Annotated in this window: 57 protein-coding genes and 1 tRNA gene; 9 read left to right on the forward strand and 49 right to left on the reverse strand. The window is 38.4% G+C overall.

Going from position 1 to position 42,225, the window contains the following annotated elements; all coding sequences use genetic code 11:
* Window positions 1-141: 141 nt before the first annotated feature.
* The 31 genes from RDN22_RS03845 to RDN22_RS03995 all read right to left on the reverse strand — a co-directional run bounded on the left by RDN22_RS03845 (window position 142) and on the right by RDN22_RS03995 (window position 26,269).
* On the reverse strand, window positions 142-414 hold the full coding sequence (locus tag RDN22_RS03845; protein WP_308556087.1) for a Txe/YoeB family addiction module toxin: 273 nt from the start codon (window positions 412-414) through the stop codon (window positions 142-144).
* Entirely contained in the window at window positions 414-677 is a 264-nt protein-coding gene (locus RDN22_RS03850) for a type II toxin-antitoxin system RelB/DinJ family antitoxin (RefSeq protein WP_308556089.1), read from the reverse strand. The genes RDN22_RS03845 and RDN22_RS03850 overlap by 1 nt, the downstream gene beginning before the upstream one ends.
* A gap of 202 nt (window positions 678-879) precedes the next feature.
* The gene (locus tag RDN22_RS03855) at window positions 880-1,230 is read right to left on the reverse strand and encodes a type II toxin-antitoxin system PemK/MazF family toxin (RefSeq protein WP_308556091.1); all 351 of its coding nucleotides are present in this window, start codon (window positions 1,228-1,230) and stop codon (window positions 880-882) included.
* Window positions 1,231-1,290: 60 nt separating this feature from the next.
* Window positions 1,291-1,545: an AbrB/MazE/SpoVT family DNA-binding domain-containing protein gene (locus RDN22_RS03860; RefSeq protein ID WP_308556093.1), complete on the reverse strand. Its 255-nt coding sequence runs from the start codon at window positions 1,543-1,545 to the stop codon at window positions 1,291-1,293.
* A gap of 232 nt (window positions 1,546-1,777) precedes the next feature.
* Window positions 1,778-2,848, reverse strand: coding sequence for a GH25 family lysozyme (locus tag RDN22_RS03865; protein WP_308556095.1), 1,071 nt, complete (start codon window positions 2,846-2,848; stop codon window positions 1,778-1,780).
* A 2-nt stretch (window positions 2,849-2,850) separates the two neighbouring features.
* Window positions 2,851-3,267, reverse strand: a complete 417-nt coding sequence (locus RDN22_RS03870) for a phage holin, LLH family (protein WP_308556097.1) — start codon at window positions 3,265-3,267, stop codon at window positions 2,851-2,853.
* The gene (locus RDN22_RS03875) at window positions 3,251-3,670 is read right to left on the reverse strand and encodes a phage holin family protein (RefSeq protein WP_308556099.1); all 420 of its coding nucleotides are present in this window, start codon (window positions 3,668-3,670) and stop codon (window positions 3,251-3,253) included. Before RDN22_RS03875 ends, RDN22_RS03870 begins: the two co-directional genes overlap by 17 nt.
* Window positions 3,671-3,753: 83 nt before the next feature.
* Window positions 3,754-4,122, reverse strand: coding sequence for a hypothetical protein (locus RDN22_RS03880; RefSeq protein ID WP_308556101.1), 369 nt, complete (start codon window positions 4,120-4,122; stop codon window positions 3,754-3,756).
* A gap of 10 nt (window positions 4,123-4,132) precedes the next feature.
* Window positions 4,133-5,305 (reverse strand): BppU family phage baseplate upper protein, encoded by a 1,173-nt coding sequence (locus RDN22_RS03885; RefSeq protein ID WP_308556103.1) that lies wholly within the window; start codon window positions 5,303-5,305, stop codon window positions 4,133-4,135.
* An 11-nt stretch (window positions 5,306-5,316) separates the two neighbouring features.
* Window positions 5,317-5,715, reverse strand: a complete 399-nt coding sequence (locus tag RDN22_RS03890; RefSeq protein ID WP_308556105.1) for a hypothetical protein — start codon at window positions 5,713-5,715, stop codon at window positions 5,317-5,319.
* A gap of 38 nt (window positions 5,716-5,753) precedes the next feature.
* Complete coding sequence (locus tag RDN22_RS03895; protein ID WP_308556106.1) at window positions 5,754-6,317, reverse strand: pyocin knob domain-containing protein; 564 nt, start codon at window positions 6,315-6,317, stop codon at window positions 5,754-5,756.
* Between the two features lie 11 nt (window positions 6,318-6,328).
* The gene (locus RDN22_RS03900) at window positions 6,329-7,198 is read right to left on the reverse strand and encodes a hypothetical protein (protein WP_308556108.1); all 870 of its coding nucleotides are present in this window, start codon (window positions 7,196-7,198) and stop codon (window positions 6,329-6,331) included.
* Complete coding sequence (locus RDN22_RS03905) at window positions 7,198-7,911, reverse strand: hypothetical protein (protein ID WP_308556110.1); 714 nt, start codon at window positions 7,909-7,911, stop codon at window positions 7,198-7,200. Before RDN22_RS03905 ends, RDN22_RS03900 begins: the two co-directional genes overlap by 1 nt.
* Window positions 7,908-10,148, reverse strand: a complete 2,241-nt coding sequence (locus RDN22_RS03910) for a phage tail protein (RefSeq protein WP_308556112.1) — start codon at window positions 10,146-10,148, stop codon at window positions 7,908-7,910. Before RDN22_RS03910 ends, RDN22_RS03905 begins: the two co-directional genes overlap by 4 nt.
* Window positions 10,149-10,195: 47 nt before the next feature.
* Window positions 10,196-11,038 (reverse strand): phage tail domain-containing protein, encoded by an 843-nt coding sequence (locus RDN22_RS03915; protein WP_308556113.1) that lies wholly within the window; start codon window positions 11,036-11,038, stop codon window positions 10,196-10,198.
* Window positions 11,039-11,041: 3 nt separating this feature from the next.
* Window positions 11,042-15,523, reverse strand: coding sequence for a phage tail tape measure protein (locus RDN22_RS03920; protein ID WP_308556114.1), 4,482 nt, complete (start codon window positions 15,521-15,523; stop codon window positions 11,042-11,044).
* 197 nt (window positions 15,524-15,720) lie between these two features.
* The gene (gene gpG, locus RDN22_RS03925; RefSeq protein ID WP_308556116.1) at window positions 15,721-16,071 is read right to left on the reverse strand and encodes a phage tail assembly chaperone G; all 351 of its coding nucleotides are present in this window, start codon (window positions 16,069-16,071) and stop codon (window positions 15,721-15,723) included.
* A 52-nt stretch (window positions 16,072-16,123) separates the two neighbouring features.
* Window positions 16,124-16,753, reverse strand: coding sequence for a major tail protein (locus RDN22_RS03930; protein ID WP_374043088.1), 630 nt, complete (start codon window positions 16,751-16,753; stop codon window positions 16,124-16,126).
* 2 nt (window positions 16,754-16,755) lie between these two features.
* Window positions 16,756-17,175 carry a hypothetical protein gene (locus RDN22_RS03935; protein WP_308556118.1) on the reverse strand — a complete coding sequence of 140 codons (420 nt, stop codon included), beginning with the start codon at window positions 17,173-17,175 and terminating at the stop codon, window positions 16,756-16,758.
* Window positions 17,172-17,543 carry an HK97-gp10 family putative phage morphogenesis protein gene (locus RDN22_RS03940; RefSeq protein ID WP_308556120.1) on the reverse strand — a complete coding sequence of 124 codons (372 nt, stop codon included), beginning with the start codon at window positions 17,541-17,543 and terminating at the stop codon, window positions 17,172-17,174. Before RDN22_RS03940 ends, RDN22_RS03935 begins: the two co-directional genes overlap by 4 nt.
* Window positions 17,527-17,880: a phage head closure protein gene (locus tag RDN22_RS03945; protein WP_308556122.1), complete on the reverse strand. Its 354-nt coding sequence runs from the start codon at window positions 17,878-17,880 to the stop codon at window positions 17,527-17,529. The genes RDN22_RS03940 and RDN22_RS03945 overlap by 17 nt, the downstream gene beginning before the upstream one ends.
* Window positions 17,858-18,196, reverse strand: a complete 339-nt coding sequence (locus RDN22_RS03950; RefSeq protein WP_308556124.1) for a head-tail connector protein — start codon at window positions 18,194-18,196, stop codon at window positions 17,858-17,860. Before RDN22_RS03950 ends, RDN22_RS03945 begins: the two co-directional genes overlap by 23 nt.
* Window positions 18,197-18,198: 2 nt before the next feature.
* Entirely contained in the window at window positions 18,199-18,369 is a 171-nt protein-coding gene (locus RDN22_RS03955; protein ID WP_308556126.1) for a HeH/LEM domain-containing protein, read from the reverse strand.
* Window positions 18,347-19,495 (reverse strand): phage major capsid protein, encoded by a 1,149-nt coding sequence (locus tag RDN22_RS03960; RefSeq protein WP_308556128.1) that lies wholly within the window; start codon window positions 19,493-19,495, stop codon window positions 18,347-18,349. Before RDN22_RS03960 ends, RDN22_RS03955 begins: the two co-directional genes overlap by 23 nt.
* Window positions 19,496-20,149 carry an HK97 family phage prohead protease gene (locus RDN22_RS03965; protein WP_308556130.1) on the reverse strand — a complete coding sequence of 218 codons (654 nt, stop codon included), beginning with the start codon at window positions 20,147-20,149 and terminating at the stop codon, window positions 19,496-19,498.
* Window positions 20,088-21,344, reverse strand: coding sequence for a phage portal protein (locus RDN22_RS03970; RefSeq protein WP_308556132.1), 1,257 nt, complete (start codon window positions 21,342-21,344; stop codon window positions 20,088-20,090). Before RDN22_RS03970 ends, RDN22_RS03965 begins: the two co-directional genes overlap by 62 nt.
* 170 nt (window positions 21,345-21,514) lie before the next feature.
* Complete coding sequence (locus RDN22_RS03975; protein ID WP_308556134.1) at window positions 21,515-23,224, reverse strand: terminase TerL endonuclease subunit; 1,710 nt, start codon at window positions 23,222-23,224, stop codon at window positions 21,515-21,517.
* Window positions 23,221-23,676 carry a phage terminase small subunit P27 family gene (locus RDN22_RS03980; protein WP_308556136.1) on the reverse strand — a complete coding sequence of 152 codons (456 nt, stop codon included), beginning with the start codon at window positions 23,674-23,676 and terminating at the stop codon, window positions 23,221-23,223. Before RDN22_RS03980 ends, RDN22_RS03975 begins: the two co-directional genes overlap by 4 nt.
* 185 nt (window positions 23,677-23,861) lie before the next feature.
* Window positions 23,862-24,647 (reverse strand): HNH endonuclease, encoded by a 786-nt coding sequence (locus tag RDN22_RS03985; protein ID WP_308556138.1) that lies wholly within the window; start codon window positions 24,645-24,647, stop codon window positions 23,862-23,864.
* 565 nt (window positions 24,648-25,212) lie between these two features.
* Window positions 25,213-25,286 (reverse strand) — tRNA-Lys (locus RDN22_RS03990).
* A gap of 536 nt (window positions 25,287-25,822) precedes the next feature.
* The gene (locus RDN22_RS03995; RefSeq protein WP_308556139.1) at window positions 25,823-26,269 is read right to left on the reverse strand and encodes a hypothetical protein; all 447 of its coding nucleotides are present in this window, start codon (window positions 26,267-26,269) and stop codon (window positions 25,823-25,825) included.
* 143 nt (window positions 26,270-26,412) lie between these two features.
* On the opposite strand from RDN22_RS03995, the gene RDN22_RS04000 reads away from it, so the two are divergent.
* Complete coding sequence (locus tag RDN22_RS04000; protein WP_308556141.1) at window positions 26,413-26,688, forward strand: type II toxin-antitoxin system RelB/DinJ family antitoxin; 276 nt, start codon at window positions 26,413-26,415, stop codon at window positions 26,686-26,688.
* Window positions 26,681-27,016, forward strand: a complete 336-nt coding sequence (locus tag RDN22_RS04005; RefSeq protein WP_308556143.1) for a type II toxin-antitoxin system PemK/MazF family toxin — start codon at window positions 26,681-26,683, stop codon at window positions 27,014-27,016. Before RDN22_RS04000 ends, RDN22_RS04005 begins: the two co-directional genes overlap by 8 nt.
* A gap of 46 nt (window positions 27,017-27,062) precedes the next feature.
* Here RDN22_RS04005 and RDN22_RS04010 read toward each other — a convergent pair whose 3' ends face one another.
* The 4 genes from RDN22_RS04010 to RDN22_RS04025 all read right to left on the reverse strand — a co-directional run bounded on the left by RDN22_RS04010 (window position 27,063) and on the right by RDN22_RS04025 (window position 28,790).
* Window positions 27,063-27,251, reverse strand: coding sequence for a hypothetical protein (locus tag RDN22_RS04010; protein WP_308556144.1), 189 nt, complete (start codon window positions 27,249-27,251; stop codon window positions 27,063-27,065).
* Window positions 27,252-27,592: 341 nt separating this feature from the next.
* The gene (locus tag RDN22_RS04015; RefSeq protein ID WP_308556146.1) at window positions 27,593-28,048 is read right to left on the reverse strand and encodes a hypothetical protein; all 456 of its coding nucleotides are present in this window, start codon (window positions 28,046-28,048) and stop codon (window positions 27,593-27,595) included.
* Between the two features lie 13 nt (window positions 28,049-28,061).
* A complete protein-coding gene (locus tag RDN22_RS04020) occupies window positions 28,062-28,445 on the reverse strand; it encodes a hypothetical protein (protein WP_308556148.1) in 384 nt (127 codons plus the stop codon).
* A gap of 144 nt (window positions 28,446-28,589) precedes the next feature.
* Entirely contained in the window at window positions 28,590-28,790 is a 201-nt protein-coding gene (locus RDN22_RS04025; RefSeq protein WP_308556150.1) for a helix-turn-helix transcriptional regulator, read from the reverse strand.
* 117 nt (window positions 28,791-28,907) lie between these two features.
* Here RDN22_RS04025 and RDN22_RS04030 point away from each other — a divergent pair, with 117 nt between their 5' ends.
* Window positions 28,908-29,204 (forward strand): hypothetical protein, encoded by a 297-nt coding sequence (locus tag RDN22_RS04030; protein WP_308556152.1) that lies wholly within the window; start codon window positions 28,908-28,910, stop codon window positions 29,202-29,204.
* A 123-nt stretch (window positions 29,205-29,327) separates the two neighbouring features.
* On the opposite strand, the gene RDN22_RS04035 is transcribed toward RDN22_RS04030, so the two are convergent.
* From RDN22_RS04035 to RDN22_RS04095, 13 genes are all read right to left on the reverse strand, one after another.
* Complete coding sequence (locus tag RDN22_RS04035; protein ID WP_308556155.1) at window positions 29,328-29,624, reverse strand: NUMOD4 domain-containing protein; 297 nt, start codon at window positions 29,622-29,624, stop codon at window positions 29,328-29,330.
* A complete protein-coding gene (locus RDN22_RS04040) occupies window positions 29,621-29,980 on the reverse strand; it encodes a VRR-NUC domain-containing protein (protein ID WP_308556157.1) in 360 nt (119 codons plus the stop codon). The genes RDN22_RS04035 and RDN22_RS04040 overlap by 4 nt, the downstream gene beginning before the upstream one ends.
* A 572-nt stretch (window positions 29,981-30,552) precedes the next feature.
* The gene (locus RDN22_RS04045; RefSeq protein WP_308556159.1) at window positions 30,553-31,794 is read right to left on the reverse strand and encodes a VapE domain-containing protein; all 1,242 of its coding nucleotides are present in this window, start codon (window positions 31,792-31,794) and stop codon (window positions 30,553-30,555) included.
* Window positions 31,784-32,575 carry a bifunctional DNA primase/polymerase gene (locus RDN22_RS04050; protein WP_308556161.1) on the reverse strand — a complete coding sequence of 264 codons (792 nt, stop codon included), beginning with the start codon at window positions 32,573-32,575 and terminating at the stop codon, window positions 31,784-31,786. The genes RDN22_RS04045 and RDN22_RS04050 overlap by 11 nt, the downstream gene beginning before the upstream one ends.
* Before the next feature lie 70 nt (window positions 32,576-32,645).
* Complete coding sequence (locus tag RDN22_RS04055; protein WP_308556162.1) at window positions 32,646-33,161, reverse strand: DUF669 domain-containing protein; 516 nt, start codon at window positions 33,159-33,161, stop codon at window positions 32,646-32,648.
* Between the two features lie 6 nt (window positions 33,162-33,167).
* Window positions 33,168-33,932, reverse strand: a complete 765-nt coding sequence (locus RDN22_RS04060; protein ID WP_308556164.1) for an AAA family ATPase — start codon at window positions 33,930-33,932, stop codon at window positions 33,168-33,170.
* Between the two features lie 9 nt (window positions 33,933-33,941).
* Window positions 33,942-35,201 (reverse strand): DEAD/DEAH box helicase, encoded by a 1,260-nt coding sequence (locus tag RDN22_RS04065; protein ID WP_308556166.1) that lies wholly within the window; start codon window positions 35,199-35,201, stop codon window positions 33,942-33,944.
* 118 nt (window positions 35,202-35,319) lie between these two features.
* On the reverse strand, window positions 35,320-35,853 hold the full coding sequence (locus RDN22_RS04070) for an NUMOD4 domain-containing protein (protein WP_308556168.1): 534 nt from the start codon (window positions 35,851-35,853) through the stop codon (window positions 35,320-35,322).
* Window positions 35,850-36,056: a hypothetical protein gene (locus RDN22_RS04075; protein WP_308556170.1), complete on the reverse strand. Its 207-nt coding sequence runs from the start codon at window positions 36,054-36,056 to the stop codon at window positions 35,850-35,852. The genes RDN22_RS04070 and RDN22_RS04075 overlap by 4 nt, the downstream gene beginning before the upstream one ends.
* An 11-nt stretch (window positions 36,057-36,067) precedes the next feature.
* Entirely contained in the window at window positions 36,068-36,559 is a 492-nt protein-coding gene (locus RDN22_RS04080; RefSeq protein WP_308556172.1) for a siphovirus Gp157 family protein, read from the reverse strand.
* A gap of 163 nt (window positions 36,560-36,722) precedes the next feature.
* Window positions 36,723-36,944, reverse strand: a complete 222-nt coding sequence (locus RDN22_RS04085; RefSeq protein ID WP_308556174.1) for a hypothetical protein — start codon at window positions 36,942-36,944, stop codon at window positions 36,723-36,725.
* A 26-nt stretch (window positions 36,945-36,970) separates the two neighbouring features.
* Window positions 36,971-37,174 carry a hypothetical protein gene (locus RDN22_RS04090; protein WP_308556176.1) on the reverse strand — a complete coding sequence of 68 codons (204 nt, stop codon included), beginning with the start codon at window positions 37,172-37,174 and terminating at the stop codon, window positions 36,971-36,973.
* 13 nt (window positions 37,175-37,187) lie between these two features.
* Window positions 37,188-37,517 carry a hypothetical protein gene (locus RDN22_RS04095; RefSeq protein WP_308556178.1) on the reverse strand — a complete coding sequence of 110 codons (330 nt, stop codon included), beginning with the start codon at window positions 37,515-37,517 and terminating at the stop codon, window positions 37,188-37,190.
* Between the two features lie 60 nt (window positions 37,518-37,577).
* On the opposite strand from RDN22_RS04095, the gene RDN22_RS04100 reads away from it, so the two are divergent.
* Window positions 37,578-37,799 (forward strand): hypothetical protein, encoded by a 222-nt coding sequence (locus tag RDN22_RS04100; protein WP_308556180.1) that lies wholly within the window; start codon window positions 37,578-37,580, stop codon window positions 37,797-37,799.
* Window positions 37,800-37,961: 162 nt separating this feature from the next.
* On the opposite strand, the gene RDN22_RS04105 is transcribed toward RDN22_RS04100, so the two are convergent.
* On the reverse strand, window positions 37,962-38,186 hold the full coding sequence (locus RDN22_RS04105) for a DUF739 family protein (protein WP_308556182.1): 225 nt from the start codon (window positions 38,184-38,186) through the stop codon (window positions 37,962-37,964).
* Window positions 38,187-38,353: 167 nt separating this feature from the next.
* On the opposite strand from RDN22_RS04105, the gene RDN22_RS04110 reads away from it, so the two are divergent.
* The 5 genes from RDN22_RS04110 (at window position 38,354) to RDN22_RS04130 (ending at window position 42,064) form a co-directional block, all read left to right on the forward strand.
* The gene (locus RDN22_RS04110; RefSeq protein WP_308556184.1) at window positions 38,354-39,124 is read left to right on the forward strand and encodes a S24 family peptidase; all 771 of its coding nucleotides are present in this window, start codon (window positions 38,354-38,356) and stop codon (window positions 39,122-39,124) included.
* A 19-nt stretch (window positions 39,125-39,143) separates the two neighbouring features.
* Window positions 39,144-39,788, forward strand: a complete 645-nt coding sequence (locus RDN22_RS04115; RefSeq protein ID WP_308556186.1) for a hypothetical protein — start codon at window positions 39,144-39,146, stop codon at window positions 39,786-39,788.
* Window positions 39,789-39,830: 42 nt separating this feature from the next.
* On the forward strand, window positions 39,831-40,271 hold the full coding sequence (locus tag RDN22_RS04120) for an Abi-alpha family protein (RefSeq protein ID WP_308556188.1): 441 nt from the start codon (window positions 39,831-39,833) through the stop codon (window positions 40,269-40,271).
* A gap of 73 nt (window positions 40,272-40,344) precedes the next feature.
* The gene (locus RDN22_RS04125; protein WP_308556190.1) at window positions 40,345-40,686 is read left to right on the forward strand and encodes a hypothetical protein; all 342 of its coding nucleotides are present in this window, start codon (window positions 40,345-40,347) and stop codon (window positions 40,684-40,686) included.
* A gap of 283 nt (window positions 40,687-40,969) precedes the next feature.
* A complete protein-coding gene (locus RDN22_RS04130; protein WP_308556192.1) occupies window positions 40,970-42,064 on the forward strand; it encodes a tyrosine-type recombinase/integrase in 1,095 nt (364 codons plus the stop codon).
* Window positions 42,065-42,225 lie beyond the last annotated feature (161 nt).

The following is a 42,225-nucleotide window of genomic DNA, read 5'->3' on the forward strand; positions in this document are numbered from 1 at the left end:
TGCCCCAAACAGGCAGTAAATAGTTCTTATATAGGCTGATATATCAACATTTATAAAATATATAGGACCCAAATGGGACCCATTTAGAATAGTTAATAATTTTATTGACTTAAAATCCCGACATCCGATTAAGATGCCGGGCTATTTTGTTCTTTTATAATGGGTCTTACATTGAATAATAGTAAAGCTATTTTTAGCTTCCGGAGCATACACTAATCGATCAACATCATTAATTCTCCTTGACCATAATCCTGTTAAGTTCCCCTTTAATGGTTCTGGCTTCCCTAGTCCTTCAAACAAACCATCTCTTCGAATAGACTTAATGGGCTTATTGATCCTTTTGAGAGTCTTTTTATCTTCTTTCTGCCAAGCAACATATTCATCCCAAGCATCATCTTCCCACTTAACTGGCATTATTTATCCTCCAAAAGGTCATGCTCAGATATTTGCTTACCCTTTTTATATTCTTTGAAACGCTTTTCTAATACTTCCATGTTGTCTTTACTATAAAAAGGACTTGCTTTAATTTCAAATGGAATTTTCTTTTCGTTAACCAGTGCCTTAGTAGCTAAGGTAATCCAAACAGAAAAATTCAGTCCCATGTCATTAAGTAGTTCTTCAGCTTCATTTTTTAATGACGGATCCATACGAGCCGTTACTTTTGTTTCATTTGCCATTATGTAACCCTCCTTGTATTACATTGTGATTACATTGTACATCTTTGTGCCGAAACAATCAATTAATAACGCAAAAAATCCCTAGTATCTCTTATGATAAACAGCCGTTCGCTTTACGACACTAAAAAAAGACGATATACTTTAACTGTCAAGTCTAGTATATCGTCTATACCATCAGCTATCTCTGATGGATTTTTTCGTTTTAAATGGCAAGAATATTCTTGATGTTTTGGAAAACCTCATAAGGAATGTTATCAGTGTGATCAACAATCTTGTAAGTGCGATTTTCTAAATCAAGGCTTGTCATTTGTTCAACCAGTAGTGTTCCTTTTGTCTTGGTGCCTGTTGTTACACTATCCCAGTTAATCGCAGTAGGAAAATTCTTTTTCTCACTCGTAAATGGGATAACCCATGTAAACGGGGTAACTACACTTAAAAAAGGATCGCTAACCACTAACCAAGGACGATAGCCCTTTTGCTCATGATTATGTTCTGGCTTAGGCGCATTATCCAACATAATAATGTCACCTTGTTTTAGTTCTGATGACGCCATTACATCACCTCCATAATTTATTTAGCGTGTTACAAACGTCTTTCAACTCGCACACTAATTTTAAATTAATTCATGACCAACCGGATCGCCTTTATCAACAATTTCAAATGGGTACGGCTGACTTGAGTCATATCCATCAAACATTTGCTCTAACTTGCTTTTTTCTTTTTTAGGTCTAATAATAATCGAATCGTTGCTTACAGTTACTGCAACTTCATCATCTTTAGGGGTAATTCCAGCCTTTTCTAGTAATTCTTTAGGAAGACGAATGGCATTCGAATTGCCCCATTTTCTTAATTTAAGTGCTTGTTCCATCACTGCTTCCTCCTTCGATTGCCTATACGTATACTCACAATTATTAGTATATACTCGTTTACACTTAATATCAACGTGTATATACACAAAAAATCCCTAGTGGTAGTTGCATGGTCTGCAATGATCACTAGGGAGTAATTAATGCTATTCAAATTTTCCATATGCTTCATTCGTGTAAGCATTCCGTACCGCTACATAGCCATACTGACCCGTATCTGTGTAATTTGCTATTCTATTCCTTCCTTACTTTCAAAATTTCGTCTCTGACCGTAGCTTGAATATAATACTTTAATTCATTTTCAATTGCTTCACGATCAGCTGCTGAAAGCCTAGTTTCGGTATCGGTTGGTTTAGCCGGTTGATTATCTACTGATTGATTTTCAGTCGTGACTAAGGCACCATCATCTCCGAAATTATACTGTGATCCCTCAATTTCTTGTTTTCCAGTTAGCATCCAGGCATTATCAGGATCGAAATAGTATTCCTTGCCATTAATTTTTTGCCAACCAGTCAGTGCTGCACCAAACGAACCATCATGATTAGTGTTGAAATAATACCAATGGTCATTAATCTTTTGCCAGTTAGTTAAGACATTACCAGAAGTATCTAGGTAGTACCATTTATTATCAACTTTTCGCCAAGCACTCTTAACTGGCAACCCATTTTCGTAGTATTGCCAAGTATCACCGTTATCTTGCCAACCATTGTTACTGCCACTTGGGTTTGCAATCTTTTGCCATGTTTCTTTGGTCAAGTAGAAGATGCTTCGGTCCATATCTCCACCGGTAAATTGCCATCCAGTTAGAGCACTGAACACGCCAGAACTAACACTCATATTTGGCAAAGTCCAACTATTCCAAGTCATTGATGCATACTTAGCTACCCAGACACCGCAGTATTGAGCACAGTTGGCAACCTGCCACAATGCTGATTCCTGTACATAAATTAAGGGCCATACTCCAGTAAGTCGATGTACTTCAGTTACGAAGCGCAAAGACCAGTTAGTATCGCTCCAAGAACTATTTTGATATGATTCCCAGTCAAGGATAAGAATTCCTTGACCAATATAGTTCTTGATGTTGTTAATGAAGTATTGTGCTTCGGCTTCCGGATTGCCACCGCCAGCATAGTGATATAACCCGCGCAATTTACCCAGTTGGCCGGCCAAATCCCATTGATGATTACATCGTGGATTTACGTAACTCGTTCCTTGAGTAGCTTTTACAATCACCCCATCGGCATGGCTATCTCGAATAATACTGTCTGAACTACCAGAATAAACATCTACTGTATACAATGCCATTGCTAGTTAGCCTCCTTCATTAAATCATTAGCGCGGTTGGGTGCGGTTTGAATGGCAACCTTAACTGGATCTTCAACAGTTAAACCAGTCAGATCAGATTTTTCATAAGCTGCTTGCACCGCTGACTCAATTGCTTTGACATCAACATTTTTAAAGCCTTGCTTATTCAAAGCATCTTGAACAATCGTTGTTGCTTGATTGAACTTAGCATCGCCTGTCATCTGTGCATTAACTAGTGAACTAACCGCAGTGTCAGCCACCTGCTCAATAAATGACCAAAGTTCCTTTGATTGTGCTGTTTTAGCGTGTAGTGCCCGTGCATGAATCAAATTTTTAGCATACGTCAACGCATAAAAAATAGCGGTTGAGACAACTGCTGTGATTACGTATTCCGGAATTACATTAATGATCGTGTTCATCCTTATTATTTCCTTTCTTATAATCATCACTTAACTTGTAAATATAAGGCTTAACCCAGCTAGGCAATGGTAATCCCATTTGCCCCCAGTTTTCCACAATAGATACTGCATAATATAATATGTAAAAGCTTATAAAAGTATCACCTGCTTTACTCATACCGTTAGCATCCAACATTGGATAGAGTGTCAGAATCACCAAGGTTAAAACCCCATGCTTGATTAATCCGGTAACTCCTTTAGTTGAGGTTGTCCGTTTTGTAACTAGACTCTTTGCAAACCCAGTAACAATATCAATGATGACCGCCCAAACAAACAACCAAATCAAAGGATTATCTTCCATACTCTGAAAATGCAAAAAATACATCTGATGATACGGAATTGATAATGCTGTTAACAACTGCAATGGCTACCTTCCCCCTTTTAGATGCAAATATAAATAACAGCCGCCCTTTCGTATTGTGTATTTCTTTGGCGACTATGTATTAGTTAATAATCCATTTTTGTTGATGTTACTTCAAACCAAGGTTCCCAATTGCTACCCGCATATATTCGGTATAATAATTTTCCACCAGCTCCAATTAATAATTGACTCTTTGTTTGATTACCATCACCCAGCTGGATGATCCAACCCCATTCAAGAGCCCCTCGAAAACTTTTTGGCCACGATGTTTCGTTGGCAGGAATTGGACCATTTCGCCAAAATCCGAAATTGTAAAAGCCTGAAGAAAGATGATCCAAATTTGGATTTTGAATTCCAACAAAATGACTTCCGTTGATAAAATTACTTAATTTGGCAAAATTTCCATTAATCTTGCCAGCCCATTGCCGGTTCTTATTAATTTGTTCTAAATTCATTCTGTACCTCCTAGTGTTGTACGATTACGCTTCCGCCACCGCCGATGTTTCCACCATACTTATCGGCATCAGTTGATGGGTTAGTATTAGCTCCATTCTGTGGATTTCCTGATTGCCCATCTGTTTGTGTCCCTGAACCAGAAGCAGCCGCATTTTGAGATGATGTGGTTGCTGTTGCTCCGCCAGGCCGAACGGTAATGACCGTTCCTTGGCCACCACCGCTAACATTTCCACCATATTTGTCGGCATCGGTTGTAGTAGCTGATCCATCATCTGGATTGATCGGATAGAGATCGGCATCACTACCAAATTGCGTAGTCATGTACCAACGTGCCCATGTGCCGTTGTTCTTAACACGAATGAATTCGTTACCGTCACTATCAACAAACATTTGCACAATCGGACTAGAACCGAAGGTTTTAAGCACGCCACCGGCGTTCTTGGACTCACTTGGTGCTCCAGGAACGTTAGCCGGAATAAGGTAAACTTTAGGTTCAGTAGCACTGTCAAGACTACCAGACCATTCAATTCCAGAATCAACTCCTGAAACGTAGTTATGCATTTCTTCAATAGTTGGAACTGCATTTTGCCGAATGAGTTGCGTATAAGTGTCAAGCTCAGTCTTCAGTGCTGTCGTAGCGTCCGAGATTTGGTCAAATCGGTTGGTAATGTTACCAATCTCTTTCATCTTTTGGTCAGCGTACGACTGAAGTTGAGCTACCGCTCGATCCATGTCAGTTTCAAATGGTTTAGCATTAATTCCCATTTCCACTAAATTAGGTAAAACGTTCAGCTGGATCCCAACAGTCGAAATCTTCTGTCCCTTACCATCATCAATGTAGAAGTACGTCCCCTCTGGATTCCATTGTCCTTCTACTTGGAACATACCTGCTGGCCAATAAAAATTTACTTTCCCCACTTGTTCGTTAGCACCCGGCAGGTCATAGGCAGCCCAACCAACGCCGGCAAATCGTTTACCATTTGGAGCAATTCCTTCAAAGCCGACATTATAGTTAGTTAGATCTTGAGGTAAGCCATGATGCCTAAATTGTAGGTTAACCGTTGCTAAACTGTCAGCTACTCGTCCTTGAAAGCGTGGTGTTAAGTTAACATAGGTTGTTGTGTCATTGTCATCGGTACCTTTATCAAGGTCCAAGACAACGTATTTATTATTTGCAGCCAATTGCTTTCCTCCTAGTTAAGATAAATTTTGACGTAACTTAAAAGCCGGTCTAACAATGCGTTAGCCGACTTAAAATTGCTATTTAGTTGTTCATAGTATAGTGGGTCAAGTACTAACCGCTCTGGCAACCAAAGAACTAAGTAGTCAGTGTCTTGATCTGTAATTTCATCTATTAATTCATGGGCATTATACACATCAACTAGTAGATTCAAATTTGATTGTAACTGCCTTGTCAGTTTAATCGTCCAAAGGTAAACCGAACGGTTTAACTTATTTCCCGGGTTATCTAATACTGGTATTTTCAGATTAAACTGTTCGTCAACATCCATAAAAGTATTACTAACAGCGTTCACTAAAAAGGCTATTTTATCGTAAACTTGCTGCGTGTAATTCGTGTACGTTGAGATCAATTCACTATTTGTTGGAATGTCCTGATACGCTGTCCAAATCATGAGTGCTCACCAGCGTATACCGTATGCCATTTAGTCCAAGTTCCTGCTGAGTATCCTCTGGTGTAGACAGCACCAGTCTGCATATCAATAATTTGTTGTGTTGCATAGACACCGTTTAGCCAGCCAATCACCTGTAAGGAAAACAAATGTGTTTCAATACCGACAGCCGGTTTAGACCAAGGACCGTTCTTTGGAAGAATATTTGGCCCAACATAAAAATTATTTTCCGTGTAACTATTCAAATCATCATTGGCCGTAATTTCCTGAGTAGTAGTCATGGAACCTGGAATTCCTTTTAGTGAGACTTGTGGCACGTTATCAATATAAAGCATACTATTTCGGACTTCCACCTTCGGTGAATGACCATCCTTACCATTCTGACCGGATGGGCCCGGTTCACCTTTTTCGACCATTGCCCAATATTGGGTATCGGTTGGAGCAATTTTTCGATTAGACCGTACCACAACAAAAGTTTTTCCACCAAAATTAACTACATTTAAGACTTCATAGTCTTCATTAGGGTTATAATTACCCTTTAATTCAATGCTCGTTGACATCATTTCACCTCTTTCTATCCACCAATTGCAGTTCCACCACTAATAATTCCACCATCATCGTTTTTTAGCAAAGTCCAATCTTGCCAACTAATTGGATGGGCATCATTAGAGCCTGTAGTTTGACTACCATCTGACCGAAAACCGTAACGATAAAAAATGTGTGGCTTTTTGTTATAAGTCACACATTTAGAAATTTGAAAGCACGCTGTGGAATTACAGTACGTTGTGACGAATACCATCATCAGATCTGGCAAAGTTTCTCCACCGGTAAGTGACATCCATTTCCCAGTTAGTGATGGAATCCCCGTCGTATCTTTCAAAGATGAAAGTATGGTAACCGCGTCTTCATGCACCCCGTAAGTAAATTTTACTTGATCAAAGTTCTTATATGAATTGCTTTCATCAATCGCTAATACACCGGAATTACCACTACTACCGCTTGCGGCACTGGCAGCTGATAAAGCATCAGTTGCTTTTTTCATCGCCGCTGACGCTGCGTTTTGGGCCTGATTAGCAGTCTCAGCCAACGCCGCAATAGCCCTACTGTTACTAGCTACTCCAGCTTGAGCAGCTCGTGCAGCTGACATGGCATTGCCATCACTAGCAGGTGCAACACTCTGTACTTTAGTATCAACATAATTTTCAAGTTGACCCTTCAAATTATTAATAGTGGCTGAATCAATGGTTCCGTTTTGGCCATCTTTCCCAGCCTTAGCTAACAATTTCCAATGGCTGGTATCAGTTGGCACAATGTTTTGCGCATCTACAATACAAACATACGATGATCCGTTATATGTGACTTCATCTAAGTAAACATACGACTTATTAGCATCATAATCTCCAGTAAAATTCATTAAAACTCGGCCTAGATTTTCTGTTGCCATTAGGCACCTCCTACCGTCATTACTAAGTTACCGTTGTCTAAGCTAAAGTGACAGCTCTGTGCTACCTTAACCGCTACGGCATCAGCAATGGAACCATTTGATTGGTCGTCAACTTTTACAATTAGATTGCCAGTTAATGAATCAATTTGCACTCTCAGGTGCTGTTTAATTAATTCAGCAATTGCTTGGGTGGACAAACTAGCATCACCGCTAGTTGATGATGTCCCGTCTCTACCGTGTAGTGATTGTAACCATTCGGTCTGTGAACCAGTAAAGCCATTATCTACTGCAATTTCATAAGCTGATTTACCATCATGCCCAGCGGGTCCCGGTGTTAAAGAGATGTTCCGTAAGTCCTGTTTAGTAGCTAAATCAGGCTTATTCGTAACCTGCGTCCAGTCTAATGAAGTAACAGTTCCAGACGAACTAAACTGGCTTAAGCGACTATTTAATTCTGTTTCAGTAACCAATTCTGGCTTATTTAGAATGTTAGCCCATTCAATACTAGAAATTGTAGGACTAGTTTGTGAAAGATATGGCCGTAATAGCGGTGCAAGTTTAATTGCATCATCTTCAGTATATATTCTGCCCCACAAATTAAGTAGTAACTTATAAGTTATACCATTGTCACGCGAATATCCCATCCCCCAAGTTTGAGTCGTGGGGTCAAAAACTTTTTCCCAAAATAAATCTGTATATGTGCTATCGCTCATGAGTTGTCCTCTCCCTTGTTATAGGCAACATCATGCTGCTTCTTTATTTGTGTTTCATCAAAAGTCATATGTTTATCGTTATCATTATTGATTATTTGAGTAATGGACTGCGATTGCTTATCTAGACTACTTGCCATTCCTCGTAATCTAGTCGTTTGTTGTTCTAATGAACTCTTTATCTGACTGACACGCTGCGCCTGATAATCCAAAATAGTTTGTTTAGTCTTGTTAAGAGTTATTTGTGTATTTTGATTTCCTGATTTTGGGTAGTAATCATAGCCAACCGTTCTCCAGGAACCAGCATATTTTTTAACTCTTGCTTGAACTCTTACTATTTCACCAGGTTGTGGTAAAAAAGTATTTCCTTTTAATTCAACTTCTACAGTTAAATCAGGATTGGGATTTAGTTTAGTTAATCCTACTTTTCGCATTGATTCTGCATCGTGAAAGCGTTCATCAACAAAATCAGGTCCTGGTTGAACCCCCCATTCTTTAATGGATTGCTCATCTTCAAGAATAAATGGTTCAAAATAATATATCTCTTCAGTCGTAGAACCACTACTACCACTTGAACCTTCAGCAGCAATACCAGATTTAATAGTTTGCTGTGGATCAATCCATGTCCCGTCATTGCTAAAGGCATGATTAAAAGCTTCAGGGAAACTGTGTCTAGTAATACCAATGTGTAAATGATCAGTATCCCTGTGACCAATAACTTGACCAGTAGTTACCGTGTCTCCGACATTGACAATAATATTACTAGCACTACTAAAAGCTTCCTGATATTCAACGTTCAATCCAGAATCATCAGTGATAACTACATACCATTTAATTTCATTACCACGCCATTCTTTTTTGGTAACTTTGCCACCGTGAATAGCATGTACATCTGTACCCGGATGATCAACTGAGCCAAAATCAAGGCCGTCATGAAAGCCATTTGGACGAAATTCACCACCTGGTTGTACACCAAATAATTGACCGCCAGAAAACTTACCTTCACCAACGGACGGGAATGGCCATCCCCAACTTCCACCGCCAGAATTAGTATGTCCACCCCAAGCTTTTATTTGGTTCACACAACCAGCTAATGGCCGACCATATCTCCCAGGATTCTCATTAGCCAATTCCATTACAGCTGCTGCCGTGCCTTGTAAGTAAAGACGACCAATTGTCCCCTTACCGAAATCCTTATTCCATTGAGCCGTTAACTGTGGACTTGCATATGCTCCGTAACCTGTAGCAGGAGTAAAACTGTCACTATTAGCGAACTCCTTAATCCAGTTGCATACACGTGTTGCATCAGCATAAGGGTCGGTCAAGTGGTCTCCATAGTGATTTAGCCAACTAAATGAAGTTGGATTTCCTTCTTGCAAATCATATGCAAAGAACCATTCTGGACTTACTCCAGCGTTTTTTACTGTATCGTAAAGACGGTTAACATCAACACCCCAGGCACGAACTCGAACATCCTTAGACGCAAAATCGTTAATCATCTGTTGTTTGTTAACACCAAAGTCAGCATTAATTGTAGATTTTGCAAATCCTTCCACACTATCAACATTCCCTCCAGTTCCACTACTGGTTGAAATATTAATAGTGTGTTTACCACCTACACATCGAATTTGATTAATAATCGTTCGACTATCACGAGTAGTTTTTAACGAAGATAAGTCATGTGGAAAATCAAGAACTCGACCATTATCTTTAGCAAATTGTAATTCATCATAGACAATGATTTTTTTGTTATCTGGATAAATAACAATATTAGGCCATAGTTCAACAATTTTACTCAGCATATCCTTACCGCTACCACTTAAGTTTTCAATTTGTTTTTTCTCAAAATTACCATGAATTTCATAAGAGAAACCTAATTTATTGTTATCAATCCACTTTTTAAGGACATCTTCAACTGAATAGCTTGGGTATTCTGGTTCTTGACCATCTTTTTGCGAGCTTTGACTTTGCTCATTTAAATCGCTTCGAACATATAATCGGTTAATTTCGTTATAAATATGCCATGCCAGTATTTCTTTAGTACCTCGGTCAATATTTTCAACACAATTTTTTACTACGTATTCCTGACCATCAAGAAAAATATGAGTTTCATTATCAAGCTCATCGTACAATTCAGAGCCCAGATCAATAGCAGTGAAGTTAATTTGGTACGTAGAATTATTTTCCCATTGAATATGGAATGTCGGCCACAAAATGATCTTATTTATTGGCTCTTTCACATCCTCTTTATGAGGCGTCATTAATACTAAACCGATAAAATCATCCCCTAACCTAAATACATATATGGAAAGCTAAACGTGATATCTAAATCGCTTGCACCCGAAACTTCAATGTTATTAATTCCTGGTTTCAAAGTCAGATAACCGTAGTCCGTATTGGTGCTATCCAATTCATCATTTTTATAGGTATTAATACCGTTGAGAATCAGAGTATCTCTACTTCCAAGATTTTTGTTATAAGTCCATGAAGTATTAGTAGTTTTGTTTTTAACGGTAAATTTACCACCATTGTGCTTCATAGTTATCTTCAAATCATGATTTTGTGTTTCAGGATCTACTGTGATATCTCCAGCATTATATACACTGAAAGATGTTTGACCTGTAAAATGATATTGTAATTTTTTTACGGGTAAATTCATGTTCAAAGATAAGAATTCTTTTTCAGTCATTTTATCCGTGTGCAGTCGACTAAACCTTAATCCTGATGGATTATCAAAGGGTATTTCAATAACACAATAATTTGGATCTTCTGGTGGCACGTCAATATTAAATGCTCCAGAACGACAATAACGCACAATATCAGGCTCAACTCCAGTACGCAGTCTAAAGATTCCTTTTTGGGCAAAAACACGATAAATTTCATGCTTAGCTAGTTTATAATCTCGTCGATCTATCCACTGTAACAAGAATCGTGCGGTGACTGTTGTTTGACCATATCGGGAATAGTTCCAGATGTTACCGTCTTGTATCGTATCATCGCGATAGTTATGTAAAAGATTTGGTGCTTCTGATAACCCCAAGAAAGTAAAATGACTAGTAATTTCATTACTAGCCGCCTCATCTTCATCATCAATTTTAATGTATAAAATATTAGCTGCGATTATCAACACCTCCTACAGTCTTTGCTCATTAAGGTATATCTGGTCTCGGCCCATAACCGTATACATTTGGTCTTTATCAAATGCACTAGCTTTAATTGCTGACAATTGAGCAGCACTTAAGCCAAGCATTGTGCCCATTCGATCCACAACTTCCCCCATCTTAACGATCAATTGAGTCATTTGGCTATTATCATCATTACGGTTGCTGTAATTATTAGTTACAACTTTCTGGCTAGTAATACTTGGCTTCATGGAATTCAAAACTGATACAGCATCTGACGTTCCATTCGCATATTGTGGTAAATGTGGGAACAATTTAAGTGTGTCACTAGCTTTAAGAACCTTTGTACCACGTGGAGCATTCATAATTACGTTCCGTCCAAAAGGAATAAAAGGCTGCTGACTAGGAAACTGGACTGCTTCACGAAAGACTGGACCAGGCTGGTCATTGACAATCATCGGTCCACCGATGTGGTAGTTAGTCCCACTTGCGTGATGTTTTCTTGTGATTGTCTCATAGATAGTCTTAACTGTGTGAACTATTGGATCTGTATTATTCCATTCTTTGATTTTATTTATTGCTCCTTGAAGCACCGCACTAGCATGATCATTAGCTTTAGCTATTTTATGCTCTACACCCGTGCCGTTCCACTTAGAAACAGAACCGGTTGCTGAACCAAAAGGACCAGAAGCAGAATCAAAACCATTGGCAGATTTAGAGCCAGCTCCAGTGCCATTCCAACTGAATACACTGCCAGTCGCATTTTTGAATGGACCAGATGCATTATCGAACGCAATAGCATTCTTTGGTTGACCAGGATTAGCCTTTTGCCATTCTTGAATAGCTCTGTTAGCAGCATCAATATTTCCGCTAGCATGATCTTGAGCAACAATTCGTTTTGCAACGCTTGCTGGCATACCACGCCACAATCCGTACTTAGTAATTAAATTTCCAAGCTCTGGACCACCTTTTGCATTAACAATAGCTTGCTGTTGCTTAGGTGTTAACTGATTCCAGCGTCCCATTTGGTTTAAGGCCTGCATAACGTCAGCAGTACCCTTGGTATAAACAAGTGCCTGCTGCTGTTTAAATGTTAAGCTATTCCAGAGTCCAGCTTGGTTAATTGCATCAACTAGCTGTTTTGTCCCCTTAGTATTAACAATCGCTTCTTGTTGCTTAAGAGTTAAGCTATTCCACTTGTCGGTTTTACTTAAAGCGCTAATTAAAGGCCCGGTGGTTTTATCCTTTAAAACGGCTTCTTGCTCTTTCATGGTCAAACTATTCCAAGCCCCTGCTTTAACTAGCGCGTCGGCTAAATCACGACCACCTTTGGACTTAATAATAGCTTCCTGTTCTTTCATAGAAAGTTTGTTCCATTCACCAGATTTTTCTAGCGCTTTTAAAACATTTTGAGTAGCTTCGTCCTTAATATAAAGCTTCTTCTCTTTCCATGACATCTTATTCCATTTGCCATTCTCAATTAAGGCGGCGGCTACCATCTTACCTGCATTAGTAGATAGTTTACCTTGTTTTGCTAGAAGCTTAATTTGATTCCACTTTTTAGAAGAATTAACCGCCTTGTTAACTTCTTCCTGAGCATTAGTACGAACCTTACCAGTTTTTGGGTCGAACACAAGGTTATTCCACATTTTAGCTGCGGATTTAGTTTTTCCATGTAATCCTTCAACAGAAACAGCAAGGCTCTTAACATTGCTTTCAGCATTTTTACTTTCTTTACTAATTTGCTTCATTCCGGCTGAATAACTCAAACCAGCCGCTTGCATATCACGTTTAATTCGATCAGTGTTCTCACCGTTAGCCTTAGCCAAGCGAATATATTCAGCAGAAGCTTTATCAACATAATTATGCAATGTACGATTATTAGCTCTCATACCTGCAGCATATTCATTTTGATTAATGGTTCCGGCCTTTAGTTGCCGTTTTAAACTATTAGCCTGCTTATTATATTCGTTTTGAACATCTTCAGTTTCCTCACGAATACTCCTCAAACGAGTTGAACGTTCTCGACGTGTCATATTAGCAACATCATTATTTAAAACTGCCATAGCCTTCTTGCGTTGACTACTAGTAAGACTCCACATTTTCAACTCATCGTTAAGGATTTGTTGCTGATTATTACGAAGCATCACCCGTTGAGTCTGACTAAGGCTGGCAATATTACCATTTGAAGTTTGCAAAATAGTATTCGCTCGAACCCTTGCTTTATCTGCATCGTCTAGCAGATTATTCATGATTCTTTTTTCATGCTCAGCTTCTTTATCGACAGCCGCCGCAACAGCTGGTGACATATTGCTTTCAGCTTTCTTGACGTTTTCGAGATGCTGTCGAGCATCGTTTTCCATTTGACTAAATTCTTTATCAAAAGAGTCAGACATACTCTTAGTAGAAGTTTTAGCAGCGACATCCATTTGAGTAAGAGCTGATTGAATTCCGTCCGATGTTCCTTTGAATTTAGTTAGGGCATGGTCAGCCGCTGCACCAACATCAGAACCCCATTTACTAGTGCGTGCAGAAGAAGCCGCAGCTTGTTTGCCCCACAGTTCCCAAACGGCCGTTCCAGCAACAATGGCAGCAGTAGCAACGCCAACACCAACTGCAAAAGTGCTCATCGAAAGGCCAGCTACAGATGCTACTTTACCTGTATCAGAGATAGCAGTTTTAGCTGTATTATAGTCAGCACTTGCGCTAGAAACTACTTTACTGGTATCAGAAACCGATTTGCCGAAGTTAGACGTTTCATAAGCTGTTTTAGAAAAGGCAGATTTTAAAACGGCAACTCCAGATGCTCCCGCACGGTATGCTAAAGTAGCACGATTTAATCCACCAACAACTTTTCCAAATCCTAGCGCAGTTTTACCAACGCCACTGGTTAATTTTCCAAGTAATAATAAAACGGGACCAGCTCCGGCAGTAAATGCAACGAAGGAAGTAATTGCCTTTTTAACAGAATCAGGTAATTTACCAAACCCTTGAGCCAATTTAGAAACATCCTGAATTAAGGGAATGATACTTGGCAAAATATTTTTTGCCATATCCATTCCGGCATTAGTTAATGATTCTCGCGCAATAGCAATTTGAGACTTTGCAGAAGTCAAGTTTTTTCGTGATAAATCACCGATATAATCATTTTTAGCTGATTTTTCGACTTCTTTGTTTAACTCATGTAAACGGTTAGCATTTACCGTTAAAATAGCACCAGCCTGTTGACCAGTAGTGCCAAACAAAGCATGGAAGATATCATTCTTCTTGCTACCTGATAAGCCCTTCATATGCTTGTTCAATGTCTCAAAAATTGCTGACATCGACTTCAATTTACCGCTCTTGGTTAAGAAATCTTTAGTCGTCAAATTAATGCTTTGAAGTGCCTTTTTGCCGTTAGCAGTAGGTGTGATTAATGATTGGATTACTTTCCGTAATCCAGTACCTGCCTTATCAGCCTCAAGACCATTATTTGATAAAATACCCATTGCAGATGCTGTTTCAGACAAACTGAATCCGGCTTGGTGAGCAGTTGCACCAACGTATGACATCCCAACACCTAAAGATTGAAAATCGGTTGATGTTGCATCAGCAGCATATGCCAGTTCATTTAATGTCTTTGTTGAACGTCGTTGCATTAAGGCAGCATTCTTTAGTGGCTTACCAGTCTTTGTCGTTGACAGGCCAAACGATTCCATAGTTTGAGCAGCTACCTTAATCACGTCGTTAAAGTCATCTCCAGTTGCTACTGAAGCTTTTAACTCATTCCGCATAACACCAATAGCAGCTTTTGAAGTATAACCACGTTTAACTAAATCTTGGTAACCATTAGCGATTTTAATTTGACTAACACCATACTCATCAGAATATTTACGAGCGTCTTTCAGCATTTGATTGTAGGAATGTTGAGTCTGAGTAGCTGTTTCTCCAGATGTCCGAATAACGTTTTTGGTTCGGTTCATCGCATCTTGAAAATCGACTAACTGCTTTGCTGAATAAGCTAGTCCTGCCGCTATTGGTGCAGTTAAATAGGTTGACATTCCTCGACCAGCATCTTGTATCTTAGAGCCAACCGTTGATGCTACGTTACCAAAGTGTGATGCTCGTGCAGACAATTGACCCCATCTACTAGATTGAGCAGCAATTTCTCGACTGAGGCTTTGCATTCTTCTTTGAAGTGCTTCAACCTGTGCAGAAGTTCGGTTATATTGATTAGCGGCATTAGCACGGGCACGTTCGCTCTTGGTGGTATCATCCATAATCTTTTTGGAATTTTCCATTTGAGCATTATAGTTCATCATTTGACGGGTCATTGTCGAATAAACCTGTCGCATATTATTAATGCCATTAGCACTACCTTTTAACGCCGCTTCTTGGGCTCGTAAAGCACTTGCAGTCGATTTAATTTGTGCTTTTAAAACATTATTTGATGCCTTAAACGGATTAATATCTAAACTAACTGTTGCAGCTAAATGTCCTAATGATTGTGCCATGTTTTACCTCCTTTCTGCTTAGAATAAGAATGGGAATGCTTTGTCAATAGTCGTTGTCTTTTCTTCTAGAACATAATTCATTAATTTCAAGTCACTTAAAGTAAGCTTACTGATTTCATTCCACTTATATCCTGACTCCAACTGGCCTTTAATAAAGTCTGACAGTTGATTGATAGCATCGTCTACCAACTCAGCTGTTATTTTTTTGGGTCTTTACCGTTATCCTTATCTTCTTCGTCAGAAATTGACATTCCTAACGTTTGGGCTACTGCTTCTTCAATAGTATTTAAACCATCAATTGAAGTAACGCCTGCCAAAACGTCCTTTTTAGTAAGACCATTGCCCCAAAATCGAGCGGCAAATTCAGCCAACAATTCAATACGACGTTTGTTTTGAGTATCGCTCGGGAAAGTTTTAGAATCACTATACATTTCAACTTCCTGCCGTTGAACTTTTAATGCATCCATTAAGTTTTCAAGCATCGGAGCTTCAGTTCGTGTATAAGTAGTATCTTTATTCTTTACTTTGACTTTTAATTCTAATGGCATATGTTAGTCCTCCTAGCGTTTCACGTCTCTCGTCTCTGTTAAGTAAGTTATATTATTGGTGATTTACAACATGATCTGAAGTGCTATGTTCAGAATTGGCTGGTGTTGTTACAGCTGCAGTGTCACCAAAGACCTGTTTATGAAAATCTTCGAAAGAAAAGCCTTCAACATCTTCACGACCAATAAGCATAATCGTACCAGTATCAGCGTCACCACGCGGAACAAAATTACCTTCAATTTCATCTGCTTCTGGATCAGGTGCACCATCTTGAGTTTTAGATGAAATACCAGGTAAAGCAAACATTCCTTTAAGTAGCCCAACCCATACATGTTTCCCATTAGAAAGCTTAGTACGGAACATGGTTGCTACGTAATTAGGCGTGAAGTTCTTGGTGTATTTTTCAATACCGTTTGAAATATCAACACCGTACAAGTCATGCTTCATTTGAGAATCAACATCATATAAATTAAGTGTTTCTTTAGCAGCATTGATCCCACCAGAAAGAACAAGATATGGGCCATCGTCAGCAGCTAAAGTCTTTAACTCGTTAGTTAATTCAACTTTAACTTGGCTCAAACCGTTAATCTTTCGTGTCTCGGTAATCTTATCATTAGCATCGAGTACCCCATATTCAAAATTAGAGGCACCGAACTTAGCTAATTTGGCATTTGAAGCTGTCATATCTATTTTTCATTCCTTTCTCTAAACCCTTCAAAGTTAGCAGTTACCATTAAGCAACCGTCTAAATCTGGATCATGATACCGATCTTTGTAGTATCTTTCATATCCATTTTCGTGAAGAGTTTCATAAATTAAATCTTGTAGCTTTTCTAAACTAATCAATTTGTCTTCAGGTAGCCAAAAATCCACTTGAACTCTTGGATACTCAAAAAGGCGAGCATCATCACCATAAATTGCATTATCACCAGTTATTGATGTAACACGAATCCAAGGTGCCGAGCTTGCCTTAATAAAACTGTCGTCAGGAGTATCTGTAAAAATAGGTTCATAATCCAATCGATCTTCTCTGAGATCAGCCATTAATTGGGTTAATTCCTTGTTCCCAGATAAAATATTAGCTACCTCAATTTCAGGTAACATCATAATCTTAAATCCTCAATAAATTTCTGCAGTACTTTTTGTTTAGAGCTTTCTTGTGCACGTTCCACAAAATGTTGTGGACGTTGCTTAGATGTTCCAGAGTTCGGGAAGTGAGCAATCCATCCTTTTTCTTTATCATAACCAACAGGCACTTCATAATCTCCACTACTGGTACGAAGGCCACCCTTTTTAGTATGCTCTTTTAATGGTGTCATGCCAGAATGGTCATTTTTACCAATTGGCGTTACGCCCTTTAACTCTTCTTCAAAAACACTGGCTCCATCTCTGGTTGCTTTCCGTGCTTTTTTATCAACCGTTTTATCTAATTTCTCCAGATTACGAATCAACTCCATTTCACCTGTGACTGGCATTCGGCTTCACCTCTTGGGTTGAAATTTTAGTTAAATCACGCGTTTTGTAGTCTGGATCAATGCCAGTAATCTCATACCTTTTACCACGCCATTCAATTAACCAATTAGATTGAATTTCTTTACGAGTTTTAAAGGCAATCAAGAAAGTAGGTGTCTCTTTACGAAAACCTACTTCAGACCCATTTTGAACAAACTCACGAACAGTTAATTTAGGAACTTCGGCCCAAACAGTAAATTCTTCTTGAGGTTTATTATGAACCTGCTGATGGGTAATTGGGTCAATACCAGATGTGACTGAATAAAAAGTTATTCGTTCAGTCATATTCTTGGTTTTCATCACCAATCACCTCACTTCTTAATTGATTAATAATACCATTAATACCCGATGCAAGTTCAGGTCGGTAACTGTCCGCAGTAATACCGCGCTCATAGTAATCTTCCTTTACCTGCTTCATTACAGCAATCTTGAATCGTGGGTCACTAGCGAATTGCGTAACTGGTTCATTGACATCAATTGCCTTAGCTATAAGTCTTGCGGCTGAATTTGCCATTATGATTAATAGCTCATCATCAAAGTCTTGGTCTACCTTGCAATAGTTTTTGAGATTATCCAAGAACTGCTCATCGCTTGCAAATTGCAATTGTTCAGTCATTACTAATCACCTACTAGCCTTAACAAATCACTCTTCAAAGCATTTGATGGATAACTAATTCCATGTGAATCTAAATAACTCTTGATTTCTTCAACTGTATTAGCATCTGTCGGCTTTGTTACAGCTATACTCGCTCTTGCAGTGGTACCGTTATTGGTTACTCGCTGTTGCACTATGTGTTACAAAGTAACCTGCATTTTTATCAGCTGCTTTTACATCAAAACGAACAACAGCTTGAAGGTATTGACCATAAATATTGTCATCAACCCAACGAACTTGAATATCCTTCCGGTTAGCAAAAAGGACACCGCGCGCAAGATCACCAATAAAGGCATGAGCTTCGCCTGCTGAACCAAACAATTCATCTTCAACAACCGTTACTGGCACACCAAGCAACATCCGAGGTGAACCATCGGTAATTGCTTCATGAAGAAGATATTGACCGTTCTTGTCTTTCAGAGTATCAAGGTATTGGTAAAATGATTGACTTGCGATAATTACCTTGTTGTAAGCAGGATCTAAATCAACGTTCAAAATATGCTTAATGTCATCAACTGATCCACCCGCTACCGCCTTAGCAGTAAATGACTTTAGAACATTAGCAATTGCATAATTGGTCGTATTGACCTTTTGTTCTTGTGCATTATTTGCAACTAAAGAAGTCAAATCAATTGCAGAATCATCAATAGATTCTTGTGACAAAGGAATGGCGCCACGATAAGTAGATACCTTCCAGTCAACTTCTTCGAATTCTGGCTTAGCAAGGTTCGGATTCTTAGCCAATTCTTCCACAGTGTTCATCCGTGCGGTAGCTCGTTTCAATACTGGGTACTTACCAGAAGCGGTAGTTGCTGCGAATTGTGTAACCAACTTAGCTAAGTCCGTTACTGACTTTACTTCATTTTCTGGATTGTAAAGAATTGATTCAGGAATGGTTGGTGCTACATCTGGAGAGGTAATTCCAGCAGTTACATCACGTGTTTCTCGGTGCAAGTACGCATTAAAAGCCCGCTTTTCTTCATCTTCTGTTTCAGAGCCACGCTTATTGCCTTCATGGTCACCACCAGGTGCAGGAGTGCCTTTTTCAGCAGCACGGTACAGCTTAATATCATCTTCCAGGGTTCGTACTTCATCTTCTGCCTTGTCGATGTCTGATCGAAGGGCCTTAGCCTTAGCTAAATCTTCCTCGGTTGCGTCCTCATTAGACAAGAGGTCACGCATTTCTTGAGTTTTTTCGTTAATAACAGCGCGCTTGCCGTCCTTCTTGGCAAGCAATTCGTTCAACTTTTCCTTAAACATTTAATTTCCTCCTTCGAGAGAATCCAATAATTCTTTTCGTTCAAAATCATGTAACATCTTTTTACGTTGTTGTTGAACAGCCTCTTTATTTTGGCTTTCCTTTTGCCGTTTAACCAGATCTATTGACCGCTGACCAACAGTGGCTTCAGTGTCTGGATAAGCTGGAGTAGTAACAACAGAAACGTCATAAAGATGGTCAATTTTACAAATTGTTCGTTCATAATCTACACCATCACGCTCTGAATCAACCCATTCTTGAGCATCATCGTCAGCCGGAACGGTGAAAGCAAAACTGCACTGGTTAATTACACCGGCTTTAATATTGGTAATTAAATCACGTGCAAAACTCGTATCAGTTGGCTTGACGCTAAACTTAAGGCCAACCTTATCAGGAACCAAAGTCAAATTAACTCCTGACCGTCCTAAAACTTGGTTTTGATCATGATTAATAGTCGCCACTACATTAGACATATCAGTATTATCTAATGCACCAGGTGCAATATGCTCAATAAAACGAACAAAGCCACCCAATATTTCGGATGGTTTGTCGTATTTCAGTGCATAACCTTCAATAATCGGTTCAGCATTATCATCAGTTGTCCTCATCTGAATCGGTACTGTCACTTGGCGACTTTCCAAATCGCTTGTCGTCATGGTTCTCACCTCCCTTCACTGGTTTTTGGTATTCTTCCTTCTTGTCAAGAAAGACAGTATTAAGCGTTGATTGAAAACGATCCAAATCAGTATCATCAGATTTAATTAATCCAGCTAATACCCGACCTTCATTAGGAGTAATTACGTTATTAGTGACACCTTTTTGCACATTGTCCATACTCATTCCCGTTTCCTTACGAGTGTCAAACTCAACATGGCAGTTGTGCCGTTGCCGGTCAGACAGCATCGTCATTTCAATGTTGCTGGCAATTGGTTTGAAGTAATAAGGGAGGTCCGAACGAATAAAATCCTCATTCAGCTGTTTGATGGACTGATTAGGGCTATTTACCGCTAATTTGTAAGCGGGAATATGAAGCGCTTTGGCAATCTGTGAAGTTGAGTAATTATTACTATTAATTAATTGCAATACGTTGGTATCAACTTCAATTGGCGAATAATCAAACGTATCATCAGTAACTACAGGGCTCCCAGCGTTACCGTTTTGCTGAGCAAATTCAAAATCTTCACGAATCTTCCGACGCCCTTCTCGTGATAATTTACCTTTTGCTTTTAATAATCCGCCTTTAAATCCCGATCGAAAGAAACGACGCAAGGTCTTAATTCCATCATCTTGTAATCCAATCTCGTCTCCTAAAGACAGTAACGGAGAGCGACCGTGTATACCATCATAAGTAAAGAACATAAAGTGAATAACATCCTCAGCCGGGACAACAATCGTTTGGTTCCTATCTCCATCATTAAGCTGAGTAAACTCATACTTAATATTATTTACATCACTGTCGTCAACATACGTTTGCGAGGTGGGACAGTACCTTAACTCCAATGGTGCTTTTGTGGTCGGGTCACGAATAATTCTAGTAAATCCATCACCGGTCAAAATAGCATTTACTGTCATGATAAATCGCCAATGATAAGCAGATAACATGTCATTAGGATGCTTATTCAAAAGATAATCAACTGATTTTATGTTCTTAACCTCGTTCTTATTATCATCAAGAACAACAATTGGGAAACGAGCTACATTGCTAGCAACGTGAGAAATAGCAGTTAAAACATCAGAGTTCTTCAAGGCACCAATGCCAACGTATGAGCCAAGATTGCTGTAACCAGGAATAATCCCCTGGTCAATATAATCCTGCGCCCAATCTCGTTTTTCGGTTGTATGAAAAAGCATTTAATTTCACCCCCTTTCCCCTGATAAGAAAGCGAGGGCAAATAATTCAAATGACACGATCAATAATCCAATTTTTACGGAAAATAAAAAGCCTGTAACTGCTAAACAGATACAAGCTAATAGGAATAGAATTACTGGTTCATTTAATTTCCAAAACTTCATGTAATCACCTAAAATCCAAAGTCATCATTAAAAATATCATCATCAGTTAGATAATCATCAATATTTTCACGGAAACAAATTGCATAGGCATCAAGTAATGCATCAGCAGCATCAATCTTGTTAGAATACTTATTTTTATCGATTCGTACCCCGTTGTTATCCGATTTCAATATAGCGTTAACGATTGCTCCTGTTAAAATATCATTTTCTGGGTGTCGCACTCGCTTATCAAGGACATCGTCCCTGAATTGTTTAGTGGGCATGGACAGTGTTAATGTGCCTTGCCGAACTGAAATCTGTTGCCATTCAGGATGACCCTTTTCAATTTGAGTAAGTAGCGTCCCATACTGAGCCGGGTCATAGCAGATTGCCTGTACATCAAGGGCATGTTCTTCCACAAAATCGTTCAGCCATTGATAAACTCTATCAACATCAATTACACCACTTTCAAGTTTGGTGATCTCACATTGGCCTTTGTCCTGAAGTTCAATATAATCTAACCGGTCAGCTTTAATCTTGGCTTGTAAACCATATTTGGTACCAACAAACGCATAAGAATCAGCATACCAATAACCATCCTGTGGAATTAACCAACTGATCGCATATAAGTCGGATGATTTACCAACATCAACTCCAAACCACACCCGTTGACCATCAATGTTAATAGGATCAATTTGTGTGGCCTCCCATGTATCAATATCCATATAACTATCCTCTCCAGCTTGACGCCACATATTATAGTTCTTTACCAAGACTGAATTACGAGTACCTTTTTCCTTAGCTTCTTTCCAGCGTTTTTTTAAATAGCCGAAAACCTGATCATGTAATTCTGGAACGCTCAAAATTGGATTAGACTTAATCCACATTGACTCATCATCAACTTCAGCCACATTATCTTGCTCAGCAATATAAGCAAAATATGTGTCATCAGTAATTTCACCATCAAGAATTTTAGATGCATATGGATATTCTTTTGTGTGCATTGGAACGTTCAGGTCGAACCCGGCGGTTGAAATAATCATAATCAGAGAGTTATCAAGTAAGGCTTGACCCGATTCAAGCAACTCCATCATCTCATCAGTTCGACTAGCGGCATACTCATCTAAAATTCCAACATGTGGTTCAAAACCATCAACTGTCCCCGTTTCTTTAGACAAAGAACGTACATATGAATAGTCGTCAAGATTACTAATCAGATCACGCGTAACTTTTGTTCCGCGCTTAGTATCTCCGTCACGTGACCGTAAAGCATTTAATCGCTTCTTAATCATATTAAAAACAATATTAGCTTGTTTCTTATCATTAGCAGTACAGAAAATTTGGCGAGAAAATTCTGGCGAGTTACCCATTAGGAATTCATAAAGAGCAATTCCCGAGATCAGAATAGATTTACCATTTTTACGAGCCATAGATAACATTCCTTTGCGGAATCTTCGTTTGCTATGGTCCTCTTTATGCCACCAACCATACATATTAGCAATAATAAATCGCTGAAAATCAGCTAATGGATAAGAACGCATTGTTTTAGGATCTGGAAGAATCTCCATAAATTTAATAACACGATTTGCTCTGTCGTTATCATAAAAATAAGGAAAATCATCGTTTTCGGCATTTTTCAGGTCATTTAAGTACCTTTTAGCTGCTAAAATCACCTTTTTACCAGCAATTACGTCACCATTAATAACTTTTTCAGCATAATCTTTAGCGTAATTAATCATGAAATACCATACTTCTCACGTAATGACTTATGTTCCTCGTTATTATCTGTCTTAGGCATATTCATTTGTAGACGCGAATTGACTGTTAAGCCGAGGTCTGAAGCTAATCCCTTGATACGCTGAGTAGCCTTATCAATAATTGATAGCTTGCTATCATATTCATCTGGATTAACCGTTTGCTTTATCTCTTCATCTGCTCGCTTATAGATGCTATACCAAGTACAATACATTTCTAATTCGGCACGATCCAAATTTCGTAGAGGCAGTTTCCCAAGTGAGTCAATAATTCTTCGGTACTCTGTCTTTGCTACCTTATCCAAATGGGCTGGTGGTGTTTTCTGTAACTCGGGTAAACCATCCGCAGCTAAGAACTCTGCTTTATATTTTGCTTCCTGTTCAACGACCCGTAGATGGCCCGTTGACTGTGATAATAATTTTTGCTTTCTTGCCAAAATTGCCACCTCCGTGCTATGATGAAATTGCTCATAAATCTTACAGCACCAAGCTTTCACAAGTTTGGCGCTATTTTTGTATACCCACCAAAATCCAAAAAATTGTTGGAATTTATTGTGCAAAAAAGTCGATGCGCGTTCTTCGGTTTCAAAAAATCTAACCCCCGTTAAAATCAGAGGGGGGCTTATCTATTTTTGACCACCCGGTACCCCGCAAAATTAGCGGCCCGAAAATCATTCAGAATTTTCTGAAATGAAATTGATTGTTTACGAGCTTCAAGTCGCCGCTTGCATACAATCGGCTCAGTATCAACCAATATATGATTGATATGATGATAGTTGCTAAGCAATGTATCAATCCTCTTGTCTGGTAATGTCCGAATGATCCAAACATTATTGAATGTCTTTTCTGTCTTGAGCTTTCTTAACATCTGATCAAAGAACAACATAATGTAATCATGAATATCATGATTGCTTTGCTGCATTGGTAAACCAGATAATGAGTGCATTAAAGAATCATAATCATAAATTAGATCATTTTCTGTCATGTGATGTTTTACATATGTTGTTTTACCACTACCAGGTAAACCACACACTATATTAATATCCATGTATCTAGTCATCCCTTTATGATGCTTCATCCATTCACGCTTAGTTTTAATACGATGACATGGCCGACATAACGACTGAAGGTTATCAGCATTTAGTCTGTCTGACCAATCGTCCTTGCTAGGGATGATATGGTCAACCAGTTCTGCATCCATTCCGCAGCGTTGACACAACCCATAATCACGGTCTAACACTTCTTGTCGCTTACGTTTCCAAGCAGTTGATCGATAGAACTTTAAATAATCATTATCAGCTACTTTACGATGATAATTGTATGCTTTGTCGGTATCTTTGCGAACTCGTTCATCATACGATACTAGCACAGGCTTACCACCCATAAACGTCAGCTTGGTTGGTTTCATATCCATCCCCCTTTCATAAATTATGTATGAGTGCAAAATAAAAGACGGTATCTCTACCGCCTTGAATATTTATTTTTAGCCGGCAAGCGTTGACCTGTCGGCTTTTTCTTTTGCTTCATATGTCTGTCAGCTCGGCACAGCATCATGTACTCTTGCTTACTAGCCACCAAGCCGAATCGTTTAGTTTGATACATTTTTCCTCCAAACAAACAAGCCAGCGCTAGGCTGACTTGTTATTTAATACAATTAATAATTAATGTTGAAGCAACAATAACTATCCAAAGATAAAAACAAAGAAATGATAAAAATTTAGTAAATCTTTCCATCATGATGTTTCTCCAAGAAATTAGTATGTCCTCTCAAGGAATTAAATTGTTTATCAAATTCCTGGCACTTTTCAACTCCTTTAAATTGAATTGAGTGTCATCTCTATCTCTCTGCTTGAAGCACTGTTAAACATTAAAAGAGGAGGCTTAACATCTCCTTTAATTGATTGTGCTTCAATATGGAAGGCATAAAACGAGTGAGGTGCCAGTTTCACCTCCAGATATACATTGCCTGCCAATGCTGATGGACGGCCTCGAACCGTCTTTAACTTACGGATTAAAAGTCAATAGTCTGCCAGCTAACTACATCAGCGTAATCAGAACGAATTAATCATCGCACCCGGTCGTAGTTTTCCGCCTACTCCTGTAACGGTGTTACTGTCCTGATAGTTGTAATCTTCTAGCCGTTGAGTTAGATTACGCACTCTTTTGCTGATAACAGCACGGCTACCGTGAGACTAGCAGAGCCGGCTATTTATAACTGTAAATAATCTCTTATTTAGAAAGGAGTAATTCATTTGACATTCATTTCAAGAACCAAGGTTTCACCAAAACATAAGTCTATATTACTAGTCTCAACGTGAATTATGGGACTCGAACCCATCCGTCGGCCGGTTCCGATTCACACACGCTTAACATAGATCCCGAGTTGTGATTATGTACTCGTCTATCCTGTAAGCCAGAGTTCATTTATTTCGAGTAGTTTAAGGACGTGCCCAGGTCACAGCGTATTTGTGTAATTGTGTTCTCATGTAATTATCGAACAATACCATAATACGGCTGTTTTTCAGGTAAAACCGGTCAAATACCGGCAGATTCCGGACAAAAACCGGCAAAAACCGGACAACTTCACTTAAAGATGCGGACTGAAGCATTAGGACACATTAGCGCACCCTCCCACAACGCTTGTTTTTGCAATCGCCTATACTGCCTATCGTCCATATAGGCGTTGTAGTGTTCGTTAATGTAATTCATCGTTCTAATTGCTGACCAGCCCTTAATGAAGCGATGAAGCAAAATGTCGCCTAAAATCTCCTCGTCCTCCCCAACCGTCATCAGATTTTTGCAGCAGTTAATTCGCTCTTGACATTGATATTCAGCTTCAGCGTGATTGACATATCTCTGGTCTGGTTCATGAGGCGTCCCATCGTTCGGTTGTTCGTCCATGCTTAGTGACTTAACCCCAGGAAAGTTTTGCATTGCTTTAAGCTTGTACTTCTTCCACTCTTTCAGATACTTCTTAAATGCTTCCTTTGTGGCTTCTTTATCCAAATTACCAAATACGCTGTCAACCACGCTCTACACCCCTGTCACTTGTGATATAATAGATTTGCTTTAATTTATATCTCAAGGGCGCTCCGTGTGAGCGTCTTTTTGTTTGTATTGTTTATCCTTATTTGATACTATATGGGTACAATATGAGTAAGGAGTGAGTGAAAATGACACAAGCAACTAAGAAACGAGTTCAAGCTCAAATGGATAGTTCCCTTGCAGATGAGGGTAACGCCATTCTAGATCGCCTTGGTATGACACAAAGTTCTGCAATCACAATGTTCTATACTCGGTTAGTTGCCAAGGGCGGTTTACCGTTCTCTACTGAACTTACCGAACGAGAAAAGAATGAATTAGCCATTCAGCAATTAACAGCCGATCTACCTGTTACTGAATTAGATACTCCAGAAAAGATTAAGGAATGGGCCGACAAAGATGACTAAAAATATTGCAACAGCCTATGTTAGGTTCATTCAGACAGCCGGTAGTAAACGCCGTCCAGTCTTTATAATTCGAGAAACCGAAGACCAGATTGTCTTCTTCAACATCACTACTAAGTATCAAAATAAGTCAGATTACGTGAAGCAATGGTATTTTGAAATAGAGGACTATAAGCCAACAGGATTAAATAAACATTCCTGGATTGATACCTTTAAGCCTTATGCAATTTCTAAGAAATCACCAAATAAGATTAAATATATTGGTGAGCTTAGTGATAGTGATACTAGTAGGCTTGTTAATTTCTTACGAAAAATTAAATCAAAACGCTAATTATTTTTCGGTGCAATTTCAGTTGATTTTGCACTGATTTTTTATTTTAATTTGCTTCGCTATCATCTCTGATTATTTCAACAACGTGGCTCGTATTAATCATCAAATCTTCACCGTACTGGATCCAAACATCTTCATGTTTAGGTTTATCTGGTATTTTATTAGATATTTCTTTGAGTTTTGCTCCTGGAACTAATTGTTCCAAACCATTATCAAAATAAAATCTAACGCCCATGACGCTTCATCCTTTCGTGTGTGCTGTCTACTTTAATCGTCGTTACCACTCCCAGCACAAAGCCAAGAGCGCCAGTAACGGTTATTGCTAGTAAATCGTAAATGCTCATTTTCTACCTCTCAAATACTTCAACTCGTAATCGACTGCTTCCGGATAATTAGGACAAAGCCAACTGACAAATGAGCGCCAATACAATATTCTTGGAGGCCAACCAATTGATCTGGACACCTGACGCCATCTTTTTTTGTTGGAAAAGCATCTGACCTTAAAGCTAGCCTTACGCTCTGCTGTATACATCTTCCCTGCGTTAACAGCATCAGGGTGCCGTTTTCGTTGTCTACTCATCTTCCTTTCACCTCTTCAATCTTTGCCTTATTCCAGTCGATAGCGATGTCGTCACGCTGCTTAAACGAGTCAATATCTTGCTTACTAAACTGTGTTCTAGTATCGTCAAATGGATCAAGATCATCAGTGTAAATGCAACCATCATCATCCAAATTCAAATATCCAACATCGGCAGGAAAGACCTGCACAGTGTATTTCTTTTCAGGGAAACGTTCTTTAACAGGGGTTGCTTTTAGTTTAGCAACCGCAGTAATAACTGTTATAAGTTTATTTGGTTCTAAATCAAGATATTTCCAGTTATAACCAATATTTAAGTCTTCTTGATGAGGATTTATACTTAAAAACCAGTCGCCATAATAATTATTTCCTGAAGAATAAATATCAATTCTCATGTTTCTTCGTTTTACATAAGCAACTCGATTAACTATTCCCATAAATTCATCAATCTTCATTTTCATCAATCTCCTAAAATGGCGGTTTTTCATATGTTGACTTAACGTGTTTTAGAATACCGTCAACATACTTGTATTCGTGGAATGTTGGATGTGATTCTCCAAAGTGCCAATAGTAGGCGCTCAAAGGCTTCTCTCCCGGCATTAAATCTGTTTCCCAGCCATAAAGATTAGGTTTAATTTCGTACCATTCACCTTTTGGATAATCTTTACCTACTGGAAACCAGCGATAAGCGCAATAATAGTTACCAGAATATTCACCATTTACGTCAGGTTCACGACTGCCTGCCGGCCAAATTTTTTTAGTTGGTCGAGATCCATACCACTCGCCGTCAATATTTTTCACGATCTTGTGAGGAGTGGCTTTGTAACCTCTAATCGTCTTTGGATATATCATTCTTACCACCCCTCATGCATCTTTCCGGCAATAAACGCTAATACGACAATTAATCCGCTAGGTATCAACGTCCAGCCTCCCACAACGCTCATGGTCACAATCACGATTAACGTAATCGCAAACCACAGAAACGCATATAATACACTATCCATCTTCTCTATCACTCCTAAATTTATCTAAGCTAACGCCAAGTGCATCAGCTATCTTGCAAACATTGCTGAAACTTGGCTCATGACCATTTTTATAATTTTGCAAAGTATTCTGACTAAGTCCCGTTATTTTTGACAAACGGTATGCCGACATTCCCTGCTTATCCATTTCATCTTTTATCTTTTTCCACAACATCTTGTGCCATCTCCACTTGTTATTCATAAATATAGTAGTATAATTACTTTCGCAATTAATAATAAAACTCCTTCTGAATAATTAATTGCTAATTTAACTAGAAGTGAGGTGAACTGTATGGATGATTTAACTCGTAAACTTCAACAAATGAGTAACGGTGCTCAAAGACTTCAGCAAAAACACAGTATCAGTTTCAGCGAAGTTTTCACTGACGAATTCGTCCGAAAATATACTGAATTCAAAACAATGAACGACTTCTTTAATAGTGCTGGAATTCATAGTACTGAAGAGTTTGAAGCATACCCAGACGAAAAGTTAAATAAATTTGTATCCAAGCATACACAATTCAACAACTTTCAAAGTATGTTCAATGAAGCTACTACCTCTTACATTGGCCATCAACTTGGCTTTTAAGTTTTAATTTGAAATCATTGATTTCTTCAAAGGTCTCATTAAGCTGTTCAAGCTGTTTTTTAGCAGTATCGAGCAGCTTTTTTAATTCATCTGCATTTTCTATTTCTAATCGAAAATTCCTCATCATTCAACCTCACTCGCTTTCACTTCAGTTATCCGCTTTGAAGTATGTTCCAACTCCAATGTATAAGTGTTTTGGAGATGATTTACTTCTAAAACATGGTAATATTTGCCGTGATATTTAACCCGGCCACCAAACAAGTATCCTGTTTTTTGAGTACCAGGTTTTAATATTATTTCCGGTTTATCCCACCAAGCATGTCCATTCCAGCTTTTTTTAGCCAAACTTTTGACACGTCCATAAGAAGACACTTGATATTTTCCTTTATATCCTTCGATATCACGCCATTCTTCTTTCATACATGTTCTCCTTTCCAATCTAGATAACCGTAGCCCACTAAACCTTTTTCGGCGGTCACCAGCGCATCTTTTACTGATCTAGCACAACAATGTATGATTTTTCTTTTCATTAACATTTTGTGAAATTGAATTTGGTCTTGTCGAAGTTTCCCATGTTCATTTTTTACTTCTACATAACCCACGCGACCATCACTCCATCGAAAAAAGTAAAGGTCCGGGTGACCACTTGGCACACCGGCCGAGAAGAACCTCCCGTCGGCTGTTCTAACGTTACCGACGTTCACTCGGAACACTGTGCACTTATGCTGCGACAGTGCTACCCGAATGTCATTTTGAATTTTGTGTTCGCTAGTCATACGGATTTATCCACTCCTCACATAACTTACAAACCTCAGTTAATACGTCCGGGTCTGGGTACAGCGTTGTAATTGTGATTGAACGTCGTCGACCATACTTATTAGTCGACACATGAATACCATTGCCATCCGCATCTAACTTAAACAGTCGATAATAGAGTTCCGCGTTGTTCATCATTGAATATCAACTTCTTCCACGCTGTCTACTGCTTTAACAGGAATGATTACCCGGTTGTTCTTTCTCGTATGACCGAGTAAGTAATTACATCCAATGTCACGTAAAGCTCGTTGTATTTCCTGGTAACTTCCCTTAAAGAAATAGGTGTTACCGCCAATTGTGTTAATTCTTATCATTTTGAATACACCACGAATATAGTAGTGTAACCCTCCTTTCGCTTACTCGCCCAAGGGATTAGTTCACTGAATACATGAATACAGTTAATTTCAACTTTCTATAGCACTATATAGTACTTATATATATTTATTTTTTATTATTAAAATAGTGTAGTAGTGTATTCATATACTCATAAACATTGATATAACGGGATTTATGTGAATACACTTAATGTGATTCAAAGTGTGAACTCTGTATTCACTCGGCGATATCCTCGACGGCTGATATTCTTAAACCGTTTCTGTCCCGCTTTCCAATCGCTTCGGTTATCCATTACATACTTAATCTTTTTAGCTAACGACCGATTTTTAACCAAGTTATCTTCGCCTAACTCATGTGCAATTTCAGAGCTTTCAATCCAATCGTCTGACCAAGTACTGAGCACCCGTTCAATTTGGTTTTCGGTTTCGTCAATGTACATAAATGACTTACGATTGTCCTCAATTAGCTTCTGCTGCTCCTTCGTTAATATGAAAGAAAAACCGCTTTTGTATAAGGCAACAGCCTCGCCCCATATATTTGCAACCATGTCATCGTCTAAATCAGTTACTGGATTAGCAATTGCTCTGGTTTTATCTGCCATGTTCGGTAAGAATCGCCGTTCACCGGTCTTGTCCTTCAAATATGTTGACTCATTGGTTGTCCTTGCGATAACGAAATTCTTTGGCCGGCGGATTGTGTGTCTTCCATATGGTGGCCGAAATTCTAACTCTTCGGCTGAAATAAACTTCTTCAAGTTTTCAAAGTCAGAATTATTCGTCGCCGTCATTTCATCATCATTCACGATTAAGGCCCGCAACATATTAGCAAAGTTATCCTTATCCTTAAAATCAGTGAATTGGTCTGTGTACCAACCATGGGCTAGTTTCTTTAACAAGGTTGTTTTACCAACACCCTGACCACCAACTAGGTCGAACACCCAGTCGAACTTGCTAGCCGGTTTATAGGCTTTCATCACCGCACCAACCAGAAATAACTTTGTCTGTAACGTTGTCACTTCACTAGTTGGCACACCCAAGAACGTCGGTAAAAAATCTTTAATCCGTTCTTTGTGGTCCCAATTCTTATAGCACTTTTCCATATAATCTTTGACCGGGTTATAGGGATGGCGATGAGCTTCAACAGTGATTGCCATACTCAGCAATTTTTCTTGAAACATCACATCATAGGTATCTTCAATGTAACGAAGGATCATTGCTGAATAGCTATCATCCATTTGCCCTTTTTCAACGAATAGCGAAGGAATATCTTTAACAACATCAATTGAATAGGCAAACTCGTTATAACGAAAAGTACCGTGAAGTAATGAGTCTTGAGCAAGAATTAACCCAACATTTCTTAAACTATTAGTTTTAGGATTTCCCTGAGTATTTAGCTCAAATGGAATGGGCTTCTGGATAACATTGTTGTCATTCGTCACGCATTGCACCTCCATTCCTTATATCTCGCCTAAGCATTGATTTAAACGTTCGATTCACTTCATCTTCTGGCAGTGGATCGGGCGTGTTTTCATTTGCCATCATCGCTAACTGATAGGCTGCTCTCTGATCAACTCCCCGAAACAAAATCGCGCCAATTAATCCAGCTAGTGTTTTATTCCGAAGCCCCTTGTCACCCAAACCATTAACTAACGTTTCTAACAAATCAGTAGTTGAATTTCTTCCGCGTGGTTTCAGCACTAAATCATCTGGTGATGTTTTCCGATTACTTGCCCGCATTTGATTAATATGCACTACCAGCGACTTAGGAGCAGTTACAATTGCATGCTTATTCAGCCATTTATAACCTTCGCTTGGTGCAACTACAACATAGTTATTCTGATGAGCTTTAATATCAACTCCAGGTAAGTAACCGATTAGTTGGTTAGTTCGCATGTCAGGACGCTTTAAGTAAAATAATTGCTGGCCTCCATGACGTGTTGTCTGAGTTAAAGTTTCCGGAAAATATTCCGCCGGCAATTGCTTAATCGAATTAAACCCGTCAACGTTATTTTCATGGTTTCGGTCAATATCAACGACAAAGAATTTATCTGTCCGGAGAGCAATCTGTGCAAAAGGGTGTTTCTGCCAGATTGCTTTTATTTTGTCTGCCGTTAGTGGGTCACGGTCAGCAAATTTAATTAGTGGATGTTTTCCAGCGATTGGGAGGACACTTAAACCTTTAGCCTGATAAGCCAAGGCATAGTTAACTAAATTTTTCATTTTGACCTCCTAAAAATTAACGGGCTTCCCACCCGAATTGGTGTTAATAGGTCACTGCCTTAAACATTAATTAAAACGGCATCTGGTCATCATCAACTTCTGGCGTTTCTGGCTGTTCAGCTTCCTCAAAGTCATAGTTACGATATGGGTATTCCGGATTTTTCTTATTTGGGCGTACTTTTAACTTCATAATCAATGTTTTGCCAATAGTTCCTTGAAATGCCTTAGCTAAGTTTTCGTAAACCATCGAATCATCATCCCAGGCCTCGTCTGGAATAGTAACCCCTAATACTGCTGCTAGTTTCATTACCATTCGGATATTAGTGTCGAGCATTGGGTTTGGATTACCCTTGGAAGTAACTTCATCTAAACCAATTCGCAAGTATTCGCTACTACCTGCGTGTTCGCCTTCAACAACTTCAAGGACGAAGCTTAATTGTTCTGCTCCCCACGGTGCTGTTGAATCTTCAACTTTAGTCACTGCACAGATATAATCACCACTCGGCAATCCTTCAAACTTATTAACTGAATCCTTCTTAGCATCAAAATCTTTAGCGACGTTGTTCATTGCATCTCGTAAACTCATAATCTATTAACCTTCCTTTACTTTTTGGTTTTTAATTTTGTTGACAATCTCGTTTTGCTGTTTAACAGTGGTGGTCTTCGGCTTGTCGAAGACCCCGTTGACATGTTCCAGTACCCGTAAAATAGCCGGGTCAGTAATATCATCTTTGACATAGTGAATTCGCCGGTCCTTAACCATTCGAATGTATCGGTCACCAAAACGCTTGGTCTCAATTACTAAGTCACAGTTACCGTTAACCACGTTGTAGTATTTCTGCTTCAATGATGGCCGGTCCTCGGTCCGTCCAGATGTTTCATCAGTTAAAGTCATTAACCGACTGATATAAACAGTATTCATTGGTAATCCCTTTAATTCCGTTACAAACGCCTGGAACACTGTATTGAATTGGGCGTACCCCTTTCCAAACGGGACATCCCCTAATGTTTCAACATCGTTGTCGTAACAGATTGCCTGTTCAATCAGCGTAATCACATCATCAATAACGTCAATGACCACTGTCTTGTAACCATGATTTTCTGTTCCTAGTGCGAGAATGATTTCATCAAGCTGGTCAATGACTGACTTCTTGACTGAACCGTCAGGCTTCCGGACATTCTTTAATTGAATGCTAGGAGCTGTGTTCATCTCGGCATTGCCATCAGTGTTTAGGAACAATGGGCTAGGAAAACGCTCAGCTAGATATGATTTCCCTGACATCGTATCCCCGTAAATAAAATAATTTCGTGGAATTCTCCGGGCCTTCTGTGGCTTATTCTCTGGCAAAACACTCATATAGATTCCTCACTTTCTAATTAATCCACGCTGTTTAGCGTAGTGGTATATCCAGCCGGGCTTATACCCCTTTAACTTGGCGTATACTTGAATTTCTTTGAGATTTTTTAATTCACTTGGTCGTTTATCAGCAACATTTTTCATCATGGCTGATTTTTCCAATTGCTTAACTACTGCTAAGCGTGACCGCGTTACTTTCTTCAACTTAACGTTATCTACTACTTCTAATTCTTTTTCCTGTCCTAATAGCATTCCACAATATGGGCAGGTATCACCCTTGCGGTAGAAAGAGGCAAAGCAACGTGGGCAGACCGTTACAGGTTTAATCACGGTACCTGAAGCTGCTCGTTTATTGCTCTTGCTAACCCCATTCAGTGACCAATGTCTTTCATCAGTTGGTAAGCCGAACCGTTCTACATTTCCCACGTGGTCAATAATGACTGCCGTCTTACCTTGCCGTGGGTTCATCGACCGCATTGCGAATTGTAAGTACAGCGACAACGACTGCGTTGGTCGTAGCATAATTACACAATCAACGTTCGGTAGGTCCAGTCCCTCAGTGAATAACTCTGCATTAGTGACAATCTTGATCTTCCCTGCACGGTAGTCTTCAATAATCTTTTTGCGCTCTTCCTTAGGCGTTTTTCCGGAGACTGCACGGGCAGTAATACCACGGCCATTAAACGCTCGGGCCAACCGAATTGCACTATTAACGTTGTAAGTATATGCGATTGCTTGTTTTCCTTTGGCTAACTGATAATAATGCTTAACTGCGTTCCCATAAATTTTTGGCTTTAAGGCTTCCTTGATTGAATCTTCGCTATAATCGCCCGTGGATTTCGTCCTTAGCTTACTAATATCGATTTGCGAAGGAGCATAATAGTCCACTGGTGCTAAGAAATGATGGTCAATTAACCAAGGTACTGATTTACCAGTGATTAATTCGTCTGCAATCTCAGTAAAGCCCTTGCCATTCAAGCGATATGGTGTAGCAGTAAACAGTAGCTTATAAGCTTCCGGAAATGCCTTTAAGATTCGCTGATAGGACTGTGCTAACGCATGATGGGCCTCATCAACAAAAATAATTTGTGGCGGGTCCAAGTCAGCAACGTGGCGAGTAATTGTTTGAACCATGCCGATTTTAGCGAGGTTCATATCTACCCCATCAGCTTGAAAAGTCCTAATCACTTGCTGAACAATTTCCTGACGATGAACTACAAATAATATCCGGTTTCCCTTAGCTGTCGCTCGCCTGGCAATATCAGCCATAATGACGGTCTTGCCAGTACGAGGGAGGTTGCTGAACCATGATGGAACGATGACCATTTTGAATAGAATGGTAAATGTTATCAACTGTTTCTTGCTGATAATCTCTTAGTTCAAACAACTAAACCACCTCCCAGCGAAATCCTTTTAATAAGGTTTTATGCTTTATTGCATAGGAAATACTTTGACGCGGTATTCCGGTTGCTTTTTCGGCATCATGGAGGGTGAAATAGTTGTCTTCTTTACCATTAGGGGCTATCCGTTTTATATGAATACCAAATTTTTCACGATTCCGTTGAATTCGAGTTCCGTAATTCACATTTTCCTTATTAGTCATCCATTCAAGATTTAACACAGTATTGTTTAAAGGATTTTCGTCTTTATGATTAACAGTACTTTTATGATTGGGGTTGGGGATAAATGTTTTTGCAATTATTTGGTGTAGCTTCTCTTTCCTACATCTTCCATTTTTAAACATTTCAACTTTTAAGTAACCGGTCGTATCAACCCACGGTGATAAAATCCGTCCTTCAATTTTTATTGGGACGTGCTTCCTCCCTTTGTATGCAATCCGATCTAAACTTCTGACATAGCCAAAACATGAAGCCTGATATAATCCCTCATATCCAGGAATGTCTTTCCAAACCTCTTTCATGCATCACGTTCCTCGTCAGTTGGATCAACAATTTCAACATGTTTCAATCCATACCATAAGAACTTCATGATGATTCTTGCCATTGAAACATGAGTCTCTTTACTTAAATCTTTAATTTTAGCGTGAAGTTCTGCATCAATGTAGCAAGGTTTGAAACCGTGGGATTCGTGCTGCTTTTCAATAATTAATTTTGGTTTATCCATAATGAAGCCTCCTATTTAATCACCGTGTTGCGATTAGTTTTTAAATGTGCTCCGGGTACCTCTTTACCAGTTTTCAACGCCCGATAAACAATTGGTTTCTCAATATCGTACATCCCTTCATATTTAGCATAATTACGGTATTCAGCCGGGATTTTATCTGAATCATCAATCACAACTGAAGCCTTAAAATTCCGCACACTTAATAAATGATTTTCAGTGTCAAACCGTTTAATACCTGCATCATCAAGTACATCAGTCATGTATCGCTTAATCCATTGCAACTTGTTCTTGCGATAAGTAATTTCATCACGCCATGTTCGTTGCTTTTCGTCAATAAAGTTAATTTCAGACTTTAACTTATCGGCCCATGTAGCTAGGTTTTCTAGCTTTTCCTTTCGGGTGTCATCAATGGCGTCTAGCGTATCTTTTAAGACAGTTGGGTCTAAATCATCACGTTGAGATAATTCACGAAATTCATCGTTAAGTTCAAATAAATTACTCATTAATTAATCCTCCTGAAAGATTTTATCTAAAATTCTTTTGAGTGTTTTTTTCATTAATTCCGGGTGATAGGTTAGATATGCCACTAGCATCTTTGCGATCTGGTCAGTTGAACCATGACTCGATGCATTAAATTGCGTTTCGTTATTAGGGATAGTAGTTAAACTAATTCTTGCAGCTTTCACGATGGCTACTTCCATAGACATTTTTAGTATTAGTTCCAAGGCGTTCAGCAATTACTCGCAAGGCGTTAGCCTGGTTTTCCATCTGTGCTACTAACCACATCCGACGTTCGCCGGATCCAGCCTTTTCATACTGACGAGATAAGTCGGCAATGTAAGTAGCTTTATCACTAATCATTTTGTTAAAATCATTTAATTCATTCATGTGTTATAATCTTCCTTGTAAGTAATTTATTTTTGTTTATTGTCATCGGCGTCACCAGCGCCGGTGACTTTTTTTGTTGGGTATGGTGTGATAGCTTCAGCTAAATCGTGAGCAATAAATGGTAACCAGATAACAAAGGTCCAGCTCATCGCAATTTCCATTCCTTCACGATAAAAAATAGTCATTAAGCATCCACAGCCTGCATAAAAAAGTCCCTTAATAAATTGCATTTATCTCACCTCCCTATCGTGGTAAAGATTGTTTCCAATTAATTTCCGACTGATGTTCAAACACCCAATCAATAGCTTTGGGATCAATTTTGGTTGGGTGACCAGATCCGGCATTAACGTTGATTACCATGTTCTCCAGTGGTTTTAACGGAAGAATGAACATTCTTATCCATTCCTTATCCTTCTTCACAGGTAACTTTTTAGTGAATTCTGGAAGAGACATCCACTGAAAAATCTGTGGTTGCTTTGGCTCCTCTGGAACTAAATAAGGTTTCAACATCTTTGCGATTTCCGCCCGATCTTTAGGTGGCGTTTCTCTTACAAGTTCAAGCAGTGCGCTCATTTGATCACTTCCTTTCTTTGCTATAATTGAGTCATCTCCTTGCGAAAGGAGGTGAATACTATGGATAATCCATCCAACAAGCAGATTGCTCATGATATGGCTATGGCTTTTGTGCAAGCAGATTTAAATGAGATGACAGGAAACCAAAGACAAGAAGAACTGTTACTCATTAATAGAAACGCTAAAGTAGGTAAAGCTAAAAGCACAACAATCATGACAAATTATCAGCATGCTTACTCTACGATTCGTCAATATCTCGATAGCGTCGACCCTGCTCTCTAATATCAAAGGGTGGGAACCGTTGACGTAAGTAAGCTGTATCTGCCTTAATTTCTTGAAGCTGCTCTTTGCTACCACCAATAGCACTGAGCAGTTTTTCTATTTCATCAGGTGTACCTGTGACTTTAATTTCCATTTTCATTCCACCACTGTTCCTCTTATAGTTCATGATTCGTGAACTAATTTTCTAAAAAAATATTTAGGTATTTCTGAATACTTAATTTTAAGTAACTTAGCCGCTCTAGCGATCTCTGTATTTTTCCAAGTAACTCTATTATTAAGTTTTAGTGAAATACTTCGTTCAGATAATCCCATCGCCATAGCAAAATTAAGTTGTGTTCCAAAAATTTCAACAATTCGACCGTTCAATTTTGAGTAGTCAAATTTCATAGCCATTCCTCCTTTTTTGTTCACGTTTCATGAACTTTACGATTATTATAATAATATGACTTTTTATCTTTGTCAACACAGAAGTTCATAAATCATGAATTTTTTGTGTTGAACTTATGTTCAATCAACTTTATAATGAAACTATATTAAGCAAAAGGAGAACGGACATGAAAAATACTACCGCTGAACGGTTGAAGCAGTTAATGTCCGAAAGAAATCTGAAACAGGTAGATATATTAAATATGTCTAAACCTTTTCAGAAGTCTTTAGACATTAGCATGGGGAAAAGTACTTTATCTCAATATGTTAGTGGAAAGCAATCACCTGACCAACCACGTCTTTATTTACTAGCTAAAACATTAAATGTTAGTGAACCATGGCTGATGGGTTTCGATGTAGATAGGAGCCGAAAACTTGAAGATAAATTAGAATCCTCTGATATTTCTTCAACTAAACTTATTGGGATTTATGATCAGCTTAACGCAGATCGTAAACGCAATGTCTACCACTACGCAACCGACCAATTGAGTAAGCAAAAAGACGCCTACTACTCCACGATCGGTGAGAACAAGCACATTGTTTACATATATGGAGCTGTATCTGCTGGTACTGGAGAATATATACCCCAAGATGATGATAAGCCGGAAAAAGCTATCGTTGAGGGCGTAGTTCCTGATCATGATTTTGCGGTCCGCGTTAACGGTGATTCAATGGAACCAGTATTCAATAATGGTCAAATCATTTATGTTAACAAGCTAGAGAATTCAGAAGTTCGTAACAACCAATTCGTTATTGCAGAAGTCGATGGCGATTTCTTTATAAAGAAATTAAGCCTTGAAAATGGGAATGTGCAACTCATTTCATTAAACAAGAAGTATCCGAACATTATTATTCACGAGTATAACGATTTTGCTATTCGTGGCGTTGTAATTATTTAAGGTCATACAGGAGTTTATTATGTATAAGGTCACTACTGATAACCATGAAGATACAGTTAAAAATTTTATAGTTGAATTACAGAATTGGGTTGAAAGGGAGGACTTATACGGAGGACTGACAAATCAAGATATTCTTGAATATCACTATGACGAAGAAGTTTATCAGTTTGGTCAATCCCCGCTTAGCTCTTATGACGTAAAAACTTTAATTACTTATAAAAATAATCATTATCAAGTAACCCTTCAGTTTCGTAATGGTAAGACTTTTAATATAGGAACTATTACGGATGATGGACAACTAAATGAGCATCTTTCAAAAAGTAATTGTGAGCCACGAATCTTTATTCTTGGTGGTCGATATAAAAGAGTTGTTGTTGATAAAGAGGGATCCGATCATATTAAAAGTTTCAGGAAGCCATATGAATTTCAAATTAAATTTATGGAAATGTCAATACCTACTGATGTAACTTACACAGGAGATATAACTTCACAAGAAATGTTAGAACATGATAAGTGGACTAATATAAGTCAGAAAACTGAAAGTTTTGGCAATACTATGGAGGATGTTGGGAATGGTATAGCCGGTTGTGGCTGTATACTATTTTGCATTATTGGACTAATTATTTTCATTCCACTATTAATAGTTATTATTTCAAATATTTAAACTAAAAAAGCCCACGCGCGGTGGGCGGAAGGATGTGATGAAATGAACATTGACCCAAATCAAATTGAAATTTATAAAAAGTTGATTCCTAAATCAACATTGGAACTTCTCCTTAATCCCCTTGCGAAAGGTATCGGTTATACAACCGCTGGTCTTTTCTATGCTGTATTTGGGAAAATAGCAAAATACGGGGCAGCCAATGAAAAAGAGATAAATGATTTACTTGATAGAACAGCAAAAAAACTAGATAAAATTCCAAAGTCAAAACAGACAACTAATAATAAAGGACTGATGTTAAAAGGCTTTGAAGATTCTCGTTATTCGTTAAACGACGAATTGATGAGAGAATATTTTTCAACCTTAATAGCAAAAGCTGCTAATAAGGATTATAAAGATAAAATATCTCCAAATTTTTCAACTATACTTAGTAATCTATCCCCTAGCGATGCTCAATTCTTGAGATTATTCAAAAAAACACTATGAAGAAGCTCCGGGTCTAACAGTAACTCCGCCCTATTATATAGCAGACGGTCTTCCGCTTGGAAGAGTTGTTTATTTGAATAAAGCAAGACCACTTCATTATTCTGTAAATAGGTCTGACTTAGTCTTAAATAAAGAAAAAATTATAAGTTATTCAAAAGAAATTGATAGTTGTGAATCCTTCGGAATTATGAAAAGAAATTATAACCTTTACGATAGAAGATATATAAAGCAGTTTGAAGAAATGAAAAAATTATCAAATCTTAACTATGATAGAAAACTCTTAAAAGGAGAAATACCAAATCATATTGTTATTAGTACTAATGGTGATCAACCTTTTAATGATGTGGAATTCCATAGAGGAATGATAAACCTCACACAAATGGGTAAGACTTTCTTACAAATTGTTCTTATGTAAATAACTTGTTATTTCTTTTAATTTCATCTTTTTATCAAATCGTTGCTCGGTTTGAGCCAAAAACTTTGTAAAAAAATCAGACATTATTCTCATTGCAAAAACTGTTATCAATGAACTTAATATTACACTAATAATTACTGATATCATAATTATTCTAATCATATATTACACCTCGAACACTAGTTTATTTAATTGTAACAAAATATAGCCAAATATAGAACCGGTCGATTGGCCGGTTTAAATAGCACTTCAACCAGAACATATGTACGAAAGGAGAATTATTATGGCAACTTATTTTAAGCGTGGTAAAACATGGTCAACAAAAGTCCGCTGGTACGACAGTGATGGTAAACGTCATTCTAAATCCAAGTCGGGTTTTTCCACTAAACTCCTTGCTAAGCAATGGGCGGTTGATCAAGAAAACAAATTAAACAAGGGCGTACAAATCGCTAAAGAAATTAGCTTGGTCGATTACTACAATAACTGGGTTAATACCTACAAAAAAGATAAACTATCAGCAATTACACTTGACCGTTACAAATACACTGGTGAAGCTCTCAAAGAGTTTTTTCACGATGACAAGATAAAATCAATTAACCGTGTGAAGTACCAAGAATTTATCAATCGATATGGCTCTACTCACGCCCCTACCACAGTTAAAAAGGTTAATTCAATTATTCGTGCCTGTGTTAAGTCAGCAATCCTAGACGATTATTTATATAAAGACTTTACTCAGCGAGTAGAGTTAACTGCTAATAAAGATAAGGTCTTAAAAGTTGACTATTTGAATCTCAAAGAAATTCATCAATTGCTAAGCGCTACAACTGATAAGATTGAACATCGTCCTGGATTTACTAGTCGTTTTATGATCGTTACTGCTATTTACACTGGTATGCGATTGTCTGAAATTCAGGCCCTAACTTGGAATGATATTGATTGGTTAAACCAGACAATAAACATTAACAAATCATGGGACGCAAAAACTCATGATTTTAAACCGACCAAAACTGAATCAAGCAATCGAAAAATTAAAGTTAATCCTGAGTTACTCCATTATTTGAAAATCCTTCAAAATAATCGACAATCCAATTTAGTATTTATGAATCAATATGGATCGATCCCAACCTCCAATGCAGTCAATAAAATGCTCAGGAACCTCTTAGAGAGCTTAAACATTAATCGACGTAATTTCCACTTTCATTCACTTAGACATAGCCATGTGGCTCTCCTATTGGCAAATGGGATAGATATATATGCAATCAGCAAGCGATTAGGTCACAGTAATATTTCTATAACCGCTAACACGTATGCTTATTTAATTGATGAGTACAAATCAAAAACCGATAAACAGATTATTAACGCCTTATCGAACATATAAAAAATGGGACCCAAACGGGACCCATTCTCACAAATCTTCACCATTTTATACAATTCCTTTAAAATCAAAAAATCACCGTCAACCCTTTATTATCAAGGATTAACGGTGATTTTACTATTCTTCACAACTCTCTACAATTCTTAAAAAATGCCCCAAACAGG

This window comes from uncultured Lactobacillus sp. (assembly GCF_902491705.1).
Lineage (GTDB): Bacteria > Bacillota > Bacilli > Lactobacillales > Lactobacillaceae > Lactobacillus.

Coding starts and splice junctions, on each gene's coding strand:
- RDN22_RS03865 (WP_308556095.1), bottom strand. CDS start 2,848: ATGGCATTGTATACAGTAGATGTTTATTCTGGTAGTTCAGACAGTATT.
- RDN22_RS04030 (WP_308556152.1), top strand. CDS start 28,908: ATGGATGATTTAACTCGTAAACTTCAACAAATGAGTAACGGTGCTCAA.
- RDN22_RS04010 (WP_308556144.1), bottom strand. CDS start 27,251: ATGGGCGTTAGATTTTATTTTGATAATGGTTTGGAACAATTAGTTCCA.
- RDN22_RS04055 (WP_308556162.1), bottom strand. CDS start 33,161: ATGAGTTTACGAGATGCAATGAACAACGTCGCTAAAGATTTTGATGCT.
- RDN22_RS04040 (WP_308556157.1), bottom strand. CDS start 29,980: ATGACTAGCGAACACAAAATTCAAAATGACATTCGGGTAGCACTGTCG.
- RDN22_RS03845 (WP_308556087.1), bottom strand. CDS start 414: ATGCCAGTTAAGTGGGAAGATGATGCTTGGGATGAATATGTTGCTTGG.
- RDN22_RS03855 (WP_308556091.1), bottom strand. CDS start 1,230: ATGGCGTCATCAGAACTAAAACAAGGTGACATTATTATGTTGGATAAT.
- RDN22_RS03930 (WP_374043088.1), bottom strand. CDS start 16,753: ATGACAGCTTCAAATGCCAAATTAGCTAAGTTCGGTGCCTCTAATTTT.
- RDN22_RS03970 (WP_308556132.1), bottom strand. CDS start 21,344: ATGCTTTTTCATACAACCGAAAAACGAGATTGGGCGCAGGATTATATT.
- RDN22_RS04060 (WP_308556164.1), bottom strand. CDS start 33,932: ATGAGTGTTTTGCCAGAGAATAAGCCACAGAAGGCCCGGAGAATTCCA.
- RDN22_RS03880 (WP_308556101.1), bottom strand. CDS start 4,122: ATGAATTTAGAACAAATTAATAAGAACCGGCAATGGGCTGGCAAGATT.
- RDN22_RS03850 (WP_308556089.1), bottom strand. CDS start 677: ATGGCAAATGAAACAAAAGTAACGGCTCGTATGGATCCGTCATTAAAA.
- RDN22_RS04120 (WP_308556188.1), top strand. CDS start 39,831: ATGAACATTGACCCAAATCAAATTGAAATTTATAAAAAGTTGATTCCT.
- RDN22_RS04000 (WP_308556141.1), top strand. CDS start 26,413: ATGACACAAGCAACTAAGAAACGAGTTCAAGCTCAAATGGATAGTTCC.
- RDN22_RS04090 (WP_308556176.1), bottom strand. CDS start 37,174: ATGCAATTTATTAAGGGACTTTTTTATGCAGGCTGTGGATGCTTAATG.
- RDN22_RS04050 (WP_308556161.1), bottom strand. CDS start 32,575: ATGAAAAATTTAGTTAACTATGCCTTGGCTTATCAGGCTAAAGGTTTA.
- RDN22_RS04005 (WP_308556143.1), top strand. CDS start 26,681: ATGACTAAAAATATTGCAACAGCCTATGTTAGGTTCATTCAGACAGCC.
- RDN22_RS04100 (WP_308556180.1), top strand. CDS start 37,578: ATGGATAATCCATCCAACAAGCAGATTGCTCATGATATGGCTATGGCT.
- RDN22_RS04130 (WP_308556192.1), top strand. CDS start 40,970: ATGGCAACTTATTTTAAGCGTGGTAAAACATGGTCAACAAAAGTCCGC.
- RDN22_RS03975 (WP_308556134.1), bottom strand. CDS start 23,224: ATGATTAATTACGCTAAAGATTATGCTGAAAAAGTTATTAATGGTGAC.
- RDN22_RS03905 (WP_308556110.1), bottom strand. CDS start 7,911: ATGAGCGATAGCACATATACAGATTTATTTTGGGAAAAAGTTTTTGAC.
- RDN22_RS04015 (WP_308556146.1), bottom strand. CDS start 28,048: ATGAAGATTGATGAATTTATGGGAATAGTTAATCGAGTTGCTTATGTA.
- RDN22_RS04080 (WP_308556172.1), bottom strand. CDS start 36,559: ATGAGTAATTTATTTGAACTTAACGATGAATTTCGTGAATTATCTCAA.
- RDN22_RS03940 (WP_308556120.1), bottom strand. CDS start 17,543: ATGCCAGTCACAGGTGAAATGGAGTTGATTCGTAATCTGGAGAAATTA.
- RDN22_RS04085 (WP_308556174.1), bottom strand. CDS start 36,944: ATGAATGAATTAAATGATTTTAACAAAATGATTAGTGATAAAGCTACT.
- RDN22_RS03985 (WP_308556138.1), bottom strand. CDS start 24,647: ATGAAACCAACCAAGCTGACGTTTATGGGTGGTAAGCCTGTGCTAGTA.
- RDN22_RS03900 (WP_308556108.1), bottom strand. CDS start 7,198: ATGGCAACAGAAAATCTAGGCCGAGTTTTAATGAATTTTACTGGAGAT.
- RDN22_RS03920 (WP_308556114.1), bottom strand. CDS start 15,523: ATGGCACAATCATTAGGACATTTAGCTGCAACAGTTAGTTTAGATATT.
- RDN22_RS03870 (WP_308556097.1), bottom strand. CDS start 3,267: ATGAACACGATCATTAATGTAATTCCGGAATACGTAATCACAGCAGTT.
- RDN22_RS04070 (WP_308556168.1), bottom strand. CDS start 35,853: ATGAAAGAGGTTTGGAAAGACATTCCTGGATATGAGGGATTATATCAG.
- RDN22_RS04020 (WP_308556148.1), bottom strand. CDS start 28,445: ATGATATATCCAAAGACGATTAGAGGTTACAAAGCCACTCCTCACAAG.
- RDN22_RS04110 (WP_308556184.1), top strand. CDS start 38,354: ATGAAAAATACTACCGCTGAACGGTTGAAGCAGTTAATGTCCGAAAGA.
- RDN22_RS04065 (WP_308556166.1), bottom strand. CDS start 35,201: ATGGCTGATATTGCCAGGCGAGCGACAGCTAAGGGAAACCGGATATTA.
- RDN22_RS04035 (WP_308556155.1), bottom strand. CDS start 29,624: ATGAAAGAAGAATGGCGTGATATCGAAGGATATAAAGGAAAATATCAA.
- RDN22_RS04115 (WP_308556186.1), top strand. CDS start 39,144: ATGTATAAGGTCACTACTGATAACCATGAAGATACAGTTAAAAATTTT.
- RDN22_RS04025 (WP_308556150.1), bottom strand. CDS start 28,790: ATGTTGTGGAAAAAGATAAAAGATGAAATGGATAAGCAGGGAATGTCG.
- RDN22_RS03960 (WP_308556128.1), bottom strand. CDS start 19,495: ATGTTTAAGGAAAAGTTGAACGAATTGCTTGCCAAGAAGGACGGCAAG.
- RDN22_RS03860 (WP_308556093.1), bottom strand. CDS start 1,545: ATGGAACAAGCACTTAAATTAAGAAAATGGGGCAATTCGAATGCCATT.
- RDN22_RS03965 (WP_308556130.1), bottom strand. CDS start 20,149: ATGACGACAAGCGATTTGGAAAGTCGCCAAGTGACAGTACCGATTCAG.
- RDN22_RS03935 (WP_308556118.1), bottom strand. CDS start 17,175: ATGATGTTACCTGAAATTGAGGTAGCTAATATTTTATCTGGGAACAAG.
- RDN22_RS04095 (WP_308556178.1), bottom strand. CDS start 37,517: ATGAGCGCACTGCTTGAACTTGTAAGAGAAACGCCACCTAAAGATCGG.
- RDN22_RS04105 (WP_308556182.1), bottom strand. CDS start 38,186: ATGAAATTTGACTACTCAAAATTGAACGGTCGAATTGTTGAAATTTTT.
- RDN22_RS04075 (WP_308556170.1), bottom strand. CDS start 36,056: ATGGATAAACCAAAATTAATTATTGAAAAGCAGCACGAATCCCACGGT.
- RDN22_RS03950 (WP_308556124.1), bottom strand. CDS start 18,196: ATGACTGAACAATTGCAATTTGCAAGCGATGAGCAGTTCTTGGATAAT.
- RDN22_RS03945 (WP_308556122.1), bottom strand. CDS start 17,880: ATGAAAACCAAGAATATGACTGAACGAATAACTTTTTATTCAGTCACA.
- gpG (WP_308556116.1), bottom strand. CDS start 16,071: ATGCCATTAGAATTAAAAGTCAAAGTAAAGAATAAAGATACTACTTAT.
- RDN22_RS03895 (WP_308556106.1), bottom strand. CDS start 6,317: ATGATGTCAACGAGCATTGAATTAAAGGGTAATTATAACCCTAATGAA.